Origin of the sequence: Bradyrhizobium sp. HKCCYLRH3061, from assembly GCF_051168015.1 — a bacterium.
Classification (GTDB): Bacteria; Pseudomonadota; Alphaproteobacteria; order Rhizobiales; family Xanthobacteraceae; genus Bradyrhizobium.
Map to the genome: position 1 here is coordinate 1 of NZ_JBNPUE010000017.1, position 55778 is coordinate 55778.

Genomic DNA, 55778 nt, shown 5'->3' on the forward strand with positions numbered 1-55778 from the left:
ATCGATCAGAACTTCGAGCACGCGACCCTGCTTCCGCGCGGCCGCGATTGGCTGACCGGTCGCGACAACGAGCCTGAGTGGACCTTCGTCTGGCAAAAACTGATCGATCAGAACTTCGAGCGCGCGACCCTGCTTCCGCGCGGCCGCGATTGGCTGACCGGTCGCGACAACGAGCCTGAGTGGGCCTTCGTCTGGCAAAAACTGATCGATCAGAACTTCGAGCACGCGACCCTGCTTCCGCGCGGCCGCGATTGGCTGACCGGTCGCGACAACGAGCCTGAGTGGGCCTTCGTCTGGCAAAAACTGATCGATCAGAACTTCGAGCACGCGACCCTGCTTCCGCGCGGCCGCGATTGGCTGACCGGTCGCGACAACGAGCCTGACTGGTCCTACGTCTGGCGAAAACTGATCGATCAGAACTTCGAGCACGCGACCCTGCTTCCGCGCGGCCGCGATTGGCTGACTGGTCGCGACAACGAGCCCGAGTGGAACTATGTATGGCAAAAACTGATCGATCAGAACTTCGAGCACGCGACCCTGCTTCCGCGCGGCCGCGATTGGCTGACCGGTCGCGACAACGAGCCTGAGTGGGCCTTCGTCTGGCAAAAACTGATCGATCAGAACTTCGAGCGCGCGACCCTGCTTCCGCGCGGCCGCGATTGGCTGACCGGTCGCGAGAGCCAGCCGGGTTCGCACTTGGTTCGAAAGGTGGTGCGAGGCTAAGGGCAGGCTCGTTCACGACCTAGTTGAGCGTCCCGTGATGTCTGTTCATCGCCCTTCTCGGACCTTCCGACCGCCGCCAAAGACGTCGGCCTGCTGGGCTTGAGCGGATCTGCTTGTCGAGACTCGTGCGGGCCCGGAGCCAGGCGCGCGACCGACAAGTCAACCTCTGATGCGATGCGCCCAAAATCTGATTTTGCTCACCGCCTCAAGCACATCACCCTTGTCCAGTCCTCCCACGGAAAATATTCTACTTTCGTTTTTCAGAAAAGCATGATTGACTACGCGCATCCCGTCCCGCCATGAGGGGCGCTTCGCGATCGTCACGAGACGTGGGTGCGGGATGCGGTGGGTGCATTGGATCGCAGCGCGAGCAATCGTGCGGACGAACGAGCCCGATGCGCCGGCGAAATCGTAGGGTCCTGGCCTCCCGGTGCTGAGGCCAAGCGGACGGTGACGATGATCCGTTCGTGACGGGGGCAAGACAGCCGGTCCCCGGGGAGAGGACGTATAAGCCGCCCAACCATCGCGCGGGGAATGCCGGGATGTCTCGGCTGAACCTGTGGTTCCTGCCGCCAGCATTTTTTTCGCTGGCGGGCCATGGGGGCGGCCAGCTCCCGGCATTCCCTGCGCCCTCTTCGTCGATGAGGGCGAAACGACCCGCACAACTCGGACGCAGGGAGCGCCGCGAGGCCGAATGCCTGCGTTCCAGGAAGCACTCATCGCAGATGTCGGCGCCCGCAGCGTCGAGGCGGCGGAGAGACGATGGACGTCCCGCATGACAGCGCGCACAAACGCTGGGACTGTCGACCATTGGCCCGGTGGATTTCGGCGCCGAGTTGCCTCAGGCGTTCAGCCGATCGATGTGCACCTTGCCGGCCTTCATCACCAGCGGAATGTGATCGCCCTGGCCGAGCAGGCACGAGACGTCGCGCAGCGGATTGCCCTCGACCACGAGCAGGTCGGCGAAGGCGCCGGGCGCGATGCAGCCGAGCTTGCCCTGCATGCCCAGCACCTCGGCACCGATCACGGTCGCGCTGGCAATGACCTCGCGGGCACCGAGGATCTCGGCGCGGATCCGGAATTCATCGCTTTGCAGGCGCTGCGACGGCCCGAGGAGATCGCTGCCGAAACCCATCTTGACGCCGGCCTCCCGATAGATCGAGAGCGAACGCAAGCCGGCGTCGCGGACGTCCGCGATCTTGGCGACGCTCTCCGGCGGCAGGCCATATTGCGCGCCTTCATTGGCGAGCGCCTCATAGGTGACGAGGGTCGGGACGACGTAGACGTCCTTCTCCGCCATCAGCCGCGCCGTCGGAAGATCGACGAGATTGCCGTGCTCGATGGTGCGCACACCGCAATGGACCGCGCGGGCGATGGCTTCCGCCGTGTAGGCATGCGCCAGGACGTAGGTCTGCCGCGCGCGGGCCTCGGCGACGATGGCGCGGATCTCGTCCTCCGAATAGCCGAACGCGCCGACCGGATCGGTCGGCGAGGCCACGCCGCCGGACGCCATGATCTTGATCTGGTCGGCGCCCATCTGCAGCTCCTCGCGCACCGCCTTGCGCACGGCATCGACGCCGTCGGCCACGCGGGCCAGCGCGCCGACGCGCACGCAGCACGGACAAGGCGCATTGTCGGAGAGGAAATCCGTCCGCGCCCGCATGTCGCCATGGCCGCCGGTCTGGCTGAGCGCACGGCCGGAGACGAACAGCCGCGGGCCCTCGGTGAGGCCGGTGTCGACGGCCTGCTTCAGCGGATAGCCGGCGCCGCCGGCGTCACGCACCGTCGTAAAGCCCCGCCGCAGCATGCCCTTGAGCAGCAGCGCCGAGCGCAGGGTCACCAGCACGTTCGGCATCTGCACTTGCTGGGCAAGATTGAGCTCGACCGCGATCGCATGGACGTGCAGGTCGATCAGCCCCGGCATCAGCGTCTTGCCTTGGAGATCGATGGCCTGGTCGACGCTGGTCTGCAGCGGCTTGTCAGACACCTCCTTGATCAGATGGTCCTCGACCAGCACGTGATGGCCTTCGAGCAGCTCCGGCTGCAGCGGGTCGAGCAGAGCGGCGTTCTTGAACAGGATGGTCGACATCAAGGTGTCCTCGATCGGAGCGAAGCGTGCGTCAGCGGGCGGAACGGGCCGACGATGACGGTGTTCTCCCCTATCCTGTCCTGCGGCCTCGAGCCAGCCCGGGACGGAATACCTGTCTTCTCAGCCGATCGACATCAGGCTGGCATTGCCGCCGGCGGCCGCGGTGTTGGTGGAGAGGCTGACCTCGGTGACCAGCCGGTCGAGATCGTAGCAGCCGTCGCTGGCGCGCGGCGTGACGAGCGGGACGATCGGTCCGGGGCGCGTGGCGAGGTCGCGGCCGAGCGCGATCAATTCATCCGCCGCGCCATCGGAAAGCACGGCCTGCAGATCGCGGAGAGCCCGCCAGCTGTCGACGATCCGCAGGCGGCCGCGCAGCCGGCTGGTGAGCGGTCCCAACACGGCAGCAGCGGGATTCGCGCGTTCGACGAACGCGTCGTTGCCGGTCATCAGAATGACGCCGATCTGGACCAGCAACGCCTGCTCGCTTCTCGCCAGTGCAGCGACGACGCCGCGCGCGGTGATGCGATAGATGTTCTGTTCGCCAACGGGTCCTGGCAACTCGATCTCGAGCCCGGCCAGCACCTGGGGCCCATGCGCCTCGCACGCCAGCGCCGCCGCGGCATGTCCGCTGGCCCGCAACCACTCGATATAGGAGCGCGTGACCGCGTCGGGCCGCGGCGCCATGAGCCGCTGGCGCGGCGGCATCGCGAACAGCCGGCGCAGATACAGCGGCCCGCCGGCCTTCGGCCCGGTCCCCGACAGGCCGGAGCCGCCGAACGGCTGCACGCCGACGACGGCGCCGATGACGTTGCGGTTGATGTAGATGTTGCCGGCCGCGCTGTGGCTCGAGGCGCGGGCAATCGTCTCCGTGATCCGCGAATGGATGCCGAAGGTCAGGCCATAACCGGTGAGGTTGATCGCATCGACGAGGTCAACGAGCTGTTCGCGGCGGTAGCGCAGGACGTGGAGGACCGGGCCGAACACCTCGCGCTCGACATCGAAGATGTTGCTGATTTCGATGATGGTCGGCGCGACGAACGTGCCGTGCGCCGCCTGCGGTGGCAGCGGCAGCCGCTCCACGGCATGGCCGCGCGCCTGCATCGTGGCGACATGCGCATCGAGCGTGTCGCGGGCCTCGCCGCTGATGACCGGGCCGACATCGACCGACAACGACGCGGGATTGCCGAGTTCAAGCTCGCGCAGCGCGCCGCGCAGCATCGACAGGATGCGGTCGGCGACGTCCGCCTGCAGGCAGAGGATGCGCAGCGCCGAACAGCGCTGGCCAGCGGAGTCGAAGGCGGAAGCGATGATATCGCCGACAACCTGCTCGGCGAGCGCCGAGGAATCCACGATCAGCGCGTTCTGGCCGCCGGTCTCGGCAATCAGCGGCACGGGCTGTCCATGGACGGTGAGGCGCTCGGCAAGCTGTTTCTGGATCAGCCGCGCGACGTCGGTCGATCCCGTGAACATCACGCCCTGCACGCTGTGATCGCCGACCAGCGCGGCGCCGACGCGGCCATCGCCGGGCAGCAATTGCAGGACATCCGCGGGCACGCCCGCCTCGTTGATGATGCGAACCGCTTGGGCGGCGATCAGCGGCGTCTCCTCGGCAGGTTTCGCCAGCACGGGATTGCCGGCCGCGAGCGCGGCCGCGACCTGGCCGGTGAAGATCGCGAGCGGAAAATTCCACGGGCTGATGCAGACCAGGGGACCAAGCGGCTTGGGCATCTCGCCCTCGGCGAGAGCTTCGATCTCGCTCGCATAATAGCGCAGGAAATCGACGGCTTCGCGCACCTCGCCGACGGCGTTCGCAAAGGTCTTGCCGGCCTCGCGGACGATCAAGCCGATGAGGACGAGGCGACGCGCCTCCATCGTTTCGGCCGCAGCACGCAGGCATGCGGCGCGCACGTGCGGGCTGGTCGCGGCCCAGGCCGGCGCGGCGTTCGCCGCACGCGACAGCGCCGCCTCGATCTCGGCAGGCGCGGCTTCCCTGGCCGCGCCGACGACGTCACGGCGATCGGCGGGATTGCGAATGAGGCGCGCGCCTTCGCTGGTCGTCGCTCCGGGCGCCGCAGCCGTCCAATCGAGGCTCGCGCTCGTGACCAGACCTTCGCCGAGACGCGCCAGCGCGCGCTGATCGGAGAGATCGAATCCGGCCGAGTTCACGCGGCCCGGGCCAAACAGCTCAGGCGGACGCCTGATCTTGTCGTGCGGCGCGCCCGGGCGTTCCGACGCGCGAACAACCGCGACGGGGTCCGCGATCAGATCGTCGACGGACACGGCGGGATCGGCGATGCGATTGACGAAGGAGGTGTTGGCGCCGTTCTCCAGCAGCCGCCGCACCAGATAGGCCAGCAGCGTCTCATGCGAGCCGACCGGCGCGTAGATGCGGCACGGGCGTCCGAGCCGTGCGGGTCCGACAACCTCCTCGTAGAGCGGCTCGCCCATGCCGTGCAGGCACTGGAATTCATACTGGCCGCGCTCGTAATTGGGACCGGCCATCTCCACGATCGATGCCAGCGTGCGCGCATTATGCGTCGCGAACTGCGGGAACACGGCGTCGGGCGCGGCCAGCAGTTTGCGGGCGCAGGCGAGGTACGACACATCGGTATGGGGCTTGCGCGTGAAGACCGGAAAGTCCTGGAGACCATCGACCTGCGCGCGCTTGATCTCGCTGTCCCAATAGGCGCCCTTGACGAGGCGCACCATCAGCCGGCGCTGCGTGCGCCGCGCGAGGTCGATGAGCCAATCGACCACAAAGGCGCAGCGCTTCTGATAGGCCTGGATGACGAAGCCGATGCCGTTCCAGCTGGCGAGGTCCGGATCGATGCAGAGCGCCTCGAGCAGATCGAGCGACAAATCCAGACGATCGGCTTCCTCGGCGTCGATGTTGAGGCCGATGTCGTAGCGCTGCGCCAGCACGACCAGTTGCTTCAGTCGCGGCAGCAGCTCGCTCATGACGCGGTCGCGCTTGATGCTGAGGTAACGCGGATGCAGCGCCGAGAGCTTGATCGAGATGCCTGGCCCGTCGTAGATGCCGGCGCCGGCCGCATGCCTCCCGATCGCGTGGATCGCCATCTCATAGGCGGCGAAATAGCGCGCGGCGTCGCCCGCCGTCGTCGCCGCCTCGCCCAGCATATCGTAGGAATAGCGGAAACCCTGCGCTTCCCACCGCCGGCCGTTCGACAGCGCCTCATCGATGGTTTGCCCTGCCACGAACTGCTCGCCCAGCAGGCGCATGGCGAGCGTCACGCCCCTGCGGATGATCGGCTCGCCGCCGCGGGCAATGAGCCGCGTCAATGCCGACGCCAGGCTGTCCTCGCTCGCGGCGGCCGTCAGCGTGCCGGTGACGATGAGGCCCCAGGTCGCGGCGTTCACCAGCAGCGACGGGCTGTGCCCGATATGGGCGCGCCAATCGCCGGTCGCGATCTTGTCGCGGATCAGCGCATCGCGCGTCGCCGTGTCCGGGATCCGCAGCAGCGCCTCGGCCAGGCACATCAGGGCCACGCCCTCCTGGCTCGACAGCGAGTATTCTTGGATCAGTCCCTCGACACCGCCGGATTGCGCCTTGCCGCGCAGACGCAGCACGAGATCGCGCGCCAGCTCGGCGGCCCGCGCCGACGACGACTCCGGGAGCGCGGCGAGATCGAGCAGCGGCGCGATGCAGTCCGGCTCGGCGCGGCGATAGGCCGAGGTGATCGCGGCGCGCAGCCCGCTCTGGCGCTGGACCTGGGCATCGAACGCGGCGAACGGTCGTGGCGACGACTGCGACATGACCCGTCTCCTCTGAAGCGATCCTCGTCCCTCAGCGCGCGTGCACGGGACCTGAGAGCAAGGGGCGAGCGACGGATCGCGCTACCGCCCGATCAGCTGATCGGCGTAGTAGCCGATGGTCTTGCGGTAGATCACCGCCCTGTTCCACTCGCGCATGGCATCGAAATTCGCCGAGCCCTCGTCATAGGGCGCGCCCATCTTGAAGCCGTTGCTGTGCAGCAGGTTGGCGGTCGAGGCCAGCACGTCGGCGGTGGAGTGGCGCAGGTCGACGCGGCCGTCGCCGTCGAAGTCGACGCCGTATTTGATGTAGGACGACGGCAGGAACTGGGTCTGGCCGATCTCGCCGGCGAAGGCGCCCACGAGGTCGCGCAGAGTGAGATCGCCGCGCTGGACGATCTTCAGCGCCGCCAGCAGCTCGCCCTGGAACAGCTCGGTGCGGCGGCAATCATGCGCGAGCGTCGCCAAGGTGCGGATCACCGGCAGCTTGCCCATGTCGCCCTTGCCGAAATCGGTCTCCAGCCCCCAGATCGCGACCAGGATCTGGCGCGGCACGCCATATTGCTGCTCGATGCGCGACAGCAGCGCCGCGTGCCGCTGCAGCATGGCGCGGCCGCCATTGATCCGGCCCGCCCCGACGCGGGTCGAGACGTACTGCTCGAAGCTCTTGTTGAAGGTGTAGCGCTGGCGGCGGTCGAAGGCGAGCACGGCCGGATCGAGCGTCACGCCCGACAAGGCCTGGCTGATGGTGCCGCCCGAGACGCCGGCGCTCTGCGCCTCCGACGAGAAGCTTGCGATGAAGGTGTTGAAGTCGCCGCCGCAGCGCGCGGCCAGGGCAGGAGAGGCAAATGAGAGGATCGCAACAACTACGAGGGATCGGACAACGAGCATGAGAAGAAAGGTCCCTGCATGAAAGCGTGATGAGGACAGGCGGCGCCAAGCGCCGTCACCATGCCCGATTTGGCGGCGGCAGGCCAGCCGGCAGGGATCGCCCCCGATCTGCATTGCGCCTTCGCCTCCTTTGAACGCAACGCGGCCTCCCCGCCACATATGCAAGGCGCGTCTTCGTCGAGGTCGCGTTCCTTGCGCGCGCTGATCGAGCGCCCTCTGCACGCCACACGCGCTAGCCCGCTTCGCCCGCCTTTGCCTGGAGAGGTTCCCCATGAGAATGACGTTCCGACTCGGCGCACTGACGCAGCTCGCGCTGTTCGCGGCTCTGCTCTGTCACACGCTGGCGCCTGCAGCCGCCCAGCCCGGCGACATCGCGGGAGCCAGGGATTATCCCGGCATCGGCCGTTTCGCCGGCAGCGTGATCACCGGCTATGTCGCCAAGGATTTCGATGCGGCGCGCATGCAGGCGGCGCCGTTCAAGGATGGCAAGGCGACCGACGAGCGGCGCCTGGAAGGCCGCATCGTCAGAATCGCCTATCGCACCGCGCCCGGTCCCTCGATCCTCGAAGTGTCGCGCAATTTCGAGAACCAGCTCGCCAAGGCCGGCTTCGAGCCGCTCCTCGCCTGCGATACCGATGGCTGCGGCGCCATCCCGTTCACCGAAGCGATCGACGCGCTGCCGGTGCCGCAGATGTGGGTCGACGGCTTCGATTATCGCTATGTCGCCGGCCACAAGGCGGCAGGCGGACGCGAGACCTATGCCAGCGTGCTGGTCAGCCAGAACAACCAGCAGATCTACGCCCAGCTCACCATCGCCGAGCTCGGCGCGATGGAGAACAAGATGGTGAGCGCCGCCGAGATGGCGAAGGGCCTCGGCGACAAGGGCCACATCGCGCTCTACGGCATCTATTTCGATACCGACAAGGCGACGATGAAGCCGGAGAGCCGGCCGACGCTGGAGCAGATCGCGCAGTTGCTCGCCGGCCAGCCGCAGCTCAGCGTCTTCATCGTCGGCCACACCGACAATCAGGGCAGCTACGACTACAATCTCGATCTGTCGCGGCGGCGCGCCGAGGCGGTCGCCGCCGAGCTGGCGCGGAGCTATCGCATCGCGCCGGCGCGGCTGCGCACCGCGGGCGTCGGCCTGCTCGCTCCGGTTGGCAGCAACGCGACCGATGCAGGCCGCGCGCTCAACCGGCGCGTCGAGCTGGTGGCGCCCTGAGACGGCGCGCAACCCGCTTGATCCTCGTCAAGACAGTGCCATCGTGGCTCCCTAAGCTCCGCGGCCAAACTGGAGACGACGCCATGATCGGAATTACGTTGACCGCCGACCAGATTCGCTCGGCGCCCCCGGAGGTGCGGCGCTGGATCGAGCACCAGGTGCTGTCGGGACTCGGGCTCGGGCCGGAGGCCCCCTCGGCACCGCCCGCCCTGCCGGAGCCGGGCGCGCACCTCGTGGCGTGCTCGGCCGACGATGCGGCCAAGATCCTGGCGCAGATCCAGGGCGTGCTGCCGGCCGTGAACGTGTTCTTCGAGTTCGGCCGCCCGGGCATCGCACTCGGCCAGCCGCCGGTGATGATGTTCCGCCTGATCGACATCCTGCATCATACGCGGCTGCAGAACATCGGCCAGGTGATGGCCTCGCTGGACATGATCAACAAGGCGCTGATCGAGACGAGGCACGATCCGTCTGTGCGGTTCTGCGGCTTCGATCCCGAGGGCCATTGCCTGATCGCGCCGGAGACCCAGCGCGCGATCGCCAGCGTCTGGCAGAGCGTGATCGCCAAGCAGCATGGCATCGCCGAGGGCGAGGCGGCGTGAGGTCATCGGCGCGCGGCCTGCCTGGCGCGCCATCGTCCCGAAACGGCGCGCCGCGATGGCGCGTCAGCCATGTCCCTGCCGGACGGCTTCGGCCTTGAGCCCATTGCGGCCGGTGCTACCATGTCGAGGTCGTTCACGATCCGCGGGAGATCGCCGATGCCGCCAGGCCAGCGACGACGCAGACTGCTTCAGATCCCACTGTTCCGCCTGCTCGCGATCAACCTCGCGCTCGGCCTCGGCATGGCCGTGGTGCTGGTCGGCGGCCTGCTGGCGCTCGACCCTTTCGGCCTGCGCCACCTGATCTTCTCCGATCGCTCGCCCGGCGTCGCCATCGGCCTGCTGCTCGGCTCGTTCTTCGTCACCTTCGGCTCGACCGCGATGGGCACCGCGATCATGGCGCTCGGCCGCGGCGACGATGACGACGAGCCGCGCGGCGGCACAAGGGTGCATGCGCGGGTGAAGGTGCGGAGGCGATAAGCTTGAAATCTCTGCCGCAATGGAGGTGCGCTGCCCTCCCCGCAAGGGGGAGGGGAGCGCACCGCCGTTGTGGCGACATGGCAAGCGTCCGTCCGCCCTCACCAATGCCCCTTCCGCCTGTTCCAGGCGAACAGCACATCGGCGAACCGGTCGTAGCCGAACCGCGTCAGTGGCCGCACCAGACGGTTGCCGAACAGCTTGGCGAGCCAGCCCTCGCCGGGCGTCAGCGCCCACAACAAGAGCGCGACGTCGGCGCCGGTGATCAACTGCCCCTCCTCGTCGGTCGCGTGCAGGCGGCGGCGGACGGCGTCGACATCGGCGCCGAATGCGGCGAGCGCCTCCGGCTCTTCATTGATGTCCCTGAACGCGACCCGCCCCGACCTGACCAGCGCCAGCAGCTTGTTGCGTTGCCAGTCGATGCCGGCGTCGCAGACCGGGCAGCGCGTGTTGTACCAGACGGTGAGTTGGGGCATCGACATGTCGGGAATTCGCCGCGGGTTCGGGGCCGCGATGAACGCATTGTCATCCGGCAAATTCGAGGAGTTTTCGAGAGGACGCGGCCGTGCCCGGCCACTCCTCCGATTCCACGAAAATCATATGACGGAAACGTCAAATTCGGACAGCGGATAAGCATTTTCCTGCATTGACCGGACCGGCCCCGCCGCCGTAGACCGCCGATCATGGCAAAGAAACCCGGCACCAATCCCAAAGGCGAATTCGCCTTCTTCAACGTCACCTATGAGGACGGCTCGCAGCGCTCCAACCGGCGGGTGCCGGCCGAGCTGCTCGGCGGCCTCGACGGCGACGAGCCGGCCCGCGGCTTCATCATGGAGCAGGACCGCGACATCGCCGAAAAGTCCGGCCGCCCGCCGCTGGCGATCAAGTCGCTGGAGCGGGTCGGCGCGAAGAAGAAGTAGCGAAAGCCCCGCTGCCGTAGGGTGGGCAAAGCGCGCAGCGCGTGCCCACCATCAGGTGCCTGCCGCGAAACGCGGTGGGCACGGCACGCGATACCTGCGCCAGCCCCAACACCGTGCAGGCGCCTTTGCCCACCCTACGGCAGGGCGCTATGCGGCTTGCTTCTGTCGCTCCGGCAACAGCACGCTTTCCCGGGTGTCCATCTCCTGCGGCCGATTGATCAGGCTGACCAGCGTGTAGCTGATGATCAGCAGCAGGAACCACGAGCCGAGCTTGGTGACCGACACCATGGCCCAGCCTTGGGCCTGCGCCGGATAGATCCAGGTGCGCGACAGCGTGCCGATATTCTCCGACAGCCAGATGAACAGCGACACCAGGATCAGCCCGAGCAGCAGCGGCATCGAGCGGTGCACGCGCCAGACCTTGAAGTGGACGGTCGCCGGCGCAAACAGCAGCGCGGCCCAGCCGAACAGCACGAGCCTCAGATCGAGCCTGTAATGGTCGGTGAAGAAGTTGAGATAGATCGCAGCGCTCAGCCCGACCAGCCAGCGCCGCGACGGATGGCCGGTGAAGCGGAAATCGAACAGCCGCCAGACGCGGCAGAGATAGCTGCCGATGCAGGAATACATGAAGCCGGAGAACAGCGGCACGCCACCCAGGCGGATCAGGCTCGGCTCGGGATAGATCCACGAGCCGGTCGCGGTCTTGAACAGCTCCATCGCTGTCCCGACAAGGTGATAGACCAGGATGACCTTGGCCTCCTCAAAGGTCTCGAGTTTTGCCGCGAGTAGCGCGGCCTGGACGGCGAGCATGCAGAGGAAGAGAAAGTCGTACCGGGCCAGCGGCGCATCGGCCGGATAGAACCGCCATGTCACAAGCATCAATGCCAGCGCGATGCCGCCGAACAGGCAGGCCCAGCCCTGCTTCACGCCGAAGCGACTGAATTCATAGAGGAAGGCAGTCCACGGCGTTTCGGCCGCACGCGCCGCGAGGCGGGCCTCCGCGGCGATGAAGCGGCGCAGGGGCGGCCAGATGGCGGCGGCACTGGACTGCGCTGCGGCCGATGAAACCTCGTTGTCGTGCATGGGAGTCCGCGTCCGGTGAGACGCCAATCCCTAGCAGTCGATCGCCCAACGCCGTCTGCGCAAAGTTCAGCCTCTTGCGGCAAGGGCACGGACATCTGCGGACAAGAGGCCTTGTCGGCCCCCGTCACCTCGACGCCACCTTCCAAACCTTCCTGCAACCTCCCCACCGCCGCGCGATGCAGTGCCCTCGCCCCGTGTGGGAGAGGGCAGCGCTGGCGGAGCCGCGGGCTCGGTTGGGTGAGGGGTTCTGTCCGCGAGCGCAACTCGGGGAGATAGACCCCTCACCCGACCGAGGTCGTTGCACTGTCCTACATGCCCTCTCCCACAAGGGGCGAGGGCGCAGTCACCGCCGCTGCGCCTGCGGCACAATCGTTTGGCTTCCCGCTTCTCGATGACTGTTTCTTGTTAGGTCTGTCGACCGCGGCAATAGGTCTGCCACATCTCGCGATAGGCCGCTTCGACGGCTCTGGTGTAGATAGCCGGACCACAGCGTGCGGCGATGAGGTCGGGAAGCTGGTGACGGATCATCCTGAGCCGGTCCGGCGTCGACCGCAAAGCGATGTCCACATACTCATCATCGGTCGTGGCGACCCAGTCGGCCATGCCGATCGCCGTCAGGATCGCGCCGCCGGCCCGGCTGCACATCCCGTTGCCGAGCTTCGACACGACCGGCACGCCCATGTGCAGGGCTTCCCAGGCGGAGACGCCGCCGCCATTGGGAAATGGATCGAGCCAGATGTCGATGAGCCGGTGGGCGGCGAGATGCTCGTCGCGGGAGGTCGGTCCGATCAGGCCGATGCGATCCGGCGCGATGCCGCGCGCGGCGAAGTCGGCCAGCAGCCTGGCCTGAATCGCAGCATCGCCGAGCAGATAATCCTTGACCAGCAACCGGGCACTGACGTCGGCGCGCAGGATGCGGGCCCAGACGTCGAGGACGGCGCTCGATAATCGGTTCGCCCTGGTAAACGCGCCATAGGTCACATGGCCGTTGGACGTCACGGGCGCCTCGAGGCTGCGCAGCCCCGCCGGCGGCGGCTCGATGATGATCAGGCACGGCAGATCATAGACCTGCTCCGTGAACAGGTGACGCACCTCGAGCGGCGCCATGACCGGATCGCCGAACAGGTAGTCCATCGTCGCCAAGCCCGTGCCGGTCGCATGGCCCCAGGCGGTGACCTGGATGGGGGCCGGCTTGCGCGCGAAGGTGGCCAGCCGATTGCCGCGGGAGTGTCCGGACAGGTCGACGAGAATGTCGACCCGGTCGGACCGGATGCAATCCGTGAGCTGATCGTCGGACCATTGCATCACGTCGTGCCATCGATCAGCAGCCGCCCGGAACGTCTCGGTGATCTCGTCCTGGACCGGTGAGTTCGAATAGCAGATCACCCCGACCTGCGATTTGTCGTGGTTCTGCAGCACGGGCCGGATCGTGCGGGCGGCGGAATGCTCCTTGAAGTCGCCCGACACATATCCCACGACGATCCGTCGGTGAGGGTCAAGATCATTGGTATGATCAGGCGGATGCCTCTCTGCGATCCTGGATCCGATCCGGCGCCACCACTCCGATCGGACGGCCTGGTGCTCCGCATAGCCGACATCGCAGAAATCCAACGAGAAGATGCGGTTCGCCAGTGCGACTTCGTCGGCCGGGTCGATCGCGAGCGCCCGATCGAAAAGTGCGACAGCCGCCTCTGCATCGCCCATCAGCGCATGACATTGACCGATCTGGCTCAGCGCTTTCGCGGAGTTCGGCTCGATCGTAACGGCACGCTGGCAGGCCTCCAGCGCCTCGCTCACCCGCTTGTTGAGCATCAGGACGTTGGCGCGGCCGAGCCAGCCCAGGGTGAATTGCGGATCGAGCGCGATCACCCGGTCGAAATCAGCGAGCGCGTCGTCGTTACGCTTGAGCTGGAGGAACGTCTCGCCGCGATTGATCAGCGCCGTGGTGTCGTCGGGCGCAAGGGCCAGCGCCCGGTTGAATTCGGCGATCGCCTCATCGGATCGACGCAGATCCTTGAACGCGCAGCCTCGATTGATGATGGCGGCCAGATGCGTGGGTTTCGCCGCGAGAAGCTGGTCGTAGCATGCGATCGCATCGGCGAACCGGCCGAGATAGTGCAGCGCTTCGCCCTTGTTCATCAACACGTCGAGGTGCTGCGGATTGATCCGGAGGGCGTTGTCGAAACTGACGACCGCCTCCGCGAAGCGCTGGAGGCGCGACAACAGCTTGCCGCGTTCCAGCTGCGCCTCGAAGAAATCCGGTTTCAAGGCCAGGAGATCGTCGAAGCAGGTCAGCGCTTCGTCGTCGCGCTGGAGCGCGGACAGGACGACGGCCCGCGCATATCTCGCCGCAACGTTTTGCGGGTCTGCCAGCACCGCCCGCTTCAGAAGGCGCTCCGCCGCCTCTGAATTGTTGCTCTGGTGCTCGGACAGTCCAAACATATAGAGCGCGCCGAAATGGTTCGGCCGCTTCTTGAGGATTTTCTTGTAGCCGGCCTGAGCCTTGGCCAGATCGCCGGAGCGGTGAAACGCACTCGCCCGGGCGAACAGGTCGGCGATCTCATCGCCTTTCCGCAAGGCTGGCTGCATGCTGAAAACGTCCAGGGATCAGCCGCCATCGCCAAGTTCTGTCACGACGGGGCAGAGTGCCGGAATGCAGGCGTCATTCGGTCGCCCGCCGAACCTTCGATGACAAGCGTAAACAATTCATTAACCATGTTTTCTGCGGGAATTTGCTGGGTGAATGCCGTCATTGGTCCTTCCGCAGCGCGTCACGTCCATCGCCGTCAGAGTACCAACTTAATGCGTACGGTGGGCGAAGCGCCGCCGAAGGCGGCGCGTGCCCACAATTGGCCGCCTGCCGCGGTAGGCACGGCGCACGACACCGTCGCCAATCTCGACACCGTGCACGTGCCTTTGCCCACCCTACGCATCACCGTCGCCGCCAGGGTTTGCAAAACGCGCTGGGCGAGTCACCATTCCGGCCATGAGCATGACAACTTACATCCGGGTCCGATGGCTCCACGATTTCGAAGATGAGCCTGTTGATCTCTGGAGCGAACTCGATGGCGAGCGCTTCGAAACGCGAAAGCTGGAGATCTTTCGGGACGGCAGCATAGGCTTCGCAAGCGCAACCGAGGCGACTGATCGGACGCGGCTCGGACAGATCGCCGTTCCTCCCATCGACGAGATCGCGCAGAATCCTCAATTCGGGGCGGAAGAGGTTTCGAAGGAAGCGTTCGAGCGCCGTTGGAGTGCCAGGCACTCTTGTTAGACCCGGCCAAAAAGATCGCTCGCAGGTCAGTGGAGCTTTTGAGCCTCGAACAAAAACGGCGGACCTTTCGGTCCGCCGTCGTGTTCTGATGGATTGCCGGGTCAAGCCCGGCAATGACGACTGATGCAGTGTTTAGTTGTCCAGGAACGACCGCAGCTTGCGCGACCGCGACGGATGCTTCAGCTTGCGCAGCGCCTTGGCTTCGATCTGGCGGATGCGCTCTCTGGTCACCGAGAACTGCTGGCCGACCTCTTCCAGCGTGTGGTCGGTGTTCATGCCGATGCCGAAGCGCATGCGGAGCACGCGCTCCTCGCGCGGCGTCAAAGAGGCCAGCACCCGCGTCGTGGTTTCGCGCAGGTTCGACTGGATGGCGGCGTCGATCGGCAGGATGGCGTTCTTGTCCTCGATGAAGTCGCCGAGGTGGCTATCCTCCTCGTCGCCGACGGGGGTTTCAAGCGAGAGCGGCTCCTTGGCGATCTTGAGGACCTTGCGCACCTTCTCCAGGGGCATGCCGAGCTTCTCGGCGAGCTCCTCCGGGGTCGGCTCGCGGCCGATCTCGTTCAGCATCTGGCGCGAGGTGCGGACGATCTTGTTGATCGTCTCGATCATATGCACGGGGATGCGGATGGTGCGGGCCTGGTCGGCGATCGAGCGGGTGATCGCCTGCCGGATCCACCAGGTGGCGTAGGTCGAGAACTTGTAGCCGCGGCGGTACTCGAACTTGTCGACCGCCTTCATCAGGCCGATGTTGCCTTCCTGGATCAGGTCGAGGAACTGCAGGCCGCGGTTGGTGTACTTCTTGGCGATCGAGATCACGAGACGGAGGTTGGCTTCCACCATCTCCTTCTTGGCCTGACGGGCCTCGCGCTCGCCCTTCTGCACCGAATGCACGATCTTGCGGAATTCGCCGATCTCGAGACCGGTGAGCGCGGCCATCGCCTGCACCTCCTGGCGCAGGTCCTTGATGCGGTCCTTCTCGTAATGGACGAAGTTCTTCCAGCCTTTTGCGGAGAGCTTGGAGACGCGGTTGAGCCAGCGCGGATCGAGCTCGGAGCCCTGGTAGTTGCGCAGGAAGTCCTCGCGCGCGACGCCGTGAGAATCAGCAAGCCGCATCAGCCGGCTCTCGAACGAGACCAGCTTCTTGTTGATGTCGTAGAGCTGCTCGACGAGGCTGTCGATGCGGGCCTGGTTGAGGCGCAGCGACTTCACCTCGACGATGATCTCGTCCTTGAGCTTCTTGTACTTGCGCTCCTGCGAAGGCGACAGCGACTCGCTCTGCAGCTGGTTGGCGATGTCCTGCTCCTGCAGGCGGCGCAGCTTCTTGTACTCGGACGCGATCTTGTCGAAGGTCTCGACCACCTTCGGCTTCAGCTCGGCCTCGATGGCGGCGAGCGACATCTGGTTCTCGAACTCGTCGTCGTCCATGTCGGCTTCGGCCGCCGCCTCGCCGGGATCCTTCTCCTCGGCGGGCGCGCCGTTCGGTGCGGCCCGGAACGGAGTCGGCTGCTGCGGCGCGGCCGGCGGCGCGACCGCGGCCTGGACGTCGCCGCCCTCGGCCGGAGCGCCCTCGCCATTCACGGGCGCGGCGATCTGCGGATTCATACCGCCCTTGGCTTCCGGGCCGGCATAAGTGGCTTCGAGATCGATGATGTCGCGAAGGAAGATCTTGCCTTCGTTGAGCTCGTCGCGCCAGATAATGATGGCCTGGAAGGTCAGCGGGCTCTCGCAGAGCCCTGCGATCATCGCCTCGCGGCCGGCCTCAATGCGCTTGGCGATCGCGATCTCGCCCTCGCGCGACAAGAGCTCGACGGTGCCCATCTCGCGCAGATACATGCGCACGGGATCATCGGTGCGCTCGCCGGGCTCCGACTTCTTGACCTCGGTGACGGCCTTCTGGGTGATCTCGACGAGCTCGTTGTCGGTCTCGTCCTCGCCGTCGTCCTTCTCGTCGGACTCGTCGGCCTCCTCGGCCTCGGTCACGTTGATGCCCATGTCTGATAGCATCGACATGATGTCTTCGATCTGTTCCGGCGAGGTGGTGTCGGAAGGCAGGACCTCGTTGAGCTGATCAAAGGTCACGAAGCCGCGCTTCTTGGCCTGCTTGATCATCTTCTTGACGGCGGCGTCCGACAGGTCGAGCAACGGCGAAGGCGCATCGGCGGCGTCCTTCTCAGGAGCGTCCGCGGCCTTGTCGTCCTTTTCCTTGTCCTTCACCTGCAGCGTCTTTGCCTTCGTGGCCATTCATTGCTCCCGAAACGCGCCCGCTCCGCCCGTGGCATCTTCGCCCTTGGCATCGCGGCGCCCGCCTGCTCTACTCAAACTGTTCTCGACGCGGAAAGGGCGGCGCACATTCAACGTCGCCACCCCCTGAAGTCCGTCGCTCGTGTCGTCCTACGCTGGTGTCGTCCCGTTTTCGGACCGGCGCGCGTTTCTTGCAAAAGCGATACCGGTTTTGCAATCGAATCCGGCGCCCAACATGCAGGCGCGGTGTCCGACAGCGAAACCAACCCATCTGCTGCAGAAAATGCCCCGGACCTCTTAAACTTCGATTAACCCTGTTTTTGCAGCCAAACCATGGATTTGGCGAGTCTTTTCGCGCGGACCTGAGACCGCGCAAGCGGACCGGGTCGAAATGTGCTCAGTTCGCGACAGGGCGCCGGGCATCCGGTCTACACGTTGCGGTTGGTGCGACCGGACAGTTCCCCGAAGCCTTCGATCAGCGCTTCGGTGCCGTCCATCTCGGCCATCCTGGCCTTCACGTCCCTCAACCAGCCCATGTTCGGCTCGCTCGGCTCCTCGCCCAAGGCAAGCTCGGCATCCTTCAATTCCCTAAGTAAGGAGTGCCATTGCCGATGCAAGGCAACGAGCTGGTGCCAGGTCGCAAGAACGTCATCGCGCGCCGCGCCGGGCTTCGCCGCCCACACCGCAGCGGTCGTGATTGCCCGCTCAACCCGTTGAAGAAGCTCGGAAAAGCCTGACTTCTCCAGGTCGGCCCGCATCTTCTCGGCCTGCTCGTCCGGGTCCGGCGAATGGTGGTGGTCGTGGGCGAAGGCCGCGATGATGGCGGCGCGGAGCTTATGCGCCTCGGGATGGGCCAGTTCGAGGGCTGCGACCTCCTCGAGGTGGTCGTGCAGGATCCAGGGGTGGTTGATCAGGCACTGCAGGATCAGCGCCTCCCGGCGCGAGATCGCCGAGCGCTGGCCGCGCATGATCGGGCTCATGGCGAGCTGGGGGCTCGCCGCCTGGTAGGGTCCGCGGGCCATCGCGGGTCCTGTGGATGGCGCGCCGCCGCGGCGGCCGCCCCCTGTGGATAACCGCCCCGGCTGTCCGGAACCGGGACTGCGGGGGCCAAACCGCCGTCCTGATTCGGCACCGTAGCCGCGGCCAAAGCCCCGGCCGCCGTCCGGCGCGAACGCCCGGTACAGCCGGTCGCTGAGATCCTGCTTGTAGTAGCGCCGTACCACCTCGTCGGCGATGCCGCCGGTGAGCTGACCGATCCGCGCCTCCAGCGCGGCGCGGCGCTCCGGGGTGTTGAAGCTGCCGCCCTCGATCTCGCGCGACCAGATCACCTCGGCGAGAGGTTTTGCGACCTTGAGCACCTCCTCGACCGCGCCGCGGCCGCCGGAGCGGACGAGATCGTCGGGATCCTGTCCCTCCGGCAGCAGCGCGAAGCGGAGACTCTTGCCGGGCTTGAGATGCGGCAAAGCAAGGTCCGCGGCACGATAGGCTGCCTTTTGGCCGGCGCGGTCGCCGTCGAAGCAGAGGATCGGTTCGTCCACCATCTTCCAGATCAACGAAAGCTGGCTCTCGGTCAGTGCGGTGCCGAGCGGCGCCACGGCGCCGGCAAAGCCGGCCGCCACCAGCGCGATAACGTCGACATAGCCCTCGACCACGATCATCGGCGCGCCGTTATGCGCGGCCTGACGAGCGCTCGGCAGGTTGTAGAGGTTGTCGCCCTTGTGGAAGAGCGGCGTCTCCGGCGAGTTCAGGTATTTCGCCGGCACGTCCTTCTGCAGCGCGCGGCCGCCGAAGGCGATGACGCGTCCACGGAGATCGGTGATCGGAAACATCACGCGGTCGCGGAAGCGGTCGTACGGCACGGGAATGTCGTCGCCGCCGACCAGCAATCCCGCCTCGACCATGTCGGCCACCGGCACGCCCTGGGCGCCAAGATATTCCTTCAAGCCGAACCGATCCGGCGGCGCGTAGCCAAGCCGGAATTGGAGCTGCGTCTGCGGCAGGATCGCGCGATCGGCAAGATAGCCACGGGCGCGCGCGCCATGACGGGACGCCAGCGTGTCAGAAAAGAACTTCGCCGTCAGCTCCATCACGTCATACAGCGTCTTGCGCTGCCGCTCCTGGCGCGCCGCGTCGGGCGTCACCGCGGGCAAGGCCAGGCCGGCGATCCCCGCCAGCCGCTCGACCGCCTCAGGGAACGAGCAGCCCTCAGTCTCCATCACGAAGTCGAAGATGTTGCCATGCTTGCCGGAGGAGAAGTCGTGATAAAAACCCTTCTGGTCGTTGACGTAGAAGGACGGCGTCTTCTCCTGCTGGAACGGCGACAGCCCCTTCCACTCCCGCCCCGCCTTCTTGAGCTTCACGCGCTTGCCGACGACGTCCGAGACCGGAAGCCGGGCGCGCAGCTCATCGAGAAATTCCGGCGTGAAGCGAGCCATGGGTGAGGCGGTGGTCCTGTGTTGATGGACTTACGCATATAGGCACCCGTGTACGAAATGTGAACTTCCTCGCCCTTGTCCGGGCTATTCACAGGCCCTGCTCTCTCCTTCAGTCATTCCGGGGCGACCGCAGGGCGCGCCGCGGAATGACGGGAGGAGAGAGGGGGATCAAGGCGCCAGAAAGCGCCCCGAGGCGATGCGGGCGGCCTCGTCGACCGGCCAGTTGTAGACATAGGTCCAGGCCTCGCGGGCCGAGCCGTCGGCCAGCGTCACGTGGAGGCGCTGGCGCAGGTACTCGGTCGGCTGCGCGAAGCCTTCGCCGCAGGCCTCATACATGTCGAACTCGCGCAGCATCGGCTCGGGCTGGCGCAGCCGGAACAGCTCGCCATGGACGAGATCGGCCGCGTCATCGGACAGCACCAGGCCGGGATAATGCTGGATGCGGTACAACCGGCCGCGGCAGCTTGCCTCGGCGACGAAATCGGCATTGGCCGACAACAGCCGCGCCATCGGGTGGTCGAAGCCGCGCATCAGCGTGCCGTAGACGAACAGCAGATCGGTGGTCATGGCCCGTCTATAGCGGCGATCGCGGCTGATGCGAAGCGGCCGGCCGCGCCCTTCTCTGCTCAGGCGGCCGCGATCTCATCGCTGACGACGTAGAATTTGGTCAGGGTCATCAGGCCGAACGAGGTCGACAGCGCGACGTCGGCGGCGTCCCGTCCGGTCGCCATCAGGATACGGCCGATGCGGGGCACGTTGTGGCGGGCATCGAACGTGTACCACCGGCCCGAGAGATAGACCTCGAACCAGCCCGAGAAATCCATCGGGACCGGGTCCGGCGGCACGCCGATGTCGCCGAGATAGCCGGTGCAATAGCGCGCCGGAATGCCCATGCAGCGGCAGAAGGTCAAAGCGAGGTGGGCGAAGTCGCGGCAGACGCCGGCACGCTGCTGATAGACGTCGTGCGCCGACTTCATGGCGTGGGCGTGCTCATAGCCGAACGTGACGTGGTTATGCACGAAGTCGCAGATCGCCTGCACGCGCGCCCATCCCGCCGGCGCGCTGCCGAACAACGACCACGCGACCTCGGCCAGCTTGTCGGTCTCGCAATAGCGGCTCGGCATCAGATACAGCAGAAGCTCATCGGGCAGCTGCTCGATCGACAGTTGCTGGGCGCCGGGATCGATCGCGTCCGGCCGCCCGCTGTCGCGGACGATGGCGCTGCCGTGGAAGGTGACCCCGCCGGCCGGCGCCACCAGCCGCCCACAGAGATTGCCGAAGCTGTCGTTGTAGAATTTGATCGGCACCTTCGGCTCGGTCGTGATCGTCTCGGTGCCGACGATGTCGGGAAAGCGCGACGGATGGATCGACAGCATGATCACCATCGGCGTTGCCGCCGGAGCCGCATAGGCGATCTCAAATCCAACCTTGATCAGCATGAAGGCTCCTTCGCCCCGTTCGGGCGGCACGATGCGCCAGCCTCATCCGGCCCGGACCGTAGGCCCATTGCGAACTTCTGTCTTGTGAATGATCGCCAGAATCAGCATCGTTTGGGCGACCATCATGATGTCCGCCGGCCCAATCCTCATCTGTCTGCCCAATCCGAGATCGGTCTGCCGCTTCATGAAGCAACGAGAGGCAGCATGACCGTGTCCGGCACGAGCAACACTCATCGACTCCTTCAGCCAGACGAAGTTCCACCCGTGCTCGAGCGCAACGCCGATGGGGCGTCGGCCTTGTTCTTCACGTGCGATCACTATGGCCGCCTGCTGCCGCGCGCACTCGGCGATCTCGGCCTGCACGAAAGCGAACTGGAGCGGCACATCGCCTGGGACATCGGCATCGCCGGCGTGGCGGAGGCCGTGTCGCGCGCGCTCGATGCGCATCTGATCGCGCAGCGCTATTCGCGGCTGGTGATCGACTGCAACCGCTCGCCGAAGGCGCCGAACGCGATTCCGATGATCAGCGAGCGCACCACGATCCCCGGCAATGAGGGCCTGACGCATGAGGACGCCGAGCTGCGGCGGCGCGCCATCTTCGATCCCTATCACGACCGCATCACCGCGGTGCTCGATGCGCGCAAGGCCGCGGGGCGGCCGACCATTCTCGTCTCGCTGCACAGCTTCACGCCCGTCTATGCCGGCATCGGGCGGCCCTGGCACATCGGCACGCTGTATCAGCACGACCGTGTGCTGCCGCCGCTGCTGTTGAAGGCGCTGCGGGCCGAGCCCGATCTCGTGGTGGGCGACAATCAGCCCTATGCGGTCGGCGACGGCACCGACTACACCATCCCCGTGCATGGCGAGGCGCGCGGGCTGATCAATTCCGGCATCGAGATTCGTCAGAACGAAATCGCCGAGCCCGAGGGCCAGCAGCGCTGGGCCGAGCGGCTGATCCGCATTCTCGGCGAGATCGAGGCCGAGCTGCGCAGCAAAGGCCTCGCGTAGCCTGCTACTCCGTCATGTCGGAGGCGTCGTGATGCGACAGCAATCCGGCAAGCCGCCACAGAGCTGTGCGCAGATCCTCGTGGCTTGGCAGGCCGAGCGCGAGCCTTACCGCGTTCGGTGAATGACCGTGCGCCACTGCAAAGGCGCTCGCCGGGGTGATCGCGATGCCGGCACGGGCTGCTGCGGCCGTCAAGGCTTCGGCGCGCCAGCCCTCCGGCAGATGCAGCCAGACATGGTAGGAGCGCGGATCGGCCTCGATGTGATGGCCGGCGAGGCACTCGGCGACGATCGCCTGGCGCACCAGCGCATCGGCGCGCTTGCGCCTGGTGATCTCGGCCGCCGTGCCATCGGCGAGCAGCCCCATGCCGGCGGCCAGCGCCAGCGACGTCACCGACCAGGCCCCGGTGCGCACCGTGGCGGCGAATTTTTCGCGCATGCTTGCCGGCACGTAGAGAAAGCCGACGGCAATGCCCGGCGCGAGCCGCTTGGCAAGGCTGTCGACCACGACGACACGCTCCTCGGCCTGCGTCGCCAGCGAGACCTGATCGCTGAGGAAGCCGTAGACCAGATCCTCGATGATCATCAGCTCGTGCTTGCGCACCAGACGCACGATCTCCTCGCGCCTCGCCTCGCTCATCGTCAGGCCGAGCGGATTCTGCATCACCGGCTGGATGTAGATCGCGTTGAGCGCGCTGCTGCGATGCGCCTTGGTCAGCGCCTCCGGACGGATGCCCTCGCCGTCCATCGCGAGCGGCACCAGGGTCACGCCGAGCCGCGCCGCGATGCCCTTGATCATCGGATAGGTTACGGCCTCGACGCCGAGCCGGCCGCCGACCGGCACCAGCGCCGAGATTGCCGCGGCCAGCGACTGCCGCCCGCTCCCGGCGAAGACGAAATTCTCCGCGCGCGGGCGCCAGCGCTCGCTGGCGAAGAAGGCCGCGGCGGTGCGCCCGGCCTCGGCCAGCCGACGCTGCGTGATCGGCGCCAGCACCGGCGCCAGCTTCTCCGGCCGCTGCCACGCGGCCAGCGACTTCGCGATCAGGGCCGCCTGATCCGGCAGGGTCGGAAAATTGAATTCGAGATCGATGCGGCCGTCGAACGGCTCCAGCCGCAGCGAGGGTGGTACCGGCACCGCCTCACCCGCGACGAAGGTGCCGCGCCCGACCTCGCCCACGACCAGGCCCCTGCGCAATAATTCGGCATAGACGCGGGCTGCCGTGGATGCGGCAATTCCCCGCTCATAGGCGAACTGGCGCTGCGGCGGCAGCCGGTCACCGGCCTTCAGCCTGCCGTTGGCGATGTCCTCGGCGATGTCGTCGACCAGGGCCGTATACGAAGCATTCATGCTATATTGTACCGAGAGCAATGTTTCGATTGCACCGAGATATGTATGGCGCGATTGCTCTTCGAACAACGCAATTGAAGAGCAATAGGTGACTCATGGCATATTCCCTGGCGCAGCGTTGGGCAACTCCGCAAGTTGCCCACGGAAAGAGCAATTTGCTCGGGGTGCCGCAACTCTGGCTGCAGCGCCTGTTCTGGCGGTCCGAACTGGCAATGCTGGATCGCGACCAGATGCGCGACTGCGGCCTTGATCCGGCGATCGTCCAGGAAGAGGCCAACAAGCCGTTCTGGCGCGACTGACAACGACGTCGAGGAGGACACCGAAATGCCGACGCTTCCGTTCCATCAAGTCGACGTGTTCTCCAAGGTGGCCTTCAAGGGCAACCCGCTTGCCGTGATCGCCGAGGCCGACGGCCTTGACGATACGGCGATGCGGGCGATCGCCAACTGGACCAACCTGTCCGAGACCACCTTCCTGTCGCGTGCCCAGGATCCGGGCGCTGATTATCGCGTGCGCATCTTCACCCCGCAGCGCGAGCTGCCTTTTGCAGGCCATCCGACGCTCGGCTCGTGCCACGTATGGCTCGCGCTCGGCGGCCGGCCGAAGGGCGAACACGTGGTGCAGGAATGCGGCGCGGGCCTCGTGCGCATCAGGCGCGACGGAGAGCGGCTCGCCTTCGCAGCCCCGCCGCTCAGGCGCTCCGGCCAAGTCGATGCCGAACTGACCAGCAGGATCGCAGCAGCGCTCGGCATCCAATCGAGCGCGATGCGCGCCGTGCAGTGGGTCGACAACGGCCCGGGCTGGATCGGCGTGCTCCTCGACTCGCGCCGCGCGCTGCTCGACATCCGCTTCAATCCGGCGGCGCTGCCGCAACAGCCGATCGGCGTGGTCGCGCCATGGGATCGAGCGCAGGATGGCACGGATGCCGACTATGAGGTCCGCGGCTTCATGTGGGGCGGCGGCGAGGACCCGGTGACGGGCAGCCTCAATGCAAGCTTGGCGCAATGGCTGATCGGAGCCGGAATTGCTCCGAAGCAATATGTTGCGTCCCAGGGCACCGTGCTCGGCCGCGCCGGCCGCGTCCATGTCGCGCAAGACGGCGACACGATCTGGATCGGCGGCGACGTCGCGCCGGTGATGAAGGGGACGATCAGCCTGTAACGCCGGCGGCCCCCCCCGGGCTCTCCGGGGTGAGAGCAGGCGCTAAACTCAATGCGGGCTCACCGCGCCCGCGTCAGCGCCAGCCAGACCCCGCCCCCGATCATGAAGCCGCCGGAGATGCGCGACACCAGCCGGGTCCGCCTGGCCGAGAACAGTTTTCGCGCACGGCCCGCGAGCAGCGCATAGATCGCGTCGGTGAGACCCGCGATCACCATGAAGGTGACGCCGAGCAATCCGACCTGCGGCACGTGATCCCGGCCCATGTCCATGAACTGCGGCAGGAACGCCCCGAAGAACACCATCACCTTCGGGTTCGACAGCAGCACCAGCAAGCCCTGCAGGAAGAAGCCGCCGCGCGGCGGCGGAGGCGGCTCCTCGCCCGCCGAGATCCCCTCGATCGGCGAGCGGATGAGCTGAATGCCGAGCCACACCAGATAGGCCGCGCCGATCAGCCGCACCCATTCGAACCAATAGCCCATGGTCGCCATCAGCGATGTCAGGCCGACAGCGACGATGCCGATCGCGATCGCAAGCCCGGTCTGCACGCCGGCGATATTGATCAACGCGGCACGGGTTCCGTGACGCAGACCGTTGGCGATCAGCAGCGTCACGACGGGACCGGGCAGCAGCGCAAGCCCGATGCAGGCGGCAACGAAGGCGATATAGACTTGCAGGGACATGAGGCGCCTCGATGTGGATGAGATGTCACTAATGCACGGCATGTCGGCAGAGGGAAGCTGCAACATCTCGACGTATTCCAAGTCGAACAACTTGCAGCGCTCCGCTTGACACGCAACCTTTTGGTTGCCTATTCTTCATCAAATGGACGACGTCTTCAAGGCGCTGGCGGATGCGTCGCGGCGGGCGCTGCTCGACAGGCTTCATGCGCGGAACGGCCAGACCTTGACCGAACTCTGCGACGGCCTCGCCATGACGCGGCAGGCGGTGACCAAGCACCTGGCGATTCTGGAAGCGGCCAATCTGGTCACGACGCTCCGGCACGGCCGCGAGAAGCTGCACTTCCTCAATCCGGTGCCGATCCACCAGATCGGCGACCGCTGGATCAGGAAATTCGAGCGCGCCAAGCTCGTCGCGCTCGGTGAATTGAAGAAGCGATTGGAGGAACGGGATGACTGAGCCGAAGGAGACCCACGCCGTCGATCTTGCGCACTTCAAGCCGGAGACGGTGTACACGATCTACATCGCGGCGACGCCGGAGAAGGTGTGGCAGGCGCTGACCTCGGCCGAGTTCAGCCGGCAATATTTCTTCGGCTTCGCGATTGAAGCCGAGCTGAAGGCGGGCGGCGCCTTCATCGTGCGCGCGCCCGACGGCTCCGAGCACATCAGCGGCCAGGTGATCGTCTGCGAGCCGCCGTACCGGCTGACGGTCACGTGGGATGTCAACTGGCCGGGCCTCGTCGACGCACTGGGCCGCACGCTCGTGACCTACGAGATCGAACCGGCTGGCGACGCCGTCCGTCTCACGATGACCGAAGCGCATGAGCGGCCGCTCTCCGACGACATCCTGTCCGGCGGGCGCCAGGGCTGGCCGGCCATCCTGTCGAGCCTCAAGAGCGTGCTCGAGACCGGCAAGCCGCTCGCGGTGAAGATGACGCCGCCGACGCGCATGCTGGCGGCCCTGAAGGCGATGGGGATTGCAGTGCCTTGAACGACAAGGCCTGCTACGATACCGCAGCGATCTGTGGGATGCTGGCGAGAACAACGCCGACCTGGACCGCATTGCTCAGCATGCCACCCCAATGTAACCGGCGCAGCCGACGCACGGCCGTCGCATCGCCGGAATCCCTGTCGCGGATGCGCGCGTCCATCTGCCGCAGAAACCAGCGGCGCGAGAGCAGCGCGAACGCCGCGATCAGGCCAATGCCCAGCCCCAGAACGGGGCGACCGTCGGCCAGAACGACCAGCGCGCCGATGCCACCAGCGATCGAAAGCGCCACGAAGTAGGAGTCGAACATGCCGCGCAGGAGCCGGGTGACCGGCACGATGTCGAGCCGCACCAGCAGAAAGGCCGGCGCGGCCAGCAGCAGATAGAACATTGGCAGCAACAAGACGATCGTGGCAAACAACGCGATGTTGTCCGGCATCATTCTCCTCCGATATTGGCGCCGGAAGGACCACCGGCGAGCCGCGTTTCGAAACGAGCCCGTTCGAGGGCGTCCATGCTCCATCGAACCTTCGGCGCGGCTCGCCCTTGCCTTACGCCGGAGCTACGATCCGGCGGTACAGATGCCAGGTCGCATGGCCCAGCACCGGCACGGTGACCAGCAGTCCCAGGAAGTACGGCAATGCCGAGATGATCAGCAGCACGGTGATGACGGCGGCCCAGCCGATCATCGGGCCGGGACTGGTCACGACCGCGCGCACGCTGGTGATCATCGCCGTCACGAAATCGACGTCGCGCTCCAGCAGCAGCGGAAACGACACGACCGTGAGCGAGAACAGCACCAGCGACAGGGCGGCGCCGTCGAGATTGCCGATCGCGAGGAAGAGCAGACCTTCGTTGGTCGTCAGCACCACGGTCATGAACTCCCTGATGCTGGAGAAAGAGGCATTGAGCCCGAGCAGCAGCGCGATCAGGAGGCGCACCTGGTACATCCAGATGATGAAGAAGAATAGCGTCACGAACGCCATCCAGCCGATCTCGCCGCGCGAAGTGATCGTGCGCCAGATCCCGCCATAGGACATCGGCTGGCCGAGTTCGCGGCGGCGGCTGACCTCATAGAGACCGATCGCGACGAACGGGCCAATCAGCGCAAACCCCGCGGCCAGCGGATAGGCCAAGTAGACCATGCCGAAGGCGGTGACGCACAGCACGATGCTGATGCCGCCGAGCACGTAGATCAGCCCGAAAGCAAGGCCGAACATGGGCTGAGCCTGAAAATCGCGGAGGCCTTGCGTCAAGGCCTCGGCAATATCGGCCGTGGTGATGCGGCGCACCACGGGATCGGATCGTCCCGAGACGGATGCGGTCATCGGCGTACCCTCCAGACTGTTGTTCTTTGCACCGATGCTAACAGCGGGAGGGCGGGGATTTCAATTTCAACTTGTAGGCAGAGGATAAGGGCGTGACCTTCACATCTCGTCCGACGATGAAGCTCTCACAGCACGGACGGTATGCTCCCTCTCCCGTTCTTACGGGGTGGGGGTTGGGGTAAGGGGCAAACGCACGGGAAGTGTCCGTGGCGAGACCTGTCCCCCCTCACCCGGATTGCATCTGACGATGCAATCCGACCTTCCCCGCAAGCGGGGCGAGGTGCACCGAGCGTGCCGCGCCACCTTACTTTACATCTCAGCGACTACCGACGAAAAGGCGGTCGGACCGCCGCCCCTACCCCCGCGCCCTCAACTCCCGCCGCAGCACCTTGCCGGTCGCCGTCATCGGCAGGGTGTCGGTGAATTCAACGTGGCGGGGGTATTCATGCGCGGCGAGCTTCACCTTGACGAAGTCCTGGATCTCTCGCGATAGCGTGTCATTTGCAACGAAGCCGGGCCGCAGCACGATCCACGCCTTGATGGCCTCGGTGCGCACCGGGTCGGGAATGCCCACGACGGCCGCCAGCGCGACCGCCGGATGCTTGAGCAGCGTGTCCTCGATTTCCGCCGGGCCGATGCGATACCCGGCCGACGTGATGACGTCGTCCTCGCGGCTCGCATACCAGAAATAGCCGTCGTCATCCTGGGTGCCGAGATCGCCGGTCAGCAGCACGTCGCCCGCGAACTTCTTCCGCGTCGCCTCCGGATTGCGCCAATATTCTATCATGGTGCAGGGGTTGGGCTGGCGCACGCCGATGATGCCCCTCTCGCCGCGCGGCAGCTCCTCGCCCTTGTCGTTGACGATCAGAACCTGGAAGCCGGGCGTCGCCTTGCCCATCGAGCCCGGCCGGATCGGAAACAGCTTTGCATTGTTGCCGACCACGAGATTGCACTCGGTCTGGCCGTAGATCTCGTGCGCATCGATGCCGAAAGTCGCGCGCACCCAGTCGAGCAGCTCGGCGCCGAGCGACTCGCCGCCGGTGAGGATGCTGCGCAGCCGGACCCCCTCGTGCTTGACGTTGGCCTGGCGCATCAACTTCAGCGCCGTCGGCGGCAGGAACACGTTGCGGACGGCGTAGTCCGCCATCAGTTGCATTGCGGCCTGCGGCTCGAATTTCTTCGCGCGATATCCCACCACCGGCACCGCGTGATACCAGGCCGGAAACAGCGCGTCGAACAGGCCGCCGATCCAGGCCCAGTCCGCCGGCGTCCACATGACGTCGCCCGGCTTCGGCAGGAAGCCGTGCACCATCTCGACATTGGGCAGATGTCCGAGCAGCACGCGATGGGCGTGCAGCGCGCCCTTCGGGTTACCGGTCGTGCCCGAGGTGTAAATGATGATGGCAGGGTCGTCGCTTGACGTGGCGACGGTCGGGAATTGATCCGAGGCGCGCTCCAGCGCCGGCCAGAATGGCCGGGCGCCGAGGCCGTCGCCGTCAGTGACATAGATCGTCTTGAGCTCCGGCAGATGGTCGCGAATGCGCGCAAGCTTCGCAAAGCCCGTGGTGTCGGTGACGACGACCTTGGCGCCGGAGTTCTGCAGCCGGAATTGCAGCGCGTCCTCGCCGAACAGCGTGAACAGCGGCACCGAGACGAGACCGGCGCGAAACGCCGCCAAATGGACGATCGGCAGCTCCAGCGACTGCGACAGGAACACCGCGACGCGGTCGCCCTGCGCGAGACCATCGGCCTTCAATACGTTGGCGAAGCGGCAGGAATAGTCGCGCAGCTCATCGAACGAGACGCGCCGGGCGGCGCCGTCCTCCTCGACGACGATCAGCGCGAGGCGGTCCGAGCCGTCGGCGTGGCGATCGCAGGTCGCGACCGCGATGTTGAACTGCGCCGGGATTTGCCAGCGGAAGTCGCGATAAAGCTGGTCGTAGTCGGACGTTTCCTTGAGCACTGTTTTTCTCCGTCATGGCCGGGCTTGTCCCGGCCATCCACGTCTTTCTGCTCGTGACAGTCTTAAGGACGTGGATGCCCGGGACAAGCCCGGCCATGACGGTGTGGAGGCAATCTTGCTTGATTGCGCGCAGTCGGCTCAGCCTGTCAACGCCGCCTTCACCAGCGCACTGGCCTTCGCAAAGTCCATCTGGCCCGTATACTTGGCCTTCAGCACGGCAATGACTTTGCCCATGTCCTTCATGCCGGCGGCACCGGTTTCAGTGACCGCAGCGGAGATGGCGGTCTTCACCTCGTCGTCGCTCATCTGCTTCGGCAGATAGGCCGAGATGACCGCGATTTCCTCGCGCTCGCCGGCGGCGAGCTCGGCGCGGCCGCCCTTTTCATACAGCTCGACCGATTCCTGACGCTGCTTGATCATCTTCTGCAGCACCGCGAGCACGTCGGCGTCGGTCAAGGGCGGCTTGCCTTCGCCGCGCGCGGCGATGTCGGCGTTCTTCAAGGTCGAGTTGACCATGCGCAGGGTGGACAGCTTGCGCTCGTCCTTGGCCTTCATCGCCTCCTTGACCGCATTGTTGATGTCGTCGCGCAGCATGATCTTGCCCTCTCGAATTCCGTTGCGGCTGGTCTAGGCGGTTCGTCCCGGCGAGACAACTCGGTTCCGCATACGTTCCGGCCGTTCACTCGTAAACCAGGCCATTCTCCGTGCAAATTGACCGAAATCGCGTGTGAATCGCTCGCTTCCCGCTTTGACGCCGCGCGCCAGGGGCACTATGTCAGGGGCACTATGTAGAGGCCTCATGACACACATCGATACTGACGCCGCCTGGCCGGACCATAAACCGACCGCGCTCCTCGTGCTCGCCGATGGAACGGTGCTGGAAGGCTACGGCCTCGGCGCCGAGGGCCACGCGGTGGGCGAGGTCTGCTTCAACACCGCAATGACCGGCTACGAGGAGATCCTGACCGATCCGTCCTATGCCGGCCAGCTCATCACCTTCACCTTCCCGCATATCGGCAATGTCGGCACCAACGACGAGGATATCGAGACGGTGAACATGGCGGCGACGCCGGGCGCGCGCGGGGTGATCCTGCGCACGGCGATCACCGACCCATCGAACTACCGCGCCACGCGCCATCTCGACCAGTGGCTGCGCGCGCGCGGGATCATCGGGCTGTCCGGCATCGACACAAGGGCGCTGACCGCGCTGATCCGCTCCAAGGGCATGCCGAACGCCGTGATCGCGCATGCCAGGGACGGCCATTTCGACCTCGACGCCCTGAAGAAGGAAGCGCGGGAGTGGCCGGGCCTGGAGGGCATGGACCTCGTGCCGATGGTGACTTCCGCCCAGCGCTTCACCTGGGACGAGACCCCCTGGGTGTGGAACGAGGGCTTCGGCCAGCAGACCAAGCCGGAGTTCAACGTCGTCGCGATCGACTACGGCATCAAGCGCAACATCCTGCGCCTGCTCGCCGGCGTCGGCTGCAAGGTGACGGTGGTGCCGGCGACGACGCCGGCCGAGGACATCCTGGCGATGAAGCCGGACGGCGTGTTCCTGTCGAACGGACCGGGCGATCCCGCGGCGACCGGCAAATATGCCGTGCCGGTCATTCAGCAGGTGATTTCGTCGGGCACGCCAACCTTCGGCATCTGCCTCGGCCATCAAATGCTCGGACTTGCGGTCGGCGCCAAGACCAAGAAGATGCATCAGGGCCATCACGGCGCCAATCATCCGGTCAAGGACGAGACCACCGGCAAGGTCGAGATCACCTCGATGAACCATGGCTTCGCTGTCGACCAGGATACGCTGCCATCGGGCGCGACGCAGACCCACATCTCGCTGTTCGACGGCTCGAATTGCGGCATCCAGCTCGAGGGCAAGCCGGTGTTCTCGGTGCAGTATCACCCGGAAGCTTCGCCCGGCCCGCGCGACTCGCACTATCTGTTTCAACGCTTTGCCGAGCTGATGCGCGAGAAGAAGCGCAGCGCAGCCTGAGGCCGGTGACTCCAGACAATTCGAAATGCCCGGGCTGGTCCCGGGCATTTTTCTGTCCGCAATCATGTGATCGCCTGCGTCGGTATTGCCCTCGATCTTTTCGCACAGCATTTATATGATAGATGTCATACCTTGGAGGTCGACAACATGAGCGAGACGGATTTGCGCGGTGACTTCGGCGTGGTGCCGCTGGCGGTGCTGGCGTCGATGCCCGGGCTCGATTTCGTGCGCGGCATCTTTGCCGGGACTTTGCCGCAGCCGCCGATCATGCAGACCGTCGCGCCGTTTGACTGCAGCGCCGAGCCCGGCCAGGTCGTCATGCACAGCGTTCCGGCCTTGCGGCACTACAATCCAATCGGCTCGGTGCACGGCGGCTACGCCGCGATCCTGCTGGATTCCGCGATGGGGCTCGCCGTCCACACGATGTGCCCGCGGGGCAGCGGTTACACCACGCTTGAATTCAAGGTCTCTTTCATCAAGGCCATGACCGAGGCCACCGGCATCGTGAGAACGGAGGGCAGGACGCTGTCGTTCGGACGCCGCGCCGCGACGGCCGAGGCACGCATCGCCGATTCGCAAGGGCGCCTGCTGGCGCACGCCACTACGACTTGCCTGGTGTTCGAACTGCCCAAGGCGTGAACTGGAACGGCGGCCACGCAGGCCGGTTGATGGGGGGGAGGTTCATCTTTTTCCGAGGTCGCCATGCCTGCCGCCCCCTCGCCACGCGTCAAGACAAGCGAACCGCTCGGCATCGTATTCACGGACGACGGCCTCGTGCCCAACAATCCGCTGCCGTTCCTGGTCTACGAGGCCGTCATCTATCTGGATAGCACCGATCCGGCGGCCGACATCGAGCGCATGTTCGCCGCCAATGGCTGGGGCGACATGTGGCGCAACGGAGTCTACGACTATCTGCACTATCATGCGACCGTGCATGAGGCGCTGGGCGTCGCCAGCGGAACGGCGCGGGTCCGCTTCGGCGGCGACCGCGGTCGGGAACTGGAGCTTCGGCCAGGCGACGTCGCCATCCTGCCGGCGGGCACCGGACATCAATGCATCTCCGCCAGCAGCGATTTCTGCATCGTCGGCGCCTATCCGCCCGGACCAAAGATGCAGATCACGCGGCCGACGCCGGAGAACCACGCGCGCGCCCTGAAGACGATCCCGGCGGTACCGCTGCCCGCGACCGATCCCGTTCTCGGTGCGGGCGGCCCACTGACGCGCCTGTGGCACCAGGCGCGCTGATCAGGCGCAATACAGCCGATACAGTGTCTGCAGGATCTCGCGGACCTCGCGGCTCGCCAGCCGATAGTAGATCGTCTGGCCATCGCGCCGGGTGGCGACGAGATCCAGCGCGCGCATCTTGGCGAGATGCTGCGACAGCGCCGCCTGTCGCAACCCGACCTGCTCGGCGAGATCGCCGACCGCGCGCTCGCCGTCGATGAGGTTGCAGAGCACCATGAGGCGCTTCGAATTCGCCATGGCAGCGAGCAGGCCCGCCGCCTCCTCCGCCTTGACGTCGAGCGCCGCCACCATGGCCTCACGGGTTTTGCGCCTGGCCTGTGTTGTCATCATTGTTACTTCTTCATTTTCGTATATATGCAATAATGCACATGATAGCTGATTGCAACATGCCCCCCTGACGAGGGAATCAAGGACGATATGATCACGGAGTATACAGCGGTCACGGCGCTCGCAGGCGGCGCCCTCATCGGCGCTGCAGCCGTCATGCTGATGGGCCTGACCGGCCGCATCGCCGGCGTCAGCGGCATTGCCGCGCGGCTGTTGCCGCCCTGGGACAGCGCCCTCGCTGGCCGGCTCGCCTTCATAGGCGGCCTGGTCGCGGCCGCCCTTGCAGTCCGCATCGTCAGCGGGAGCCTGCCGCCGCTGAAGCTGGAGGTCGGTCCGATCGATATGGTTGCAGCCGGGCTGCTGGTCGGCTTCGGGGCGGTCTGGGGCAACGGCTGCACCTCGGGTCATGGCGTCTGCGGCATCGCCAGCCTGTCTCCTCGCTCGATCGTCGCCACGCTGGTGTTCATGGCCACCGCGGTCGCGACCACCTTCCTCGTTCGCCACGTGCTGTGAGGCGCCATGATCATCTTCATCCAGTTCATCGTCGGCCTCGTCTTCGGCCTCGGGCTGCTGCTCTCGGGCATGTCCAATCCGGAGAAGGTGCTCGACTTCCTCGATTTCGCCGCGATCCGCTCCGGCGGCTGGGATCCGAGCCTGATCCTGGTGATGGCTGGAGCGGTCGGGGTCACCTTCGCCGGCTTCCGATTGGTTTTCCGGCGCCGGCGTCCCGTCCTCGGTGACCAATTTCACCTGCCATCCTCGCAGATGCTGGATTGGCGGATCGCAACCGGCCCTGCGATCTTCGGCATCGGCTGGGGCCTCGCCGGCATCTGCCCGGGCCCGGCCTTCGTGGCGCTCGGCTACGGCTCGCCTGCCGTCGTCCTGTTCGTCACGGCCATGATGATCGGAATGGCCGCAGCCCGCATGCTCTCGCGCCGCCGGCCCTCGCTCGCCGCGGTCACTTCAGAATGAGGAAGGATTGAATGCCCGGCATGCCACATCCGGTCGACCTGTCGGTGAAACCCGAGGTCACACCGTTCTTCGACTCCGCCACCAACACCGTCAGCTACGTGGTCAAGGACCCAGGCTCGCGGGCCTGCGCCGTGATCGATTCAGTCATGGACATCGACTATGCCTCGGGGCGCATCGCGCCGCATTCGGCCGACAAGATCATCCGCCTGATCGAGGATCGCGGCTGGCAACTGGACTGGCTGATCGAGACCCATGTCCACGCCGACCATCTGTCGGCTGCGCCCTACATCCAGTCCCGGCTGGGCGGCAGGATCGGCATCGGCGCCAACATCAGGATGGTGCAGGAGACCTTCGGCAAGATCTTCAACGAAGGAACCGAGTTTCAGCGCGACGGCAGCCAGTTCGACCGCCTGTTCCATGATGGAGACAGCTACCGGATCGGCGCAATGACCGCCTTCGCCATGCATACGCCGGGTCACACGCCGGCCTGCATGACCCATGTGATCGGAGACGCCGCCTTCGTCGGCGACACGCTGTTCATGCCGGATGGCGGCTCGGCACGGGCCGACTTTCCTGGCGGCGATGCGCGCACGCTGTATCGCTCGATCCGCCGGGTGCTGGATCTGCCTGACGCGACGCGGCTGTTCATGTGCCACGACTACGGTCCAAACGGCCGCGAGATCCGCTGGGAAACGACGGTGGCCGAGCAGCGCGCACACAACATCCACGTCCGCGACGGCATCACCGAGGATCAGTTCGTCGCCGCCCGCGAGGCGCGCGACCGCACCTTGGACATGCCCAAGCTGATCATCCCCTCCCTGCAGGTGAACATGAAGGCGGGACGGCTGCCGACGCCCGATCAGGACGGCCGGCGCTTCCTGAAAGTGCCGCTCAACGCACTCTAAGACACCCCTCGCCCCACCGAGCACGCGGCGGACGTCGCGGCTCGGCTTTCCCATTTGGCAGCGGCCGGGCACCGGCGCGGCACGCCACTCTGGAGCATCGCAGGATGATCTTGTCCGCTGCCGAGCTTGCGCTCGGCTCGCTGTCCGGCTCTTTCGTCGGATTCACGCTCGGCCTGATCGGCGGGGGCGGATCGGTGCTGGCCGTGCCGCTCATGGTGTATCTGGTAGGCGTCGGCAATCCCCACGTCGCGATCGGCACCAGCGCGGTCGCCGTGGCGATCAACGCGGCGGCCAATCTCGCCAATCATGCCCGCTCCGGCAACGTCAAATGGCCTTGTGCGCTGGTGTTTGCTGCAACGGGCGTGGTCGGCGCCTTCGCTGGCTCGACGCTCGGCAAGATGGTCGACGGTCAGAAGCTGCTGCTGCTGTTCGCCCTCGTCATGATCGTGATCGGACTCTTGATGCTGCGCAAGCGCGGCACGAACAGCCGGCTGGACGTCAAGCTTTCGCGCGACAATCTGTTGGCGCTAGTGGCATTCGGCTTCGGCACGGGAACGCTGTCCGGCTTCTTCGGCATCGGCGGCGGCTTCCTGATCGTTCCGGCTCTGATGTTTGCGACGGGCATGCCGATCCTCTACGCGATCGGCTCCTCGCTCGTGTCCGTCACGGCGTTCGGACTGACGACCGCGGCGAACTACGCGCTGTCGGGGCTGGTCGACTGGGCGCTGGCGGCGACCTTTCTCGTCGCCGGCATCGCCGGGGGCCTGGTCGGTGCGAAGCTGGCGGCTCGCCTGTCCGGCACGCGCGGCACCCTGAACAAGGTATTTGCCAGTGTGGTGTTCGTGGTGGCGGCTTACATGATCTACCGGAGCTGGTCGGCACTCGGCCACTCCGCATAGCGCGGCATCGAGACTGGACGGGCGCACCACGTGCTCGCAGCGCGCCCGGACCTCAACTCGACGCGGGCCCGCTTATGCCGCGTTGCTGCCTTCCTGGCGGCTGGCTTCGAACAAGAACCAGGTGCGGCGCTCGGTCTCGTCGATGAAGGTCTCAAGCAATCCCGCGGTGGCCGGATCGTCATTGTCGTCGCACAGCTCGTGCGCCTTCCGCATCGCGGCCGCCATGTGCTTGTTGTCTTCCATCAACTCCCGCAACATCTCCCGCGGCGGCACATACTCTTCGTTGTTGTCCTTGATGGTCTGCAGCTTGCTGATCTGGCCGATCGACTTGACCGTGGTACCGCCGAGCTTGCGAACCCGCTCGGCGAGCTGGTCCGTTGTGGCGAAGATCGCGTCCGACTGCTCGTCGAGCATCAGGTGATAGTCATGGAAGTGCCGGCCGCTGACGTGCCAGTGGAAATTCTTGGTCTTAAGGTAAAGCGCGAACGCATCGGCAAGCAGCGTGTTCAACGCCGTCGAAATCTTGTTCACGGCGTCCGGCGACAGATCGGTCGGGGTATCGAGCTCGGGGGCGGTCTTGTCGGTCTTTGCTTTACTCACGGGTCAGCCTTCCTGTTAGAAGCAGCGATGGACACGGGTGATCGGACCCGTTAACGCTCGCTGACCCCTCAAGTTCCCATCAAGGAACTGTGTTTGCCGGAACCCGCCATGGACGACTGGATCGACTATTACGATTCCACGCACACGATCTATGCGAGCAAACTGCATCGCGACCTGCACTTCCAGGCGATTGCGCGCGACATCGTCGGCTATATCCCCTCGCCCGACGCGGTCGTTCTCGACTATTCCTGCGGAGAGGCCTTATCGGCCGCCAAGGTCGCCGACGCCTGCATGACGCTGATCCTGGCCGAGCCGGCGCCGGGCGTGCGCGGCCGGCTGATCGCGCGTTTCGCCCCCAACACCAAGATCCGCGTGCGCTCGCTGGACGAGCTGCGCAACATGCAGGAAGGCTCGATCGACCTCGTCGTCATGAACTCCGTGGCCCAGTACATGAGCGAGGCGGAATTCGACGCAGCCCTGGCCGTGATCAGGCGGCTGCTGAAGCCGTCCGGAAAGTTCGTTCTCGGCGATGTCCTCCGCCCGGACGTTGGCATGGGCCGCGACGTGCTCGCGCTGCTGATGTTCGCCGCGCGGGACGGCTTCCTCAAGGATGCCATGGTCGGGCTGGTCGCCACCGCCCTGTCCGATTACCGGCAGCTGCGAACCAAGGTCGGCCTGCAGCGCTACAGCGAGGCCGAGATCCTGGCGCGGCTGAAGAAGGCCGGCCTCAGCGCCGTCCGGGCGCCGAAGAATATCGGCCACAATCCCTGGCGCATGACCTTCGTGGCGCAGCCGGTGACGGGAACCGCGTGACCGGCCGAGCCGACCAGCCCGCGCGCTGGCCCAACATCGAGCAACCGGATTAGGGTTAACTGAAACACGGGCTGGCTCACGCGGCCGTGAGAGGTAAGATCATTCCCGGCCCGGTGGCGGAAGCTACGACGCGAAGAGCGGTGCAACGCTCTTGAACCTGGTTCAAGTCCAGGCCGGGCCTCCAGCCTTCGCCGCTGCGCGGCTTCGGCTCTGCGAGCCATCCGCCGCCCTTCCGCCAGCTCCGGCCAATTTGACCGTTGATTTCGGGCCAAAACCCTTTTCGCTCAGAGGAAACTGGTCTAAAGACCGCTCGCGCGCGAGCACTGGTCGCGCCTTGGCCCTTGGCCTTCGGGGACGCGCAGCACGCGCGCCCTTTTTTTGTGCCCAATTCTCTGCCGTTTCTTGCCCGTGAGCTTGAATGCCGAAACGAACCGACATCTCGACCATCCTGATCATTGGCGCCGGTCCGATCGTGATCGGCCAGGCCTGCGAATTCGACTATTCCGGTACGCAGGCGGTGAAGGCGCTGAAGGAGGAGGGCTATCGCGTCGTCCTCGTCAATTCCAATCCGGCCACGATCATGACCGATCCGGAATTGGCCGATGCGACCTATATCGAGCCGATCACGCCGGAGATCGTCGCCAAGATCATCGAGAAGGAACGCCACATCATCCCCGGCGGTTTCGCGCTGCTGCCGACCATGGGCGGGCAGACCGCGCTGAACTGCGCGCTGTCGCTGCGCCGGCAGGGGACGCTGGAGAAGTTCGACGTCGAGATGATCGGCGCCACGGCTGACGCGATCGACAAGGCCGAGGACCGCCAGCTCTTCCGCAACGCGATGGAGAAGATCGGGCTGCAGACGCCGAAGTCGCGGCTCGCCAATGCGTCGGCGCTGAAGAAACAATATCGCGACAAATATCTGGCCGAGCGCGAGACGCTGTCGGGCGCCGCGCGCGACGAGCTCGACCGGCAATGGACGCTCGGCGAGAACGAGCGCCGCAAGCGCTATCAGGAGCATGCGCTGGGACAGGCGCTGATGGCGCTGTCCGAGATCGGCCTGCCCGCGATCATCCGTCCCTCCTTCACCATGGGCGGCACCGGTGGCGGCATCGCCTACAACAAGGAAGAGTATCTCGACATCATCGAGCGTGGTCTCGATGCCTCCCCCACCAACGAAGTGCTGATCGAGGAATCGGTGCTCGGGTGGAAGGAGTACGAGATGGAGGTCGTCCGCGACAAGAAGGACAACTGCATCATCGTCTGCTCGATCGAGAATCTCGATCCGATGGGCGTGCACACCGGCGACTCCATCACGGTCGCGCCGGCGCTGACCTTGACCGACAAGGAATATCAGATCATGCGCGACGCCTCGCTGGCGGTGCTGCGCGAGATCGGCGTCGAGACCGGCGGCTCCAATGTGCAGTTCGGCGTCAACCCGGCCGACGGCCGCATGGTCGTGATCGAGATGAACCCGCGCGTGTCGCGCTCCTCGGCCTTGGCCTCGAAGGCCACCGGCTTCCCGATCGCCAAGGTCGCGGCCAAGCTCGCGGTCGGCTACACGCTGGACGAGATCGCCAACGACATCACCGGCGGCGCGACCCCGGCGTCGTTCGAGCCGACCATCGACTACGTCGTCACCAAGATTCCGCGGTTCGCCTTCGAGAAATTCCCGGGCGCGTCGACCACGCTGACCACCTCGATGAAATCGGTCGGCGAAGTCATGGCGATCGGCCGCACCTTCCAGGAGAGCCTGCAAAAGGCGCTGCGCGGTCTCGAGACCGGTCTCACCGGCCTCGACGAGATCGACATCGAGGGGCTCGGCCGCGGCGACGACAAGAATGCGATCCGCGCCGCCCTGGGCACGCCGACCCCGAACCGCCTGCTCCAGGTCGCCCAGGCGATGCGCCTCGGCTGGTCGGACGAGGACATCTTCAACTCCTGCAAGATCGATCCCTGGTTCCTGGCGCAGATGCGTGGAATCGTCGAGATGGAGGACAAGGTCCGCCGCCACGGCCTGCCGCCGAACGCGAGCGGCATGCGCACGCTGAAGGCGATGGGCTTCTCCGACGCGCGGCTCGCGGTGCTCGCCAACACCACCGAAGCCGAGGTCGCCGCCAAGCGGCAGGCGCTCGGCGTCCGTCCAGCGTTCAAGCGAATCGACACTTGCGCGGCGGAGTTCGCTTCGCCGACCGCCTACATGTATTCGAGCTATGAGACGCCGTTTGCAGGCCGACTCGGCGACGAGAGCGCGCCGTCGGACAAGAAGAAGGTCATCATTCTCGGCGGCGGCCCGAACCGGATCGGCCAGGGCATCGAGTTCGACTATTGCTGCTGCCATGCCTGTTTCGCGCTGGCCGATGCCGGCTACGAGACCATCATGGTCAACTGCAATCCGGAGACGGTCTCGACCGACTACGACACCGCCGACCGGCTGTATTTCGAGCCGCTGACGGCCGAGGACGTGCTCGAGATCATCGCCACCGAGCGCAAGAACGGCACCGTGCATGGCGTCATCGTGCAGTTCGGCGGCCAGACGCCGCTGAAGCTCGCGCGCGCGCTCGAAGCCGCCGAGGTACCGATCCTCGGCACCTCGCCTGAGGCCATCGACCTGGCCGAGGACCGCGACCGCTTCAAGCGCATCCTCGACAAGCTGCATCTGAAGCAGCCGAAGAACGGCATCGCCTACTCGGTCGAGCAGGCGCGCCTGGTGGCGGCCGATCTCGGCCTGCCGCTGGTGGTGCGTCCGTCCTATGTGCTCGGCGGCCGCGCGATGCAGATCATCCGCGAGGACAACCAGCTCAGCGACTACCTGCTCGGCACCCTGCCGGAGCTGGTGCCGGCCGACGTCAAGGCGCGCTATCCCAACGACAAGACCGGCCAGATCAACACGGTGCTGGGCAAGAACCCGCTGCTGTTCGACCGCTACCTGTCCGACGCCACCGAGATCGATGTGGACTGCCTGTCCGACGGCAAGGACACCTTCATCGTCGGCATCATGGAGCACATCGAGGAGGCCGGTATCCATTCCGGCGACTCCGCCTGCTCGCTGCCGCCGCATTCGCTCGACGAGGCGACCATCGCCGAGCTGGAGCGGCAGACCCGCGAGCTGGCGCTCGGGCTCGACGTCGTCGGCCTGATGAACGTGCAATATGCGATCAAGGACGGCACGATCTACGTGCTCGAGGTCAACCCGCGCGCCTCGCGCACGGTGCCCTTCGTCGCCAAGGTGGTTGGCACGCCCGTCGCCAAGATCGCGGCCCGGATCATGGCGGGCGAGAAGCTCGCCGATTTCGGGCTGACAAAGCGCGCGCTCAAGCATGTCGGGGTCAAGGAATCGGTCTTCCCGTTCGCCCGCTTCCCCGGCGTCGACACCGTGCTCGGCCCGGAGATGCGCTCCACCGGCGAGGTGATGGGCATCGACCGCTCGTTTGCCGTGGCGTTCGCCAAGAGCCAGCTTGGGGGCGGCACACGCGTGCCGCGCAAAGGCACGGTGTTCGTGTCGGTGCGTGAAAGCGACAAGGCGCGCATCACGGAGGTGGTGCGGATGCTGCACGAACTCGGCTTCAAGGTGGTGGCGACGTCCGGCACCCAGCGTTTCCTGACCGACCAGGGCGTGCCGACCGAGAAGATCAACAAGGTGCTGGAGGGACGGCCGCACATCGTGGACGCCATCACCAATGGCGACATCCAGCTGGTCTTCAACACCACCGAAGGCCCGCAGGCGCTGGCTGACAGCCGCTCGCTGCGGCGCGCTGCCCTCTTGCATAAAGTGCCGTATTACACCACTCTTTCGGGTGCCGTGGCGGCCGCGCAAGGCATCCGTGCCTATCTCGGGGGAGACCTTGAGGTCCGCACCCTGCAGAGTTACTTTTCCGAAAACTAATCGCAGCGCGCGGGCGAACGCCCGCTAAGCGGTTGGCAACAATCGGCAATAGAAGCTTTCAGCAGGAACTCGCCGCCCCGTTCGATGTTGTACCGGCCTTTGACGGGACGGTCTTGCCGGGCCTTCAGGCTTTGCTTTGAGCCGCAAAGGCCTATTCTGAAGATGCTGATCGTGCGCGCCCCCGCCCGCACGACTGAAGGACGAGAAGAGATGGTGGAAAAGGTTCCCATGACTTCGATGGGCTACGCCGCGTTGGAGAACGAGCTCAAGCAGCGCCAATCGGTGGACCGTCCGCGCATCATCGAACATATCGCGGAAGCGCGTTCGCATGGCGACCTGTCCGAGAACGCGGAATATCACGCCGCAAAGGAAGAGCAGTCTCACAACGAGGGCCGCATCGCCGAGCTTGAGGACAAGCTCGCGCGCGCCGACATCATCGATGTGACCAAGCTCTCCGGCGACACGATCAAGTTCGGCGCGACGGTGACCCTGATCGACGAGGACACCGAGAAGAAGACGGTCTGGCAGATCGTCGGCGAGGTCGAGGCGGACGCCAAGAAGGGCAAGATCTCGATCACCTCGCCGCTGGCGCGCGCACTGATCGGCAAGAAGATGGGCACCACCGTCGAGGTCATGGCGCCCGGCGGCGCCAAGTCCTACGAGATCGCCAAGGTCGAGTGGCGCTGAGACAGGGCAACGTCCCGCCGGAGCGAATCGAAGGGCTGCGCCAAGGCGCGGCCCTTCGTCGTTTCCGGTGGTTGCAGGGCAGCGGAAGGCCGCCACTTCGGCAGTACACGCCCAATTCATCGCCTGTCACGACGCATGCCGGTGACGCAGTTGCGGTAATCAGCTAAATCTGCGGCCGACGAGCCGGGGCGGCAACGACCGAACCGGCCATCGTCGCATCATGGTTTTCTGTTGGGGGACGATCACACATGGAGCAGATGCTCTCGAAATGGCAACCGGCTGCACTCAGCCTGTTTCGCTTCATCACCGGCCTGCTGTTGTTTCAATACGGCGTGGCCAAGATCTTCAAGTTTCCTGTCATCCCGTACTTCGCCAACATTCCGCCGCTGATCTACACGGCCGGCATGATCGAGCTGGTGCTCGGCGCGTTGCTGATGGTCGGTCTGCTCACGCGGCCCGTCGCATTCATCCTGGCTGGCGAGATGGCCTTCGCCTACTTCATGGGCCACATGTTCAAGACAGGTGAGCCGGTATGGCTGCCGCTCCTGAACAACGGCACCGCGGCGATCGCGTTCTGCTTCTCCTGCCTGTATCTGGCGACGGCCGGCGGCGGCCCGATCAGCCTGGACGCGCTGCTGCGGAAGAAGAGCTGATCACTCGCTCCACTGTCATTCCGGGGCGATGCGACAGCATCGAACCCGAAATCCAGAGCTTATCGACGCCATCTCGAGATTCCGGGTTCAGCCCCTGCGGGGCTGCCCCGGAATGACCCTTGAGGCCTAGCTCCGTCCCTTGACCTCGAGCGGCACGGCCGCCTCGTATTTGGAGTTATGCAGCACCAGCGAGGTCCTGACGTTGCGCACATGGGGCGCCGCCGTCAGATGCGTCACGAACTCCTGGAACGTTGCCATGTCCGGTGCCACGCATTTCAGGATGAAGTCCACCTCACCGGACAGCATCCAGCATTCCCGCACCAGCGGCTCGGACCGCACGAACTCTTCGAACGCCTTCAGGTCGGCGTCCGCCTGGCTGGATAGGTGGACCGAGGCGAACACGGTCACATCGAAGCCGAGCTTGCGCGGGTCGAGCAGGCCCCGGTAGCCGGTGATGTAGCCTTCCTCCTCCAGGGTCCTGACCCGGCGCAGGCAAGGCGGCGGCGAGATGCCGACCCGCTTGGCGAGCTCGACATTGGTGATCCTGCCATCGGCCTGGATTTCGCTCAGGATTTTGAGATCGATCTCATCAAGATTCTTGGACACGGGGATTGTGGGCTCTGGCGGGATAGGAGGAGGCGCAGGGGCGCCGGGGGACGATGGGCAACTCTCTTAGCGCAGGCTGGTCAATTTGCGCAATTTTATTACTTTAGATTTCCCCCGTTGACCGGGTCGTGAAGGGAAAATTCGCCGAGATGCGTTGCAATTCTTGCATAGCTTGCCAGATGGCTTAGACTTGGATTTGACATTTTCGATGGGGCTTCGGGGCGTTTCTTTTGCGCATTCCGCTCGCTGCGTCGTCAATTCTCCCTCTTCCAGCGAGTCTTCGGTCACATGCAAGCTCCGATCCATGCCAAAGTCGTCATCATCGGTTCCGGCCCTGCCGGCTATACGGCGGCGATCTACGCGGCACGAGCTATGCTGGAGCCGGTGCTGATCCAGGGCATCCAGCCCGGCGGGCAGCTCACCATCACCACGGACGTCGAGAACTATCCGGGCTTTGCCGACGTCATCCAGGGTCCCTGGCTGATGGAGCAGATGGAGAAGCAGGCGACGCATGTCGGCGCCCAGATCAAGACCGACCTCGTGACCAAGCTCGAGCTGGGTCAGCGTCCGTTCCGCCTGACCTGCGACTCCGGTGACGTCTACCTCGCCGAGACCGTCATTCTGGCGACCGGCGCCCAGGCGCGCTGGCTCGGGCTGCCGTCGGAGGAGACGTTCAAGGGCTTCGGCGTCTCGGCCTGCGCGACCTGCGACGGCTTCTTCTATCGCGGCAAGGAGGTCATCGTCGTCGGCGGCGGCAACACCGCGGTCGAGGAAGCGCTGTTCCTGACCAATTTCGCGTCGGCCGTCACCGTCGTGCACCGGCGCGACCATTTCCGCGCCGAGCGCATCCTGCAGGAGCGGCTGTTCAAGCATCCCAAGATCAAGGTCGTCTGGGACAGCGCCCTGGATGAGATCTGCGGCGCGAGCTCGCCATCCAAGGTCACGCATGTCAGGCTGAAGAACGTCAAGACCGGCGCGCTCACCGAGCTGCCCGCCGACGGCGTGTTCGTCGCGATCGGCCATGCGCCGGCCACGGAGCTGGTCGCCGGTCAGCTCAAATTGAAACCGTCCGGTTACGTCGAGGTGGTGCCGGGCTCGACCGCGACCTCCGTTCCCGGCGTGTTTGCCGCCGGCGACGTCGCCGATGAAACCTATCGGCAGGCGATCACCGCCGCCGGCATGGGCTGCATGGCTGCCCTCGAAGCCGAACGCTTCCTCGCCCATGCCGCGAGCGAACGCGCCGCGGCGGAATGAACTGACGATGCCACGATCACGGGATGGATTTACGGATATGGATTGGGACAAGCTGAAGGTGTTTCACGCAGCGGCGGAAGCAGGCAGCTTCACGCATGCCGGGGAGCAGCTCGGGCTGTCGCAATCGGCGGTGTCGCGCCAAGTCAGTGCGCTCGAGCAGGAGCTCGCAGTCTCGCTGTTCCACCGTCACGCCCGCGGGCTGATCCTTACCGAGCAGGGCGACCTGCTGTTCCGGACCGCGCATGACGTCTTCATGCAATTGCAGGCGGCGCGCGCCAAGCTGACCGACAGCCGCGAGCGGCCGAGCGGCGATCTGAAGATCACGACAACCCCGGGCGTCGGCATCAACTGGCTGATCCCGCGGCTCGGGGAATTCACCGCGCTCTATCCGGAGATCCGGATCTCGCTGATCGTCACCGACGAGGAGCTCGATCTGTCGATGCGCGAGGCCGACGTGGCGATCCGCACCCGCAAGCCGACACAGCCCGATCTGATCCAGCGCAAGCTGTTCGCGATCAGCTTCCACGCCTATTGCTCGCCGGAATACGTCAAGCGCTTCGGTACGCCGCGCACCCTCGACGAGCTCGATGATCATCGCATTATCATGCTGGCCGACGGCCAGGTCGCCCCGCATCTGCAGAACCGCAGCTGGCTGGTCGATGCCGGCCGCAACGGATCCGGTCCGCGCGAGGCCTATTTCAGGGTCAACAACATTCTCGGCCTGGTCCGCGCCTGCCAGCAAGGGCTCGGCATCGCCGCGCTGCCGGACTACCTCGTCGAGGAAAACAGCCGTCTCGTGCAATTGTTCGGAGAGTCGGATTCGATCCAGCTCGACACCTACTTCGTCTATCCCGAGGAATTGAAGACGGTCGCACGCGTTCAAGTGTTCCGTGACTTCGTCGTGAGCAAAGCGCAGCGCTGGCCGGCGTGACATTGTGCATGTCTGACATGCGGCTTGCATGGTTGCTGCGACGCCATGTGAGAGCCCATAGTGAGCATGTGCTGAGCGTTAGCGTTGCGCATTGTCCCCCTCCTCCAGTGGCGCGAGCGCTCAGAAATCCCTCTTGGAAGGTGATTGTGTCGGCCTCTTTGGCCAATACCTCCAGCCGGGCTCATTTGGGCCCGGCTATTTTTTTTGCCGAATGTTTCCGTGTCGTGCCCGATGCGGCGTTGACAGCATCGCCTGCACCGCGCATCTAGATCGCATGTCCACGTCTTCGCACGCCAAGTTGTTGTCGAAAAAAGCTCCCCTCCCGGGGACATGTGGACGCGCGCGCTAGAATCTCTCGAATTCACCGCCGCATCACCAGCCCCGCCGCGAGGTCGGGGCTTTTTTGCGTGTCCCGTCTCCGGCTCCTGCCACCCAAGGAGATGGACCATGACCAACGTTACGACCCGACTGCGGGGCCTCTGGCTGCCCCTGATCACGCCGTTCCGCGATGGCGCGCTCGACGAACCATCCTTACGCAATCTGGTTCGGCACTACGCCGCCAAGCCGATCGATGGACTGGTGCTCGGTGCCACGTCAGGCGAAGGACTGGCGCTGTCATGGGACGAGCGCGCCCGTCTGATCAGCGTGGTCCGGGACGAGCTCGACACCATCGGCCGGCCGCTGCCGATCTGTCTCGGTGTCGGCGGCGTGGCGACGGCCGAGGTGATCGAAGCGCTCGACCGAACCGCGTCATGGCCGATCGACTTCTATCTGATCTCGAGTCCGCCTTACGTGCGTCCGTCGCAGCGCGGCCTGCTGGCGCATTTCACCGCGTTGGCCGACCGCACCGTCCATCCGATCGTGCTCTACAACATTCCCTATCGCTCGGCGGTCGGCCTCGACAACGAGACATTGCTGCAGCTCGCCGAGCATCCCGCTATCGCTGGCCTCAAGGATTGCTGCGCCAACCGCACCCAGACGCGCGACCTGATCACGCGCCGGCGCGCAGGGTTTCATATCCTGACGGGCGAAGACGCCCAGAGCTTCGATGCGCTGCAGGCCGGTGCCGACGGCGCCATCCTGCTCTCGGCACATCTGGAGACCGAGACGTTTGCCACAATCCTGCAGCACGTGAAGGCCGGCCGTCACGACGCGGCAGCAGCGTGCTGGGCGCTGGTCGAGCATCTCACGCGGCTGCTGTTCACCGAGCCGAGCCCCGCACCGGCCAAGTACTGGCTGGCGCGCACCGGCGTCATTGCGAGCCCCGAAGTACGGCTGCCAATGGTAGAGGTTGGCGCTGAGCTGGCCGCACGGCTGGATCAGCAGATCGAGCGGCGCCAGCCGACGACCACGCAGAACCGCGTTGCCTGAGCACGCCCCGACCTATTCGCCGGCTCTGCCTGGCCTTCCCGATCGGAAAGGCCAGGCAGAGCCGCGCCACCGCTGTGGAGCCGGAGCAGAATCTCCGTGGTTAATCCGAGCTAACAAACGCGATCAAAAGCGGCGCAGTCCGCAACCTCGTGTTTAAAGATGTTCCGCTATGGATGTTGAAAACGTCAAAGAGCGCGAGGACGTCGTGGCTTTGCAGGATCATCCATACCCTGAGCATCAGGGTTTCAGCGTCGAAGACATTCTCTGGGCGGTCGGGATCTGGTCCGTGATCCTGACCCTGACGCCGGCAATCGCCTTCTATTTCCTGATGGTTGCCTGACCTCGCCAAGCCCTCTCGCGCGGCGCGAATTCGGCACTCACGCGAGAGCTTGTGACCCGACGCAAAAAACGCGCGGAGGACCGCGCGTCGATGCCCCATCTGATGCCGCGATCAGGCCGCCTGCTTGTGCATGGCGCCGTTGGCCGACACAGTACCGCGAATAGCCCGCACCGAACGCTCGATCGCAGCCCAGAGGCGTGCGATCTCGGCCGCAGCACGGCCCTCCGCATAATATTCGCGCACGCCTTCACCCTGGCCCAGCGCCATCAGCAGATCGGCGCGGTTGGTGATCTGGCCGCCCCACACCGGGGCCTTGAACTTCGCCAGCGCCTCGCGGGCGATGGTGACGATCGGACTTTCGGCATCGTCGCGGCGCGCTGGCGCGCCATTGAGAACGACCGCGTAGGGCTTGCGCGCGGCGCGGCAGGTCTGGATCGTCTCCTGCACCGCGTTGACGTCGAACACGCCGGGGCGGGCCGGGATGATCACCATGGTCGCATTCTTGATCGCATCCTCGACGACGGCCGAGATGGTCGGCGGCGTATCGATCAGCACCCACTCGACGCCGTCGCGGCGGGCGGCGGACACGATCGCGCTCACCGAGTTCACGGCCGTCTTGATCGGCGGCTCGTTGGTGCCGCGCAGCTTGTGCCAAAGCGTGAGCGACCCCTGAGGGTCGGCATCGATGAGCAGACAAGACTTGCTCGACTTGATCTGCGCAGCGAGATGGGCGGCCAGGGTGCTCTTGCCTGAACCGCCCTTACGCGATGCGAAAACAATAACGTTCATACCTTGGCCTCCAGATTGACCCCGGCAGCGAAAATGAATCAGCGGACTGATTCGCGGAAGATAAATTTAGCGATTGATAAGACGTAACTCCTGATTGCCGAAACGCATTGGTTTTTGAGTCACACCAAAGCAGGCAAAACAGCAGATCAGGCGGCGATGTTCGACAACATCCGGTCATGCCCCATCGCATTTACATGTTGAGGCTGCGCATCGAGGTGTGCGTCCGAAGACTGCGGTCATGCCGAGTGCCGCCAAAGGCGGCAATCGGCATCGCTCAGGTCGCGTCTGGTCGCGTCGACTTCTTCGATTTGCCAGCGCGCGCAGTGACCGGCTTCCTGGTGACAGGACGAATGCTCATCGGCCGTTCCGCACGGCCAGATGACGCTGCCTGGCGCTCTGGCGGCCCGAATTGGGCGCGGCATGACGGCGACAGCTCGGCCTTGCGGCGAACCATGCAGGCGGTGACACGATCGACGTCGGGAATGTCGGAACTACAAAGCCGGAACGCATCGCCTGTGCATGCCTGCTCCTGCTCGGCGGTATAGGCCCGTGCGGTTACGGGGACTAACAGCGCGGCCATTACGATCAGTATGGCAGAGATGCGTGGATCGAGATCAATCCCTCTCATCGTCCCCTCCCCCTCGTTGCCGCAAAGTGTGATTGAAGGAGACCGGATTCGCAAGCAACAGTGCCACGTCGTGCTACCGATCCGGCGCGGCAAACCGCAAGCGAGCGCACGCCCGGCGATATATCCGTCGAAATACGGAGACCGGGCTCAGGCTTCCGCGGGCAAAGCTCTGCGGCCACGCCCCGGCCACAGCCATGCGCGAGAGGTCGCGACGGGTGGGACGCGGAGCACGGATAGAGGTGAGCTTGCGAACGGCCCAGCGATGGTCCCGGCCATGGTACAGTTGGGTGGGCTCGAACCACCGACCTCCTGTTCCACAGACAGGCGCTCTAACCAACTGAGCTACAACTGCATCCGCCATGGGACTGCCCGCGAGGGGCGTCCGAACGGGCCGGAAACTAGGTGCAACGGGCGAATTTGGCAAGGCCGAGAACGGATAAAGTCCCCTGCCATGACTGCGTTTTTTGACGCCGTTTCGGCCCGAGTGAGCCCCCGTTCAAGCGGGGAGCCCAGAAAGCATCGAACCCGGCCGCAACGCGCCCGGGTTCTGGATCTACCGCCGTCCATGCCGGCGCGCGGCCGCATCGCGCACCTGGCGAGACTTGAGGCTGCCTCAGGCCGCCGTCTTGAACAGCTTGGTGGCGCTTTCCTTGATCGGCTCGACCGTCTCGGCCGCAACCTTCTGGCCGAGCTCGCCGAGCTCCTTGGCCTGGGCGGTGAAGGTCTCGAACTGCTTGCGCGCGAAACCGGTCCACAGCTCCATCGCCTCCGACGGCGACTTCACACCGAACAGCTCCTGGGCGAAGTCGAGCGACGCGGTGGTATTGGCCTTCGTGAATTCCATGACCTTCGACGAGTAGACGCCGGCGCCCTTGCTGGCGTTGGCGAAGAAGGCCTCGATGGCGGAATTGTGGGTTTCCGCAGCGTCCTTGAACTTGGCGTAGTTCTCGCGGGCCTGCGACACGCCTTTTTCGGCGAGCGCGCGTACCTGTTCGGGAACCTCGAACGGAATGATCGACGCGGAGAAAGGATCGGTGGCATTGGTCATGGCATGCATCCTTCGAAACATTGAGACTGGACCGGCCCGGCAATCGGGAAGTCACTTCGGATCACGCAGAGGAACCGCCCCTGGGAGGTAACAACCTCGCGTAGAGCTATATCGTGGCGCTTTTGTGCAACGCAACGGAAATTCCACTATCAGGAACTGTTGCCGCGCCCGCTTCCAGAAAAAGGGGGATCGAGGCATGATCAGGCCTTGGGCTTGGTTGCGTCGATCGCGGCCTTGCCGATGGCCTGGCCGACTTCGCTTGCCTGTTCGGCGAGCGATCGCATCTGGCCCTGAACGAATTCGCTGTGCAGCCGCAGCACCTCGGGCAGGTCCTTGGCGTGGACCAGCGATTGGGCGTAGTCGAGCGACGACTGGACGTTCTTTTCCGCGTAGGACAAGACCTTGGAGCCGATGTCCTTGGCTCCGGCCCGCACTGTCGCACCGCGCTGTTCGAGCGAGCCGGCCGTCGCCTCCGCTCCGGCCAGAAACTTCTCAAACGTCTGACGTGCCTGGTCGAAGCCCGCCTCCGCCATTGCCCGCACGTCTTTCGGAATCTCGAATCGTCGTCCATCGTCGGTCATGCTTTCCTCCTTCTGAAGTCCCGATTGGCTGCGCCCTCGTCTCTCAGCAGCTTTCCCGCTGCCGAGCGGCCCCGAACCAGTCCAGGGTATCATCGTGCTATCGAGAGCCGAGATTGCAACGGTCCATGCCGGTTTCGCCGCGATTCCGAGCCCGGGGGGCTCACGAGGAACACATTAAGGTTATCCAAGCTTTAGCAGGACAGGAGTGCGGCCCCGCCGTGGACCTCGGCCCTCAAAACGCGCGATAGTAACGAATTCTTAACGCTTCCAGTTCCGGCCGCCGGTCATCCACGGCCGATCAACATCACAAGAGCCGTTCGCCGTCGTCGCCCATGACCCACGCCGATCTCGAATTGCAGGCCCTCAGCGACCCCCGGCTGGCCGTCCACGCCGCCGGCAGTCTGCCGGCCTGGCTATGGTCGGCCGATGGCGGCCGTGTGCTGTGGGCCAATGCGGCCGGTGCGCGCGCCCTCGGTGCGACAAGCGCAGCGGCGCTGATCGCGAAAACGTTCGGCCCCGCCGACGCGCATCGCCGCCAGGTCGCTCAATTGGGACGGCGGCTGCCCGAGACCGGCGCTTTGCGGCTGGAACGTCTACGTGGTTTCGGCGCGCCGCTCGGCACGCTCGCGACCTGCGGCTGCGCCAGGATCGACCTGCCCGATGGCACGCGCGCGGTGCTGATCACCAGCACTGACGGGGGTGGACGTAGCTTCCCACTGGCGGATCGCCTGAAGCGGCTGGCGGAGACGAGCGAGCATGCGCTGATCGCATTCACCCAGGACGGCCAGTTCGCCGGCATTAGTTCAGCCGGACGGCGCCTGTTCGGCATGCGCGACCTGACCGAGCCGGATTTCGTCGAGATACGCAGGGCGGCGCTGGCCGATGGCATGGCCGAATTGACGTTCGGCACGGAGCGCGCAGCGCTCTACCGCATCGGCAGCGGCAATCAGGTCGGGCTGGTGGCCGTCCCGATGCCGGCCCCTGCCGACGAGATCGAGGCGCCGGGCTCGGCGCCAACTGAGCCAACCGCAGATGCCGCCCCGGCATCATCAGCCCCCGTGGATGTTGCCGCTGGGCCCGCGGTCGTGACTTCGCCTCCTCTTCCGATGGATGCAATGACTGAACGCCAAACCGACGACGAATCCCCCGCGCTGTCGAACGACGCGCCGGCCGAGTTCCTGCTGATCGACGATCCGGCCGAAGCTGATCTGTTCAAGGCGCCGGCGCCGCAAACGGAAGATCACGCGCATCCTGCCGAATCCGGCGCGGCGGAGCCTTCAGTCGGCCGTCGCCATCCGCTCCGATTTTCCTGGCAGATGGATGCCGAGGGACGGTTCTCGATCGGCTCCGATGAATTCACCCACCTGATCGGGCGGCACGGCGCCGCCGAGCTCGGCCGTCCCTGGCATGAGCTCGCTGCATCGCTAGGCCTCGATCCCGACGGGCGGGTCGGTGCCGCGATCGAAACGAAAGAGACCTGGAGCGGGCTCGTCGTCAGCTGGCCCGCCGAGGGCGAGCGGCTTGCGGTCGAATTGTCGGGACTGCCCGTCCTGGCGGAGGACAGGACCCATGCCGGCTATCGCGGCTTCGGTGTCTGTCGCGACCTCGACGCCCTGGACCGGCTGGCCGCACTGCGTCGCCCCGCATCGACCGACGCAGCCGCGACCGATGTTCCGGACGCCGACGAAACCGAGCTTGCCCAATCCGACCATGTGCGGGCCGCAGATGTGCCGCCGCAGCAGGACAACGTCACTGCGTCATCGCGTGAGGCTTCCATTGCGCCGGACGTACACCACATCGAGGGCATCGGGCTCGAAACGACCGGGAACGTGGTCCCGTTCCGCGCTCCGGGCGAGTCCAAGCATCCTGTGCTCACGCCGGTGGAGAACAGTGCGTTTCATGAGCTCGCGCGCCAGCTGTCGGCCCGCCTCGAAGGTGAGATCCGCAACGCGCCCGCGGACGTCCAGGGCGTGGTACCCGAGCCGGGATCGCGAATGAGCGATCCGCTCGTCCCGCCGCCGCAGCAGGCTCCGTCGGCGACGGAGACGGCGCCCGATCAAGGCGCGGAGCTGCACACCGAATGGCTCACACCCGAGGAGCCGCCGGCCCAGGGCGACAGCCAGCGCGACCGCATCCTGCTCGACCTGCTGCCCACGGGCATGCTGATCTACCGGCTCGACCGCCTGCTCTACGGTAACCCGGCCTTCTTCAAGCAGATGGGCTACGCCGACCTTGCGGCCTTGGAGCAGGCCGGCGGGCTCGATGCGCTCTATGTCGAGCCGGGCGTGTCATCTGCACCCAACAAGTCCGAGGCCGGCACTCCCGTCACGATCTCGGCCGCCGACGGCTCCTCCAGCGAGGAGGTGAAGGCGGAAGCCCGCCTGTTCACGATCACCTGGGACGGCGATAGCGCGCATGCCCTGATCTTCGCTCCGTTGCCCGGCCCTGCGGCTGCGATTCCGACGACCGACGTGGCACCGATGCCGGCCCCGGCCCCCGCCGCGCTGGTCGTCGCCCCGCCTCCGGCTGCGGGCCACGCCGAAGCCGAAGATCTGGCGGCGATCCTCGACGTCACCGCCGAGGGCATCCTGATGTTCGACGCCGGCGGCAACATCCACGCCTGCAACCGCAGCGCCGAGGCGCTGTTCGGTTACGATGGCGCGGCGCTGGTCCGCCGCAACCTGATCGAGCTGTTCGCACCGGAGAGCGCACGCCTCGTGCTCGATTATCTCGACAGCGCGCAGCAGTCCGGCGCGTCGAGCGGGCTCGACAAGGGCCACGAGGTGCTCGGGAAGATCGCTCAGGGCGGTGTCATTCCGTTGTCGATGGCGATTGGCCGGACCAGGACCGACGGTCCGAATTTCTTCGCCGTGTTTCGCGATCTGTCGCAGCTCCGCCGCGGCGAAAGCGAATTGCTGCAGGCCCGTCGCGTCGCCGATCGGGCCGCCAACGCCAAGGCCGACATGCTCGCCCGGATCAGCCACGAGGTGCGCGCGCCGCTGAACGCGATCATCGGCTTTGCCGAGGTCATGATCGGCGAACGTTTCGGCACGATCGGCAACACCCGCTACGCCGAATACATGAAGGATATCCGCGCCTCGGGCGAGCGCGTGGTGTCCCTGATCGACGATCTCCTGGAGCTGTCGCGCATCGAGACCGGGAAGCTCGAGCTCGCTTTCACCAGCCAAAACTTGAACGAGCTGGTGGAGGGCTGCGTCGCAGCGATGCAGCCGCAGGCCAACCGCGCCCGCATCATCATCCGCACCTCGCTGTCGCAACTGCTGCCGCCGGTGATCGCCGACGTCAGGGCGCTGCGCCAGATCGCGATGAACCTGATCTCGGCCTCGATCTCGCTGGCCAATCCCGGCGGCCAGGTCATCGTCTCGACCGCGCTGACCGATTTCGGCGAGGTCGCGCTGCGCGTGCGCGACACCGGTCATGGCCTGAACGATCAGGAGGTGGCCGCCGCGCTCGAACCGTTCCGTGCGCCCTCGGCGGCCGAGCAAGGCTCCGACGGCGCCGGTCTCAGCCTGTCGCTCACCAAGGCGTTGGTCGAGGCCAACCGGGCGCAGTTTCACATCAAGGCGGCGCCGAAATCCGGCACGCTGATCGAGGTGGTGTTCTCGCGCGCCGTGGCGCGCAATCAGAGCACCGGCTGAGCCGATCCCGCCCGTCGCACCGCCAGTGAACGACGCTTGAGGCCGAGCAGGAGCGGACCGAACGCCACCACGAAGCCGGCGAAGGCAATGATCCAGGCCAACGCCGCGACGTGCAGCAGCGCCTCGGCATGCGTCGGCGCCAACACGGCGCAGACCCGCGTGACCGCTGCGACGATGATCGCCAGATAGATCGCCTGGGTCGCGGGCGCGGCCGTCAGCGCCTCGCCGGTGTGGCCGAGCGTGGCCCGCGTCATGACGGCGAGCGTCGTGATGCCGGCGGCCCCGACCATCCAGGCGTGCAGCCCCGCGCTCGGCAGAATCCATCCGAGGCTGGCGGCGGCCGTGAGCAGGAAGCCGAGCGGCACGAACAAATAGCCGACATGCAGGATCACCAGCAAACGCTCGCGCAAGGTGCGATCACCGGCCCAGCGCGCGAGCCTCGCCCCGTGCAGCGCGCCGGCCGCAGCGAGCGCGAGCGCCGTTGCCGCACTTTCGGGAGCCAGGATCCAGCCGAGCAGGCTCAGCGCGCTGAACAGGACGACGGCAAGGTCGAAGCGGCCGAACGGCACCGGCAGCCGGCCGGGATTGTGCTTGACCAGCCAGTTGCGGGTGAAGCTCGGCGTGATGCGGCCGCCGATCAGTGCGAGCAGCAGCACGATCACGGCAACGCCGATGCGGATCGCGTAGTCGGCCGAACCGCGCAGATGAGCCTCGACATGGAACGCGATGTTGCCGGCGCACAGCACCGTGACGATCGCGACCACCGGCAGATTCCGCCAATTCCGCCCGGCGACGATCTCGCGGGCGGCGGCCAGCACGACGAGCACCAGGAAGCTCGCATCGATCAGCATCGCGGCCCACCACGGACCGAGCGCAGACATCGTCACCGCCAGTCGTCCGGCCATCCAGACCAGCACGAGGGTGAGCAGCGGCACGCCCCGGATCGGCAGCCGTCCGGTCCAGTTCGGGATCGCCGTGAACAGGAAGCCGGTGACGATGGCCGGCAGGTAGCCGTAGAGCATCTCGTGCACGTGCCAGTCTCGGGGGGCAAAGCCCGAGCTCAGCTTCAGCTCGCCGTAAAAGGCCGGGAGCCAGATCAGGATCGCCAGCGCAGCCTGGAGCGCGCCGAGCAGAAAGAACGGCCTGAACCCGTTGGCGAGGACGGTCCAGCCCTGATAGTTGCGTGGAATGGCCATGTGCATGCTCGCTCGATGGGCGACGGGAACCGCGCCGATATGGCGCTGTGTGCTTAACATGTAGTTGCGCGTCGTCCGATATGGCTTGCGCCAGCACAAACTTCCGACGGATCGCAAAAACGTGCTATTGAGCGGGCAAAATTCGCCGTCGGCCCGGAGAATATCATGGCTTCCATCGACCGCTCGCTGGTCGCGCATCTGCCGCTGTTTGCGGGGCTGTCCGCGGAGGATCTGACGGATGTGCTGCGCGAAGCCCGTTCGATTCGCGTTCCACGCAACGGCGCGGTGTTCGAGCAGGGCGCCGATGCGATCTCGTTCTTCCTGCTGCTGCACGGCCATGTCCGCGCCAGCAAGACGACGCCGACCGGCGACCAGATCGTGGTGCGCTACGTCGTGCCCGGGGATACGTTCGGCGTCGCCCCGGCCATCGGCCTGCAGCACTATCCGGCGACTGCGACCGCCGTCGACGACAGCATCGTGCTGGCCTGGCCGTCCGCCGCATGGCCGAGACTGGTCGCGAGGTTTCCGTCGCTGGCGGCGAACACGCTGCAGACGGTCGGCCAGCGGCTGCAGGAAACCCATGCGCGCGTGATCGAGATGTCGACCCAGCAGGTGGAGCAGCGCATCGCGCACGCGCTGCTCCGGCTCGCCAACCAGGCTGGCCGCAAGCTCGATCATGGCGTGCAGATCGATTTCCCGATCAGCCGGCAGGACATTGCGCAGATGACCGGGACGACGCTGCACACGGTGAGCCGCATCCTCT

The 55778-nt window shown here is 65.7% G+C and carries 53 protein-coding genes and 2 tRNA genes (1 of these 55 running past the window's edge); 29 read left to right on the plus strand and 26 right to left on the minus strand.

The window, feature by feature from the left end:
* A partial coding sequence (locus ACQR2C_RS24525; protein WP_434882311.1) for a hypothetical protein occupies positions 1-723 on the plus strand: 723 nt, incomplete at its 5' end.
* An 841-nt stretch (positions 724-1564) separates the two neighbouring features.
* Here the strand turns inward: ACQR2C_RS24525 and ACQR2C_RS24530 are convergent.
* The 3 genes from ACQR2C_RS24530 to ACQR2C_RS24540 form a co-directional block, all read right to left on the minus strand.
* Complete coding sequence (locus ACQR2C_RS24530) at positions 1565-2812, minus strand: amidohydrolase family protein (protein ID WP_434882312.1); 1248 nt, start codon at positions 2810-2812, stop codon at positions 1565-1567.
* A 120-nt stretch (positions 2813-2932) separates the two neighbouring features.
* Complete coding sequence (gene putA / locus ACQR2C_RS24535) at positions 2933-6586, minus strand: trifunctional transcriptional regulator/proline dehydrogenase/L-glutamate gamma-semialdehyde dehydrogenase (RefSeq protein ID WP_434882313.1); 3654 nt, start codon at positions 6584-6586, stop codon at positions 2933-2935.
* Positions 6587-6667: 81 nt separating this feature from the next.
* Positions 6668-7474, minus strand: a complete 807-nt coding sequence (locus ACQR2C_RS24540; protein WP_434882314.1) for a lytic murein transglycosylase — start codon at positions 7472-7474, stop codon at positions 6668-6670.
* A 277-nt stretch (positions 7475-7751) separates the two neighbouring features.
* Between ACQR2C_RS24540 and ACQR2C_RS24545 the strand changes: the two genes are divergently transcribed.
* The 3 genes from ACQR2C_RS24545 (at position 7752) to ACQR2C_RS24555 (ending at position 9772) form a co-directional block, all read left to right on the plus strand.
* Positions 7752-8696 carry an OmpA family protein gene (locus tag ACQR2C_RS24545; protein ID WP_434882368.1) on the plus strand — a complete coding sequence of 315 codons (945 nt, stop codon included), beginning with the start codon at positions 7752-7754 and terminating at the stop codon, positions 8694-8696.
* 83 nt (positions 8697-8779) lie between these two features.
* Positions 8780-9295: a hypothetical protein gene (locus ACQR2C_RS24550; RefSeq protein WP_315802665.1), complete on the plus strand. Its 516-nt coding sequence runs from the start codon at positions 8780-8782 to the stop codon at positions 9293-9295.
* 156 nt (positions 9296-9451) lie between these two features.
* Positions 9452-9772, plus strand: a complete 321-nt coding sequence (locus ACQR2C_RS24555) for a hypothetical protein (RefSeq protein WP_316217906.1) — start codon at positions 9452-9454, stop codon at positions 9770-9772.
* Positions 9773-9870: 98 nt separating this feature from the next.
* Here ACQR2C_RS24555 and ACQR2C_RS24560 read toward each other — a convergent pair whose 3' ends face one another.
* Positions 9871-10245: a thiol-disulfide oxidoreductase DCC family protein gene (locus ACQR2C_RS24560; RefSeq protein WP_315802867.1), complete on the minus strand. Its 375-nt coding sequence runs from the start codon at positions 10243-10245 to the stop codon at positions 9871-9873.
* 207 nt (positions 10246-10452) lie between these two features.
* On the opposite strand from ACQR2C_RS24560, the gene ACQR2C_RS24565 reads away from it, so the two are divergent.
* Positions 10453-10689 (plus strand): hypothetical protein, encoded by a 237-nt coding sequence (locus ACQR2C_RS24565; RefSeq protein WP_316217907.1) that lies wholly within the window; start codon positions 10453-10455, stop codon positions 10687-10689.
* Positions 10690-10836: 147 nt separating this feature from the next.
* Here ACQR2C_RS24565 and ACQR2C_RS24570 read toward each other — a convergent pair whose 3' ends face one another.
* The 3 genes from ACQR2C_RS24570 to ACQR2C_RS24580 all read right to left on the minus strand — a co-directional run bounded on the left by ACQR2C_RS24570 (position 10837) and on the right by ACQR2C_RS24580 (position 14525).
* Positions 10837-11772: a DUF817 domain-containing protein gene (locus tag ACQR2C_RS24570; protein WP_434846761.1), complete on the minus strand. Its 936-nt coding sequence runs from the start codon at positions 11770-11772 to the stop codon at positions 10837-10839.
* A gap of 405 nt (positions 11773-12177) precedes the next feature.
* Positions 12178-14361 carry a tetratricopeptide repeat protein gene (locus ACQR2C_RS24575; RefSeq protein WP_434882315.1) on the minus strand — a complete coding sequence of 728 codons (2184 nt, stop codon included), beginning with the start codon at positions 14359-14361 and terminating at the stop codon, positions 12178-12180.
* A gap of 41 nt (positions 14362-14402) precedes the next feature.
* A complete protein-coding gene (locus tag ACQR2C_RS24580) occupies positions 14403-14525 on the minus strand; it encodes a hypothetical protein (RefSeq protein ID WP_315802661.1) in 123 nt (40 codons plus the stop codon).
* 233 nt (positions 14526-14758) lie between these two features.
* Between ACQR2C_RS24580 and ACQR2C_RS24585 the strand changes: the two genes are divergently transcribed.
* Entirely contained in the window at positions 14759-15046 is a 288-nt protein-coding gene (locus ACQR2C_RS24585) for a DUF6881 domain-containing protein (protein WP_434846764.1), read from the plus strand.
* Positions 15047-15178: 132 nt separating this feature from the next.
* Here the strand turns inward: ACQR2C_RS24585 and rpoD are convergent, their stop codons facing one another.
* The 4 genes from rpoD to ACQR2C_RS24605 all read right to left on the minus strand — a co-directional run bounded on the left by rpoD (position 15179) and on the right by ACQR2C_RS24605 (position 21161).
* A complete protein-coding gene (gene rpoD / locus ACQR2C_RS24590; RefSeq protein WP_315802660.1) occupies positions 15179-17287 on the minus strand; it encodes an RNA polymerase sigma factor RpoD in 2109 nt (702 codons plus the stop codon).
* A gap of 428 nt (positions 17288-17715) precedes the next feature.
* Entirely contained in the window at positions 17716-19722 is a 2007-nt protein-coding gene (gene dnaG, locus ACQR2C_RS24595) for a DNA primase (protein ID WP_434882316.1), read from the minus strand.
* Positions 19723-19890: 168 nt separating this feature from the next.
* A complete protein-coding gene (locus tag ACQR2C_RS24600) occupies positions 19891-20289 on the minus strand; it encodes a gamma-glutamylcyclotransferase family protein (protein ID WP_434882317.1) in 399 nt (132 codons plus the stop codon).
* Positions 20290-20348: 59 nt separating this feature from the next.
* On the minus strand, positions 20349-21161 hold the full coding sequence (locus ACQR2C_RS24605; RefSeq protein WP_434839603.1) for a transglutaminase-like domain-containing protein: 813 nt from the start codon (positions 21159-21161) through the stop codon (positions 20349-20351).
* Positions 21162-21365: 204 nt separating this feature from the next.
* Here ACQR2C_RS24605 and ACQR2C_RS24610 point away from each other — a divergent pair, with 204 nt between their 5' ends.
* Positions 21366-22169: an N-formylglutamate amidohydrolase gene (locus ACQR2C_RS24610; RefSeq protein ID WP_434882318.1), complete on the plus strand. Its 804-nt coding sequence runs from the start codon at positions 21366-21368 to the stop codon at positions 22167-22169.
* Positions 22170-22173: 4 nt separating this feature from the next.
* Here ACQR2C_RS24610 and ACQR2C_RS24615 read toward each other — a convergent pair whose 3' ends face one another.
* Entirely contained in the window at positions 22174-23583 is a 1410-nt protein-coding gene (locus ACQR2C_RS24615; RefSeq protein WP_316217913.1) for a PLP-dependent aminotransferase family protein, read from the minus strand.
* A 26-nt stretch (positions 23584-23609) separates the two neighbouring features.
* Between ACQR2C_RS24615 and ACQR2C_RS24620 the strand changes: the two genes are divergently transcribed.
* Positions 23610-23813, plus strand: a complete 204-nt coding sequence (locus tag ACQR2C_RS24620; RefSeq protein ID WP_315802654.1) for a hypothetical protein — start codon at positions 23610-23612, stop codon at positions 23811-23813.
* 25 nt (positions 23814-23838) lie between these two features.
* Entirely contained in the window at positions 23839-24675 is an 837-nt protein-coding gene (locus ACQR2C_RS24625; RefSeq protein WP_316217914.1) for a PhzF family phenazine biosynthesis protein, read from the plus strand.
* A 59-nt stretch (positions 24676-24734) separates the two neighbouring features.
* Here ACQR2C_RS24625 and ACQR2C_RS24630 read toward each other — a convergent pair whose 3' ends face one another.
* A complete protein-coding gene (locus ACQR2C_RS24630; protein WP_315802652.1) occupies positions 24735-25355 on the minus strand; it encodes a LysE family translocator in 621 nt (206 codons plus the stop codon).
* Positions 25356-25497: 142 nt separating this feature from the next.
* Here ACQR2C_RS24630 and ACQR2C_RS24635 point away from each other — a divergent pair, with 142 nt between their 5' ends.
* Entirely contained in the window at positions 25498-25812 is a 315-nt protein-coding gene (locus ACQR2C_RS24635) for an ArsR/SmtB family transcription factor (RefSeq protein ID WP_316179731.1), read from the plus strand.
* The gene (locus ACQR2C_RS24640; RefSeq protein WP_315802650.1) at positions 25805-26344 is read left to right on the plus strand and encodes an SRPBCC family protein; all 540 of its coding nucleotides are present in this window, start codon (positions 25805-25807) and stop codon (positions 26342-26344) included. Before ACQR2C_RS24635 ends, ACQR2C_RS24640 begins: the two co-directional genes overlap by 8 nt.
* A 13-nt stretch (positions 26345-26357) precedes the next feature.
* On the opposite strand, the gene ACQR2C_RS24645 is transcribed toward ACQR2C_RS24640, so the two are convergent.
* The 4 genes from ACQR2C_RS24645 to ACQR2C_RS24660 all read right to left on the minus strand — a co-directional run bounded on the left by ACQR2C_RS24645 (position 26358) and on the right by ACQR2C_RS24660 (position 30226).
* On the minus strand, positions 26358-26780 hold the full coding sequence (locus ACQR2C_RS24645; RefSeq protein WP_315802649.1) for a hypothetical protein: 423 nt from the start codon (positions 26778-26780) through the stop codon (positions 26358-26360).
* A gap of 112 nt (positions 26781-26892) precedes the next feature.
* Positions 26893-27669, minus strand: coding sequence for a DUF2189 domain-containing protein (locus tag ACQR2C_RS24650; protein ID WP_316179733.1), 777 nt, complete (start codon positions 27667-27669; stop codon positions 26893-26895).
* Positions 27670-28024: 355 nt separating this feature from the next.
* Entirely contained in the window at positions 28025-29632 is a 1608-nt protein-coding gene (locus ACQR2C_RS24655) for an acyl-CoA synthetase (protein WP_316217915.1), read from the minus strand.
* A 138-nt stretch (positions 29633-29770) separates the two neighbouring features.
* Entirely contained in the window at positions 29771-30226 is a 456-nt protein-coding gene (locus ACQR2C_RS24660) for a GatB/YqeY domain-containing protein (RefSeq protein ID WP_316217917.1), read from the minus strand.
* 205 nt (positions 30227-30431) lie between these two features.
* On the opposite strand from ACQR2C_RS24660, the gene carA reads away from it, so the two are divergent.
* The 3 genes from carA to ACQR2C_RS24675 all read left to right on the plus strand — a co-directional run bounded on the left by carA (position 30432) and on the right by ACQR2C_RS24675 (position 32873).
* Positions 30432-31628 (plus strand): glutamine-hydrolyzing carbamoyl-phosphate synthase small subunit, encoded by a 1197-nt coding sequence (gene carA / locus ACQR2C_RS24665; RefSeq protein ID WP_316179737.1) that lies wholly within the window; start codon positions 30432-30434, stop codon positions 31626-31628.
* Between the two features lie 147 nt (positions 31629-31775).
* Positions 31776-32267: a PaaI family thioesterase gene (locus ACQR2C_RS24670; protein ID WP_434882319.1), complete on the plus strand. Its 492-nt coding sequence runs from the start codon at positions 31776-31778 to the stop codon at positions 32265-32267.
* 63 nt (positions 32268-32330) lie between these two features.
* Positions 32331-32873, plus strand: a complete 543-nt coding sequence (locus ACQR2C_RS24675) for a cupin domain-containing protein (protein ID WP_434882320.1) — start codon at positions 32331-32333, stop codon at positions 32871-32873.
* Here ACQR2C_RS24675 and ACQR2C_RS24680 read toward each other — a convergent pair whose 3' ends face one another.
* A complete protein-coding gene (locus ACQR2C_RS24680; protein WP_315802866.1) occupies positions 32874-33200 on the minus strand; it encodes an ArsR/SmtB family transcription factor in 327 nt (108 codons plus the stop codon).
* 90 nt (positions 33201-33290) lie between these two features.
* Here ACQR2C_RS24680 and ACQR2C_RS24685 point away from each other — a divergent pair, with 90 nt between their 5' ends.
* From ACQR2C_RS24685 to ACQR2C_RS24700, 4 genes are all read left to right on the plus strand, one after another.
* A complete protein-coding gene (locus ACQR2C_RS24685; protein ID WP_315802865.1) occupies positions 33291-33713 on the plus strand; it encodes a YeeE/YedE family protein in 423 nt (140 codons plus the stop codon).
* Between the two features lie 6 nt (positions 33714-33719).
* Complete coding sequence (locus tag ACQR2C_RS24690) at positions 33720-34172, plus strand: DUF6691 family protein (RefSeq protein WP_434846773.1); 453 nt, start codon at positions 33720-33722, stop codon at positions 34170-34172.
* Positions 34173-34183: 11 nt separating this feature from the next.
* Positions 34184-35077: an MBL fold metallo-hydrolase gene (locus ACQR2C_RS24695; protein WP_434882321.1), complete on the plus strand. Its 894-nt coding sequence runs from the start codon at positions 34184-34186 to the stop codon at positions 35075-35077.
* A 107-nt stretch (positions 35078-35184) separates the two neighbouring features.
* Entirely contained in the window at positions 35185-35976 is a 792-nt protein-coding gene (locus ACQR2C_RS24700; RefSeq protein WP_434882369.1) for a sulfite exporter TauE/SafE family protein, read from the plus strand.
* Positions 35977-36048: 72 nt separating this feature from the next.
* Here ACQR2C_RS24700 and ACQR2C_RS24705 read toward each other — a convergent pair whose 3' ends face one another.
* Positions 36049-36576 carry a Dps family protein gene (locus ACQR2C_RS24705; protein ID WP_315802641.1) on the minus strand — a complete coding sequence of 176 codons (528 nt, stop codon included), beginning with the start codon at positions 36574-36576 and terminating at the stop codon, positions 36049-36051.
* A 108-nt stretch (positions 36577-36684) separates the two neighbouring features.
* Between ACQR2C_RS24705 and ACQR2C_RS24710 the strand changes: the two genes are divergently transcribed.
* The 5 genes from ACQR2C_RS24710 (at position 36685) to ACQR2C_RS24730 (ending at position 42612) form a co-directional block, all read left to right on the plus strand.
* Positions 36685-37389, plus strand: coding sequence for a class I SAM-dependent methyltransferase (locus ACQR2C_RS24710; RefSeq protein ID WP_315802640.1), 705 nt, complete (start codon positions 36685-36687; stop codon positions 37387-37389).
* Positions 37390-37496: 107 nt separating this feature from the next.
* A tRNA-OTHER gene (locus tag ACQR2C_RS24715) sits at positions 37497-37573 on the plus strand.
* 234 nt (positions 37574-37807) lie between these two features.
* The gene (carB, locus tag ACQR2C_RS24720; protein ID WP_315802639.1) at positions 37808-41272 is read left to right on the plus strand and encodes a carbamoyl-phosphate synthase large subunit; all 3465 of its coding nucleotides are present in this window, start codon (positions 37808-37810) and stop codon (positions 41270-41272) included.
* Between the two features lie 210 nt (positions 41273-41482).
* Positions 41483-41959, plus strand: a complete 477-nt coding sequence (gene greA, locus ACQR2C_RS24725) for a transcription elongation factor GreA (RefSeq protein ID WP_315717519.1) — start codon at positions 41483-41485, stop codon at positions 41957-41959.
* Positions 41960-42207: 248 nt separating this feature from the next.
* Positions 42208-42612, plus strand: a complete 405-nt coding sequence (locus ACQR2C_RS24730) for a DoxX family protein (protein WP_315802638.1) — start codon at positions 42208-42210, stop codon at positions 42610-42612.
* A 126-nt stretch (positions 42613-42738) separates the two neighbouring features.
* Here ACQR2C_RS24730 and ACQR2C_RS24735 read toward each other — a convergent pair whose 3' ends face one another.
* Positions 42739-43218 (minus strand): Lrp/AsnC family transcriptional regulator, encoded by a 480-nt coding sequence (locus ACQR2C_RS24735; RefSeq protein ID WP_015664493.1) that lies wholly within the window; start codon positions 43216-43218, stop codon positions 42739-42741.
* 288 nt (positions 43219-43506) lie between these two features.
* Here ACQR2C_RS24735 and trxB point away from each other — a divergent pair, with 288 nt between their 5' ends.
* From trxB to ACQR2C_RS24755, 4 genes are all read left to right on the plus strand, one after another.
* Positions 43507-44472 carry a thioredoxin-disulfide reductase gene (gene trxB, locus ACQR2C_RS24740; protein ID WP_315802637.1) on the plus strand — a complete coding sequence of 322 codons (966 nt, stop codon included), beginning with the start codon at positions 43507-43509 and terminating at the stop codon, positions 44470-44472.
* 7 nt (positions 44473-44479) lie between these two features.
* Complete coding sequence (locus tag ACQR2C_RS24745; RefSeq protein WP_315717522.1) at positions 44480-45403, plus strand: LysR family transcriptional regulator; 924 nt, start codon at positions 44480-44482, stop codon at positions 45401-45403.
* 447 nt (positions 45404-45850) lie between these two features.
* Positions 45851-46774 (plus strand): 4-hydroxy-tetrahydrodipicolinate synthase, encoded by a 924-nt coding sequence (gene dapA / locus ACQR2C_RS24750; RefSeq protein WP_434882322.1) that lies wholly within the window; start codon positions 45851-45853, stop codon positions 46772-46774.
* 169 nt (positions 46775-46943) lie between these two features.
* Positions 46944-47114, plus strand: coding sequence for a hypothetical protein (locus ACQR2C_RS24755; RefSeq protein WP_315802635.1), 171 nt, complete (start codon positions 46944-46946; stop codon positions 47112-47114).
* 111 nt (positions 47115-47225) lie between these two features.
* Here the strand turns inward: ACQR2C_RS24755 and ACQR2C_RS24760 are convergent, their stop codons facing one another.
* From ACQR2C_RS24760 to ACQR2C_RS24780, 5 genes are all read right to left on the minus strand, one after another.
* On the minus strand, positions 47226-47903 hold the full coding sequence (locus tag ACQR2C_RS24760; RefSeq protein WP_231327589.1) for a ParA family protein: 678 nt from the start codon (positions 47901-47903) through the stop codon (positions 47226-47228).
* A 274-nt stretch (positions 47904-48177) separates the two neighbouring features.
* Positions 48178-48531 carry a hypothetical protein gene (locus ACQR2C_RS24765; protein ID WP_434846778.1) on the minus strand — a complete coding sequence of 118 codons (354 nt, stop codon included), beginning with the start codon at positions 48529-48531 and terminating at the stop codon, positions 48178-48180.
* Positions 48532-48806: 275 nt separating this feature from the next.
* Positions 48807-48883 (minus strand) — tRNA-His (locus ACQR2C_RS24770).
* Between the two features lie 261 nt (positions 48884-49144).
* A complete protein-coding gene (locus ACQR2C_RS24775) occupies positions 49145-49579 on the minus strand; it encodes a phasin (RefSeq protein WP_315802633.1) in 435 nt (144 codons plus the stop codon).
* A gap of 200 nt (positions 49580-49779) precedes the next feature.
* Positions 49780-50160: a phasin gene (locus tag ACQR2C_RS24780; RefSeq protein ID WP_315802632.1), complete on the minus strand. Its 381-nt coding sequence runs from the start codon at positions 50158-50160 to the stop codon at positions 49780-49782.
* Positions 50161-50492: 332 nt separating this feature from the next.
* Here ACQR2C_RS24780 and ACQR2C_RS24785 point away from each other — a divergent pair, with 332 nt between their 5' ends.
* Positions 50493-53819 (plus strand): PAS domain-containing sensor histidine kinase, encoded by a 3327-nt coding sequence (locus ACQR2C_RS24785; protein ID WP_434846779.1) that lies wholly within the window; start codon positions 50493-50495, stop codon positions 53817-53819.
* Here the strand turns inward: ACQR2C_RS24785 and ACQR2C_RS24790 are convergent.
* Entirely contained in the window at positions 53804-55015 is a 1212-nt protein-coding gene (locus ACQR2C_RS24790; RefSeq protein WP_434839593.1) for an NnrS family protein, read from the minus strand. The genes ACQR2C_RS24785 and ACQR2C_RS24790 overlap by 16 nt on opposite strands.
* A gap of 165 nt (positions 55016-55180) precedes the next feature.
* Between ACQR2C_RS24790 and ACQR2C_RS24795 the strand changes: the two genes are divergently transcribed.
* Positions 55181-55778, plus strand: partial view of a Crp/Fnr family transcriptional regulator gene (locus tag ACQR2C_RS24795; RefSeq protein ID WP_315802629.1) — the 5' portion only. It continues 122 nt past the right edge of the window; 598 of the gene's 720 nt are visible here — the first part of the coding sequence; its start codon is at positions 55181-55183; the stop codon falls past the right edge of the window.

Bases quoted from the DNA above. Each gene is read 5' to 3' on its own strand.
- ACQR2C_RS24560 (WP_315802867.1), bottom strand. From the start codon at position 10,245: ATGCCCCAACTCACCGTCTGGTACAACACGCGCTGCCCGGTCTGCGAC.
- ACQR2C_RS24765 (WP_434846778.1), bottom strand. From the start codon at position 48,531: ATGAGAGGGATTGATCTCGATCCACGCATCTCTGCCATACTGATCGTA.
- ACQR2C_RS24600 (WP_434882317.1), bottom strand. From the start codon at position 20,289: ATGACCACCGATCTGCTGTTCGTCTACGGCACGCTGATGCGCGGCTTC.
- ACQR2C_RS24690 (WP_434846773.1), top strand. From the start codon at position 33,720: ATGATCATCTTCATCCAGTTCATCGTCGGCCTCGTCTTCGGCCTCGGG.
- ACQR2C_RS24695 (WP_434882321.1), top strand. From the start codon at position 34,184: ATGCCCGGCATGCCACATCCGGTCGACCTGTCGGTGAAACCCGAGGTC.
- ACQR2C_RS24635 (WP_316179731.1), top strand. From the start codon at position 25,498: ATGGACGACGTCTTCAAGGCGCTGGCGGATGCGTCGCGGCGGGCGCTG.
- ACQR2C_RS24580 (WP_315802661.1), bottom strand. From the start codon at position 14,525: ATGACGGCATTCACCCAGCAAATTCCCGCAGAAAACATGGTTAATGAA.
- carB (WP_315802639.1), top strand. From the start codon at position 37,808: ATGCCGAAACGAACCGACATCTCGACCATCCTGATCATTGGCGCCGGT.
- ACQR2C_RS24745 (WP_315717522.1), top strand. From the start codon at position 44,480: ATGCCACGATCACGGGATGGATTTACGGATATGGATTGGGACAAGCTG.
- ACQR2C_RS24565 (WP_316217907.1), top strand. From the start codon at position 10,453: ATGGCAAAGAAACCCGGCACCAATCCCAAAGGCGAATTCGCCTTCTTC.
- ACQR2C_RS24660 (WP_316217917.1), bottom strand. From the start codon at position 30,226: ATGCTGCGCGACGACATCAACAATGCGGTCAAGGAGGCGATGAAGGCC.
- ACQR2C_RS24780 (WP_315802632.1), bottom strand. From the start codon at position 50,160: ATGACCGACGATGGACGACGATTCGAGATTCCGAAAGACGTGCGGGCA.
- ACQR2C_RS24645 (WP_315802649.1), bottom strand. From the start codon at position 26,780: ATGCCGGACAACATCGCGTTGTTTGCCACGATCGTCTTGTTGCTGCCA.
- ACQR2C_RS24570 (WP_434846761.1), bottom strand. From the start codon at position 11,772: ATGCACGACAACGAGGTTTCATCGGCCGCAGCGCAGTCCAGTGCCGCC.
- ACQR2C_RS24790 (WP_434839593.1), bottom strand. From the start codon at position 55,015: ATGGCCATTCCACGCAACTATCAGGGCTGGACCGTCCTCGCCAACGGG.
- ACQR2C_RS24620 (WP_315802654.1), top strand. From the start codon at position 23,610: ATGGCATATTCCCTGGCGCAGCGTTGGGCAACTCCGCAAGTTGCCCAC.
- ACQR2C_RS24640 (WP_315802650.1), top strand. From the start codon at position 25,805: ATGACTGAGCCGAAGGAGACCCACGCCGTCGATCTTGCGCACTTCAAG.
- greA (WP_315717519.1), top strand. From the start codon at position 41,483: ATGGTGGAAAAGGTTCCCATGACTTCGATGGGCTACGCCGCGTTGGAG.
- trxB (WP_315802637.1), top strand. From the start codon at position 43,507: ATGCAAGCTCCGATCCATGCCAAAGTCGTCATCATCGGTTCCGGCCCT.
- ACQR2C_RS24540 (WP_434882314.1), bottom strand. From the start codon at position 7,474: ATGCTCGTTGTCCGATCCCTCGTAGTTGTTGCGATCCTCTCATTTGCC.
- ACQR2C_RS24630 (WP_315802652.1), bottom strand. From the start codon at position 25,355: ATGTCCCTGCAAGTCTATATCGCCTTCGTTGCCGCCTGCATCGGGCTT.
- ACQR2C_RS24670 (WP_434882319.1), top strand. From the start codon at position 31,776: ATGAGCGAGACGGATTTGCGCGGTGACTTCGGCGTGGTGCCGCTGGCG.
- ACQR2C_RS24785 (WP_434846779.1), top strand. From the start codon at position 50,493: ATGACCCACGCCGATCTCGAATTGCAGGCCCTCAGCGACCCCCGGCTG.
- ACQR2C_RS24585 (WP_434846764.1), top strand. From the start codon at position 14,759: ATGAGCATGACAACTTACATCCGGGTCCGATGGCTCCACGATTTCGAA.
- ACQR2C_RS24575 (WP_434882315.1), bottom strand. From the start codon at position 14,361: ATGCAGCCAGCCTTGCGGAAAGGCGATGAGATCGCCGACCTGTTCGCC.
- dnaG (WP_434882316.1), bottom strand. From the start codon at position 19,722: ATGGCTCGCTTCACGCCGGAATTTCTCGATGAGCTGCGCGCCCGGCTT.
- ACQR2C_RS24650 (WP_316179733.1), bottom strand. From the start codon at position 27,669: ATGACCGCATCCGTCTCGGGACGATCCGATCCCGTGGTGCGCCGCATC.
- ACQR2C_RS24555 (WP_316217906.1), top strand. From the start codon at position 9,452: ATGCCGCCAGGCCAGCGACGACGCAGACTGCTTCAGATCCCACTGTTC.
- ACQR2C_RS24730 (WP_315802638.1), top strand. From the start codon at position 42,208: ATGGAGCAGATGCTCTCGAAATGGCAACCGGCTGCACTCAGCCTGTTT.
- ACQR2C_RS24760 (WP_231327589.1), bottom strand. From the start codon at position 47,903: ATGAACGTTATTGTTTTCGCATCGCGTAAGGGCGGTTCAGGCAAGAGC.
- rpoD (WP_315802660.1), bottom strand. From the start codon at position 17,287: ATGGCCACGAAGGCAAAGACGCTGCAGGTGAAGGACAAGGAAAAGGAC.
- ACQR2C_RS24775 (WP_315802633.1), bottom strand. From the start codon at position 49,579: ATGACCAATGCCACCGATCCTTTCTCCGCGTCGATCATTCCGTTCGAG.
- ACQR2C_RS24610 (WP_434882318.1), top strand. From the start codon at position 21,366: ATGACCGTGTCCGGCACGAGCAACACTCATCGACTCCTTCAGCCAGAC.
- ACQR2C_RS24710 (WP_315802640.1), top strand. From the start codon at position 36,685: ATGGACGACTGGATCGACTATTACGATTCCACGCACACGATCTATGCG.
- putA (WP_434882313.1), bottom strand. From the start codon at position 6,586: ATGTCGCAGTCGTCGCCACGACCGTTCGCCGCGTTCGATGCCCAGGTC.
- ACQR2C_RS24685 (WP_315802865.1), top strand. From the start codon at position 33,291: ATGATCACGGAGTATACAGCGGTCACGGCGCTCGCAGGCGGCGCCCTC.
- ACQR2C_RS24625 (WP_316217914.1), top strand. From the start codon at position 23,839: ATGCCGACGCTTCCGTTCCATCAAGTCGACGTGTTCTCCAAGGTGGCC.
- ACQR2C_RS24605 (WP_434839603.1), bottom strand. From the start codon at position 21,161: ATGCTGATCAAGGTTGGATTTGAGATCGCCTATGCGGCTCCGGCGGCA.
- ACQR2C_RS24675 (WP_434882320.1), top strand. From the start codon at position 32,331: ATGCCTGCCGCCCCCTCGCCACGCGTCAAGACAAGCGAACCGCTCGGC.
- carA (WP_316179737.1), top strand. From the start codon at position 30,432: ATGACACACATCGATACTGACGCCGCCTGGCCGGACCATAAACCGACC.
- ACQR2C_RS24530 (WP_434882312.1), bottom strand. From the start codon at position 2,812: ATGTCGACCATCCTGTTCAAGAACGCCGCTCTGCTCGACCCGCTGCAG.
- dapA (WP_434882322.1), top strand. From the start codon at position 45,851: ATGACCAACGTTACGACCCGACTGCGGGGCCTCTGGCTGCCCCTGATC.
- ACQR2C_RS24680 (WP_315802866.1), bottom strand. From the start codon at position 33,200: ATGACAACACAGGCCAGGCGCAAAACCCGTGAGGCCATGGTGGCGGCG.
- ACQR2C_RS24550 (WP_315802665.1), top strand. From the start codon at position 8,780: ATGATCGGAATTACGTTGACCGCCGACCAGATTCGCTCGGCGCCCCCG.
- ACQR2C_RS24755 (WP_315802635.1), top strand. From the start codon at position 46,944: ATGGATGTTGAAAACGTCAAAGAGCGCGAGGACGTCGTGGCTTTGCAG.
- ACQR2C_RS24545 (WP_434882368.1), top strand. From the start codon at position 7,752: ATGACGTTCCGACTCGGCGCACTGACGCAGCTCGCGCTGTTCGCGGCT.